38 protein-coding genes and 1 pseudogene (1 of these 39 only partly in view) are annotated in these 43,142 nt (G+C 52.7%); 20 read left to right on the plus strand and 19 right to left on the minus strand.

The genetic code is table 11. The annotated features are described in order from the left end of the window. A protein-coding gene (locus LIW51_RS37105; protein WP_227380632.1) for a VirB4 family type IV secretion system protein crosses the window boundary here: on the plus strand, window positions 1-2,874 show its 3' portion. 249 nt of this gene lie to the left of the window's left edge; the window shows 2,874 of its 3,123 coding nt (coding positions 250-3,123); its start codon lies off the left edge, out of view; the stop codon is at window positions 2,872-2,874. Continuing rightward, window positions 2,874-6,455, plus strand: a complete 3,582-nt coding sequence (locus LIW51_RS37110; RefSeq protein WP_227380633.1) for a type IV secretory system conjugative DNA transfer family protein — start codon at window positions 2,874-2,876, stop codon at window positions 6,453-6,455. The genes LIW51_RS37105 and LIW51_RS37110 overlap by 1 nt, the downstream gene beginning before the upstream one ends. A gap of 117 nt (window positions 6,456-6,572) precedes the next feature. Here the strand turns inward: LIW51_RS37110 and LIW51_RS37115 are convergent, their stop codons facing one another. Next, entirely contained in the window at window positions 6,573-7,478 is a 906-nt protein-coding gene (locus LIW51_RS37115) for a DUF3267 domain-containing protein (protein ID WP_227380634.1), read from the minus strand. Window positions 7,479-7,767: 289 nt separating this feature from the next. Here LIW51_RS37115 and LIW51_RS37120 point away from each other — a divergent pair, with 289 nt between their 5' ends. Then, complete coding sequence (locus LIW51_RS37120; RefSeq protein ID WP_227380635.1) at window positions 7,768-8,952, plus strand: hypothetical protein; 1,185 nt, start codon at window positions 7,768-7,770, stop codon at window positions 8,950-8,952. Window positions 8,953-9,122: 170 nt separating this feature from the next. On the opposite strand, the gene LIW51_RS37125 is transcribed toward LIW51_RS37120, so the two are convergent. The 4 genes from LIW51_RS37125 to LIW51_RS37140 all read right to left on the minus strand — a co-directional run bounded on the left by LIW51_RS37125 (window position 9,123) and on the right by LIW51_RS37140 (window position 11,047). Next, window positions 9,123-9,464, minus strand: coding sequence for a type II toxin-antitoxin system PemK/MazF family toxin (locus LIW51_RS37125; RefSeq protein WP_227380636.1), 342 nt, complete (start codon window positions 9,462-9,464; stop codon window positions 9,123-9,125). Beyond that, the gene (locus tag LIW51_RS37130) at window positions 9,461-9,712 is read right to left on the minus strand and encodes an AbrB/MazE/SpoVT family DNA-binding domain-containing protein (RefSeq protein ID WP_227380637.1); all 252 of its coding nucleotides are present in this window, start codon (window positions 9,710-9,712) and stop codon (window positions 9,461-9,463) included. The genes LIW51_RS37125 and LIW51_RS37130 overlap by 4 nt, the downstream gene beginning before the upstream one ends. 147 nt (window positions 9,713-9,859) lie before the next feature. Further along, the gene (locus tag LIW51_RS37135; RefSeq protein WP_227380638.1) at window positions 9,860-10,444 is read right to left on the minus strand and encodes a tyrosine-type recombinase/integrase; all 585 of its coding nucleotides are present in this window, start codon (window positions 10,442-10,444) and stop codon (window positions 9,860-9,862) included. A gap of 267 nt (window positions 10,445-10,711) precedes the next feature. Beyond that, window positions 10,712-11,047 carry a DUF7344 domain-containing protein gene (locus LIW51_RS37140; RefSeq protein ID WP_227380639.1) on the minus strand — a complete coding sequence of 112 codons (336 nt, stop codon included), beginning with the start codon at window positions 11,045-11,047 and terminating at the stop codon, window positions 10,712-10,714. 470 nt (window positions 11,048-11,517) lie between these two features. Here LIW51_RS37140 and LIW51_RS37145 point away from each other — a divergent pair, with 470 nt between their 5' ends. Further along, window positions 11,518-11,790: a PadR family transcriptional regulator gene (locus tag LIW51_RS37145; RefSeq protein WP_227380640.1), complete on the plus strand. Its 273-nt coding sequence runs from the start codon at window positions 11,518-11,520 to the stop codon at window positions 11,788-11,790. A 119-nt stretch (window positions 11,791-11,909) separates the two neighbouring features. Here LIW51_RS37145 and LIW51_RS37150 read toward each other — a convergent pair whose 3' ends face one another. Then, window positions 11,910-13,178 carry a DUF7504 family protein gene (locus LIW51_RS37150; RefSeq protein WP_227380641.1) on the minus strand — a complete coding sequence of 423 codons (1,269 nt, stop codon included), beginning with the start codon at window positions 13,176-13,178 and terminating at the stop codon, window positions 11,910-11,912. Window positions 13,179-13,750: 572 nt separating this feature from the next. On the opposite strand from LIW51_RS37150, the gene LIW51_RS37155 reads away from it, so the two are divergent. Beyond that, window positions 13,751-14,218 (plus strand): hypothetical protein, encoded by a 468-nt coding sequence (locus tag LIW51_RS37155; protein ID WP_227380642.1) that lies wholly within the window; start codon window positions 13,751-13,753, stop codon window positions 14,216-14,218. Between the two features lie 180 nt (window positions 14,219-14,398). Here LIW51_RS37155 and LIW51_RS37160 read toward each other — a convergent pair whose 3' ends face one another. Then, a complete protein-coding gene (locus tag LIW51_RS37160; protein ID WP_368411919.1) occupies window positions 14,399-14,680 on the minus strand; it encodes a methyltransferase family protein in 282 nt (93 codons plus the stop codon). A gap of 402 nt (window positions 14,681-15,082) precedes the next feature. Between LIW51_RS37160 and LIW51_RS37165 the strand changes: the two genes are divergently transcribed. Further along, window positions 15,083-15,280 (plus strand): hypothetical protein, encoded by a 198-nt coding sequence (locus LIW51_RS37165; RefSeq protein ID WP_227380644.1) that lies wholly within the window; start codon window positions 15,083-15,085, stop codon window positions 15,278-15,280. 179 nt (window positions 15,281-15,459) lie between these two features. Here the strand turns inward: LIW51_RS37165 and LIW51_RS37170 are convergent, their stop codons facing one another. From LIW51_RS37170 to LIW51_RS37190, 5 genes and pseudogenes are all read right to left on the minus strand, one after another. Continuing rightward, window positions 15,460-15,627, minus strand: a complete 168-nt coding sequence (locus LIW51_RS37170) for a DUF1931 domain-containing protein (protein ID WP_227380645.1) — start codon at window positions 15,625-15,627, stop codon at window positions 15,460-15,462. A gap of 196 nt (window positions 15,628-15,823) precedes the next feature. Then, on the minus strand, window positions 15,824-17,188 hold the full coding sequence (locus LIW51_RS37175; protein ID WP_227380646.1) for an aryl-sulfate sulfotransferase: 1,365 nt from the start codon (window positions 17,186-17,188) through the stop codon (window positions 15,824-15,826). A gap of 383 nt (window positions 17,189-17,571) precedes the next feature. Further along, entirely contained in the window at window positions 17,572-18,102 is a 531-nt protein-coding gene (locus tag LIW51_RS39790) for a metal-dependent hydrolase (RefSeq protein ID WP_227380647.1), read from the minus strand. 173 nt (window positions 18,103-18,275) lie between these two features. Then, window positions 18,276-18,494 (minus strand): annotated as a pseudogene (locus LIW51_RS37185) (TCP-1/cpn60 chaperonin family protein); the annotation flags it as partial. Window positions 18,495-18,575: 81 nt separating this feature from the next. Beyond that, entirely contained in the window at window positions 18,576-18,953 is a 378-nt protein-coding gene (locus LIW51_RS37190) for a hypothetical protein (protein WP_227380648.1), read from the minus strand. Window positions 18,954-19,582: 629 nt separating this feature from the next. On the opposite strand from LIW51_RS37190, the gene LIW51_RS37195 reads away from it, so the two are divergent. After that, the gene (locus LIW51_RS37195) at window positions 19,583-19,888 is read left to right on the plus strand and encodes an antibiotic biosynthesis monooxygenase family protein (protein WP_227380649.1); all 306 of its coding nucleotides are present in this window, start codon (window positions 19,583-19,585) and stop codon (window positions 19,886-19,888) included. 222 nt (window positions 19,889-20,110) lie between these two features. Continuing rightward, on the plus strand, window positions 20,111-20,248 hold the full coding sequence (locus LIW51_RS40335) for a hypothetical protein (protein WP_438267509.1): 138 nt from the start codon (window positions 20,111-20,113) through the stop codon (window positions 20,246-20,248). A gap of 433 nt (window positions 20,249-20,681) precedes the next feature. Here LIW51_RS40335 and LIW51_RS37205 read toward each other — a convergent pair whose 3' ends face one another. Continuing rightward, window positions 20,682-21,632, minus strand: a complete 951-nt coding sequence (locus tag LIW51_RS37205; protein ID WP_255767741.1) for a CapA family protein — start codon at window positions 21,630-21,632, stop codon at window positions 20,682-20,684. Between the two features lie 761 nt (window positions 21,633-22,393). Between LIW51_RS37205 and LIW51_RS37210 the strand changes: the two genes are divergently transcribed. After that, window positions 22,394-22,648 (plus strand): hypothetical protein, encoded by a 255-nt coding sequence (locus LIW51_RS37210; RefSeq protein ID WP_227380650.1) that lies wholly within the window; start codon window positions 22,394-22,396, stop codon window positions 22,646-22,648. On the opposite strand, the gene LIW51_RS37215 is transcribed toward LIW51_RS37210, so the two are convergent. Then, entirely contained in the window at window positions 22,631-22,780 is a 150-nt protein-coding gene (locus tag LIW51_RS37215; RefSeq protein ID WP_227380651.1) for a hypothetical protein, read from the minus strand. The genes LIW51_RS37210 and LIW51_RS37215 overlap by 18 nt on opposite strands. A gap of 1,733 nt (window positions 22,781-24,513) precedes the next feature. On the opposite strand from LIW51_RS37215, the gene LIW51_RS37220 reads away from it, so the two are divergent. Beyond that, entirely contained in the window at window positions 24,514-25,197 is a 684-nt protein-coding gene (locus LIW51_RS37220) for a helix-turn-helix domain-containing protein (protein WP_227380652.1), read from the plus strand. 883 nt (window positions 25,198-26,080) lie between these two features. Here LIW51_RS37220 and LIW51_RS37225 read toward each other — a convergent pair. Then, window positions 26,081-26,524 carry a hypothetical protein gene (locus LIW51_RS37225; RefSeq protein WP_227380653.1) on the minus strand — a complete coding sequence of 148 codons (444 nt, stop codon included), beginning with the start codon at window positions 26,522-26,524 and terminating at the stop codon, window positions 26,081-26,083. Between the two features lie 300 nt (window positions 26,525-26,824). Here LIW51_RS37225 and LIW51_RS37230 point away from each other — a divergent pair, with 300 nt between their 5' ends. Then, complete coding sequence (locus LIW51_RS37230; RefSeq protein ID WP_227380654.1) at window positions 26,825-27,055, plus strand: hypothetical protein; 231 nt, start codon at window positions 26,825-26,827, stop codon at window positions 27,053-27,055. Between the two features lie 135 nt (window positions 27,056-27,190). Here LIW51_RS37230 and LIW51_RS37235 read toward each other — a convergent pair whose 3' ends face one another. Then, window positions 27,191-28,318 carry a mechanosensitive ion channel family protein gene (locus tag LIW51_RS37235; RefSeq protein WP_227380655.1) on the minus strand — a complete coding sequence of 376 codons (1,128 nt, stop codon included), beginning with the start codon at window positions 28,316-28,318 and terminating at the stop codon, window positions 27,191-27,193. Window positions 28,319-28,752: 434 nt separating this feature from the next. Here LIW51_RS37235 and LIW51_RS37240 point away from each other — a divergent pair, with 434 nt between their 5' ends. Next, on the plus strand, window positions 28,753-30,249 hold the full coding sequence (locus LIW51_RS37240) for a PQQ-like beta-propeller repeat protein (RefSeq protein WP_227380656.1): 1,497 nt from the start codon (window positions 28,753-28,755) through the stop codon (window positions 30,247-30,249). 373 nt (window positions 30,250-30,622) lie between these two features. Then, window positions 30,623-31,000 carry a DUF2391 family protein gene (locus LIW51_RS37245; RefSeq protein ID WP_255767759.1) on the plus strand — a complete coding sequence of 126 codons (378 nt, stop codon included), beginning with the start codon at window positions 30,623-30,625 and terminating at the stop codon, window positions 30,998-31,000. A gap of 60 nt (window positions 31,001-31,060) precedes the next feature. Here the strand turns inward: LIW51_RS37245 and LIW51_RS37250 are convergent, their stop codons facing one another. Next, a complete protein-coding gene (locus LIW51_RS37250; RefSeq protein WP_368411920.1) occupies window positions 31,061-31,951 on the minus strand; it encodes a CBS domain-containing protein in 891 nt (296 codons plus the stop codon). Window positions 31,952-32,023: 72 nt separating this feature from the next. Continuing rightward, on the minus strand, window positions 32,024-32,215 hold the full coding sequence (locus tag LIW51_RS39795) for a hypothetical protein (RefSeq protein ID WP_368411921.1): 192 nt from the start codon (window positions 32,213-32,215) through the stop codon (window positions 32,024-32,026). A 190-nt stretch (window positions 32,216-32,405) separates the two neighbouring features. Here LIW51_RS39795 and LIW51_RS37255 point away from each other — a divergent pair, with 190 nt between their 5' ends. The 4 genes from LIW51_RS37255 (at window position 32,406) to LIW51_RS37270 (ending at window position 36,477) form a co-directional block, all read left to right on the plus strand. Further along, window positions 32,406-33,290, plus strand: a complete 885-nt coding sequence (locus LIW51_RS37255; protein ID WP_227380657.1) for a mechanosensitive ion channel family protein — start codon at window positions 32,406-32,408, stop codon at window positions 33,288-33,290. 535 nt (window positions 33,291-33,825) lie between these two features. Continuing rightward, window positions 33,826-34,764 (plus strand): mechanosensitive ion channel family protein, encoded by a 939-nt coding sequence (locus LIW51_RS37260; RefSeq protein WP_227380658.1) that lies wholly within the window; start codon window positions 33,826-33,828, stop codon window positions 34,762-34,764. Window positions 34,765-34,884: 120 nt separating this feature from the next. Beyond that, window positions 34,885-36,156 (plus strand): DUF7504 family protein, encoded by a 1,272-nt coding sequence (locus LIW51_RS37265; RefSeq protein ID WP_227380659.1) that lies wholly within the window; start codon window positions 34,885-34,887, stop codon window positions 36,154-36,156. A gap of 93 nt (window positions 36,157-36,249) precedes the next feature. Next, entirely contained in the window at window positions 36,250-36,477 is a 228-nt protein-coding gene (locus LIW51_RS37270) for a hypothetical protein (protein ID WP_227380660.1), read from the plus strand. 949 nt (window positions 36,478-37,426) lie between these two features. On the opposite strand, the gene LIW51_RS37275 is transcribed toward LIW51_RS37270, so the two are convergent. Then, window positions 37,427-39,100, minus strand: a complete 1,674-nt coding sequence (locus LIW51_RS37275) for an outer membrane protein assembly factor BamB family protein (protein ID WP_227380661.1) — start codon at window positions 39,098-39,100, stop codon at window positions 37,427-37,429. A 346-nt stretch (window positions 39,101-39,446) separates the two neighbouring features. Between LIW51_RS37275 and LIW51_RS37280 the strand changes: the two genes are divergently transcribed. The 3 genes from LIW51_RS37280 (at window position 39,447) to LIW51_RS37290 (ending at window position 43,061) form a co-directional block, all read left to right on the plus strand. Then, window positions 39,447-41,036, plus strand: a complete 1,590-nt coding sequence (locus LIW51_RS37280; RefSeq protein WP_227380662.1) for a hypothetical protein — start codon at window positions 39,447-39,449, stop codon at window positions 41,034-41,036. A 1,191-nt stretch (window positions 41,037-42,227) separates the two neighbouring features. After that, window positions 42,228-42,536 (plus strand): hypothetical protein, encoded by a 309-nt coding sequence (locus LIW51_RS37285; RefSeq protein WP_227380663.1) that lies wholly within the window; start codon window positions 42,228-42,230, stop codon window positions 42,534-42,536. Window positions 42,537-42,581: 45 nt separating this feature from the next. Next, complete coding sequence (locus LIW51_RS37290) at window positions 42,582-43,061, plus strand: hypothetical protein (RefSeq protein ID WP_227380664.1); 480 nt, start codon at window positions 42,582-42,584, stop codon at window positions 43,059-43,061. Window positions 43,062-43,142: the final 81 nt, after the last annotated feature.

Here is a 43,142-nt window from a genome sequence, read left to right on the forward strand (position 1 = left end):
TATGCAACGCCGCTCGAAACCATCTCGAAGAAATTCGATTACCTCCGGTCGCGATTCCGGATGCCGCTGGTCGGCCCGGACGCGGCGGACGTCCCTGGTGTGGCAGACATTCACTCCGAGTATGATGCGTTGGAAACGGACGATGGGACGCTCTTTACGCACATCACCGTGGATCTGCAGAACGTCTCGGAACACGACCGGACAGAGGGGATTCTCGACGCGGCAGGTCTCGCAAACGGGTTCAACAAACATATCGCACAGGCCGAATCGGATGGCTTCGACGTGAAGATTCACCTGCCACAGACGCCCCCACGCGACATCTCACAGACGGATGCCCTCGATGAGGCAGCGTTTGACAAGACTCTCCCCCAAGTGGCCCGTGACTATGCGCGTGCGCAAGCGGAACACTACGTCGAGTGGTTGGCGACGTCGGGGATGATGGAACAGACGTGTACCATCGTCGTCTGGATTGCCCCGCACGAGGTCGACACACCGAGCGCCGATGCAGGCTATATCGCACAACTCGCCGACCTCTTGGGCACCGGTCTCTTCTCGGCGGGTGACGCGACGAAAGACAACCAAGCCGTCGCCCTCGACCGCCGGGTTGAGACGGTGAAGAAAGCCATCGCAAGCGTGTCGAAAGGAACACGCCTGTCGGCTGATGAAAGCGTGGCCTACCTCCGCGAGTTCTGGCTGGACGAACAGACGCCCTTCAGCTACTCCGAGGTCACATCTGACGCGCCAATACCCGAGACGGCATACGTCAGTGACGACCGCGATGAAGACGACGAGGCGGACGCTGACAACGACCAGGCGGGGTGGCAAGAGACACTCCAACCAGTACGCGACTGGATCACGCAACAGACATCCTCGAATGCACGCGAACGGGCGATCTATGGTCCGGCCAACGTCGATGAGACGGTCAATAGTGTGGGTGTCAACGACGACTTTTACACGAGCAGCCTGTGGGTCGTCGGGTGGCCGTCGTCGCCTTCGCCCGGCTTCCTGACCGATGCCCTCACCGTCCCCGGTGTCCGCCTGGATGCCTCGCTGTACGTCCACGCGACCGAGTACCGGGACAAGATGGACGAACTCGCGACCGATCAGGAGTGGTTGAGTGCGATGGGAATCGAGAAAGAAGGTAAGCAGGCCAAAGCCGACGACGCGGACGTTGCCGCCACGCAGAAGATCATTCTTCGCGATCACATGCGCGATAACGGCGTTGAGTGCTCCGAGATATCGATGATCGTCACGGTGCGGGCTGACACGCGGGAGAAAGCACTCAAGGTCCGCAAGCACGTGAAGACGGAATTTCTGGGACCGAACGATATCGTCGCGACGGAAGCGGACGACCGCCAGCTCGCCGCGATGAAAACCACGAGTCCAACCCCCGGTGACGCCTTCAACGACGCCTCACAGAACGACACACGCTTTGAGATGCCATCGGACACGCTGGGGGCAATGTTCCCGATGGCGGGCGGCTATCAGACGCACGAGTCCGGGACCATCTACGGGATGGCACTCGCCCGGTCAGGTGCACCGCTCGGGTTGCTACAGGTTGACCGCCGGACGCTCGCCGTCCCCCACCGGTTCTGGGTTGGCCGCTCTGGTTCGGGCAAGTCGTTCAACATCAAGGATTTGCTCATCGCTGATATGCTCCGGACGCCGAACCTCCGAACGATTATCGTCGATATCGCCCGCGGGTTCGATGGCGTGGTTGAGACGTTCGATGGTGGGAAGGTCAAAGTTGGAGAGACGAAGATTAACCCGTTCGAAGTCCGTGCACCCGGCGAACACGGCGAGGGTTTCACGGCTGACCTCTCCTCGAAGATTAACCTCATCGCCGATATGTTCTATTTGTACCTCCAGAAGAACGCCACCGACCCCGAGGAGCTGCGCGCCACGCTCGTCGAACTCATTCGGAAGACGTACTCCAACGCGGGCATCACCGACGACCCCGAGACGCATTCAAAGAAGAAATCCCCGACGATGGTAGATTTCTTCTCTGTGTTAGCCGATGCCGCGACGAACCCCGAGGAGTACACCGCCGAAGGCACGGATTTCGAGACCGAGAACATGGTCGAACACGCGGGGATACTTCTCACCGCCCTCAAACCATTCAAACCCACGCCCGACGATGAACCCGATGGCGCGTTTGAGTGGATGAGTGGTGAATCGGAGGTCGACCTCTCCAGTCGTGTGCTGTACTTCGATATGCAGAAATTCGAGGGGAAACCCGCGGTCGAGAAGGGCATGGCGATGGCCTACATCCTCTCGATCGCCCCCGAGGTCGCGAAACAGACGAACAACTACGTGGACGTGGTCGTTGACGAAGCACACGACTTGTTTGCTGAGGCGGCACACGCAGGCCGGTTAGAGTCGATGGTGCGAGCGGGTCGGAACGCCGGGTTGATGTTCGACTTCATCTCACAGGCCGACGACGACTTCAACGAAGACGCGGCAAAGCGCATCGCGAAGCAGTGTGCCATCTCGGGGTGGCAGGACATGGGGAAGATGGGACTGTCCGATCCCGAACCATTCGGACTGACGGACATGCAGGCGAGTCAACTTGCCGGGGGATTAGCCGCGGGAGACAAGGATGAGACGTCCTACTCCGAGTGTCTCGTCGACGTTGACGGCGATGTCTACCGCGTCCGGAAACGCGTGAGTGACTACGCGAAGGCCGTCCTCGATTACCGTGAGTCCGACAACGGCGACTTTGACGCCTACCTTGCCCGTGAGTTGGCCGACGATGCCAGTGACGACCAGAAGGACAGTGAGACGGAAGACACCGAGCGCACCGACGAGACTGCCGAGGAAGAGAGCAGCAGCGAACCACAGTCATTTGCACCGAAACCGATGGAGGCCGACTAATGACAACCGAAATAGGCGAACTCACCGAACGACTCCGGCAGAACCGCAAGCGAAAGAAGATCAGCGACATCGAGGGGTTCGAACTCGATACGAAAGAACGCGACATCATCGAACGCAAGTGCGAGCACCTCGACAAACCAGTGTACAAGGTCCGTCCGTATCGCGGTGAGGGTGGGGTTCGCGAGGCGATCACCCTGTTGAACGGGATGCACGAAACAGCCGGGAGTCCCGAGACACACGCCTTTGAAATCGTCTATGACGAAGAGATCCTCGACTTCCGGTTTGTGCCCGGTTCGGGGATTATTGGGAAGAACCTCCGTGACCAACTGTTCGAAGACTACCCTGACTCGACCGTCGAGCAACTCCCCGAGGCGTTCCCGGCGTGGGACGAGGATGAGTACGTCGCTGGGGCGCGGATGCATTTCTTCAAATCTACCGAGTACCCGATTCGACACATCGATATCGACGGCTTTGGTGATGAGAACGGCAGTCGTTCACAGGCGCGTGATCCGTTCAAGAACATTCTGACGAAGGTCACCGGCGGGAGTACCGACGTCATGTTGCAGGTCGTCTTTCGACCTTCACAACAGGGGTTCCGGTACCGCGGGAAGATGGCGAAGGTCGCTGACCGAATGCGAGCGCCGAACACGCGCTTCCTGACCGATTACCCCGCGACGGACGTCGAGAAACAGGCCGCAGATATCATTGAGAATCAACAAAATGAGTCGATGTATGAGATCGAAATCCGTGTTGTCGCGGCCTCGAGCACGAAAGAGGCAGCTGAAGGCCGGGTTCACTCGGTCGTGCATGCCCTTGACGAGTTCTATGAGAGTCACAACCGACAGGGGTTCTACGGGACGCCCGTCGGGAATACCACCCTCCGGTCGGCACGGAGCGATATGCATTCGTTCCTGTCGGCAACGGCGAGTCGGTCGTTCGAAGGCTATACCGATATGAAATGCACAGCATCGGAACTGGCGGGTGTCGTCCATCTCTCCGGCGACGTGAACAACCCACACATCGATTACTCGGAATCACGCGCCGGGATTCCCGTCCCGATCGGCACGCCGCGTTTTGACTTTACCCGTGCGGGGTTGGATGAGACGGCAACGCCGCTGGAAAAGCAGGTCGCGATGTTCAACGCGAGCGCGCGAGGGGAGCCGTACTGGATCGGCACCGGTGCACGGAAAGGGACGGAAGCGGGGATTCACGAGGATGTGTTTAAACGCCACGTGTTCGTTCCCGGTTCAACAGGATACGGGAAGACGACGCTGTTGAAGAATCTCTTCCGGCAGATGATGGACCGCGGTGTCGGTGGGATGTTCTACGACCCGAAGGGTGACGATGCCGAAGACGTCGTGTCACTCGTTCCTGAGGGACGCGAGGACGACGTAATCTACATCGAACTCGGCGGGAACCGGGACAAACAGGTCGGCTTCAACTTCCTCGAAGTGCCGTCGAGTGAACCGCCAGACACGCCCGCGTACAAAGAGGCGGTCGAAGCCCTTGCCGACGATCTGGAGGCGCTCATCTCTCTCGCTGGCGGCGAAGAGGACTACTGGGGACCACGGATGAAACGAGTTGTTCGGAACATGGTTCGGGGCATGGCGAAAGCGGGCTACGACTGTACGTTGCTGGATATGTACTTCGCCCTCGTGAGTCAGGAGCGCCGCGAGCAGTACGCACAGATGCTCGAGGACGAACGGATCGACTGGATTGTCGAGTACGCCCGTGAGCAACTGGCGGACATGGAGGATTCGGACCTCGAACCCCTGGTTGGACGGCTGCAACAGTGGATCGAGAACCCGATCACCCGCGAACTCGTGTCGTATCCGAAATCCACGTTCTCCGTTGAGGACGCCATCCGAGAGGGGAAAATCATCATCGTCGAGGATAACACGACCTCCGAGACGGTGGGGACGATGGTCGCGACCGCGTTGATCCGCCGAATCTGGGTGGCTGTCCGAGAACAGTCACGGATGGGTGAGAAGCCGCCAATGTTCTACAGCATCCTCGACGAGTTCGACAAGATCATCTCGGCCAACTCGAACATCGCTCGCATTCTGTCGTTGGCCCGGTCGAAGAACCTCTCGATTATCGGCGCGTGCCAGGACCTCTCGAACCAGCTCGACGGCAAAGAGCAGATCCAGAACGCGATTCTTGGCCAGTGTGGAACGATTCTCAATTTCAACCCACAGCGACCGGGAGAGGCGCGTCTCATGGCGAAGCGACATAGCGAGGATATCGGCCAACAGGACTTGGCCAACCTCGGGAAGTACCAGCTCTATATGCGGACGGACAACGAGCACGGTGAGCCGACGAAGACCTACAAGGTCGGGACGTTTCCCCCGATCGACGAGGTCGAGGACGTCGCCCGGACCGATGAAGACAGAGAGGCACTCATCGAACGCTCGTTGGAACAATACGGTGGCGATCGTCGGACCAGCGAGGATCAGAAACGTGATTCCAAGTTCTACGACTATGATGGGACTGACGAGGACTACGAACTCACCGAGGAACGTGAGGCACTTATCCTGAAAGCCGCGTACGACCTCGCACTCAAAGATGACGAGTGTGACGATGGTTTCGTCGAGAACCGGCGCATCTGGGAGCTGGCGAAAGAATGGATGGGCTTCGAGACACTCCGCGGGGAACAGTTCTGGGGAATGGTCGACTATATCCCCGACAAACGGTTAGACCGAAGCGAACGCAACGGAGACATGTACCTCAAGTGCACACCGGAAGGCCGGGCGTTCTTCCTCGCGACGGGTGTGTCCTCGACCTCGGGGAAGGGGAAGCATCGTGAACTCCTGAAAGACGCCTACGACCCGCTGACGCTCGCCGGATTGGACGTCAGGCTTCCCATCCAGACCGGAGAGGAGGAAGCAGATGGCATCGCAAAGGTGCCGTTCGAAACCACGGTCTCACTCCGGAACGTCGAACGAGTGCGCGAACAGATCCGCGGCGACTATCCGATTCTGTTCGACCTCACGAGCGGGGGCGACGTCGCCCTCGAGGCCGAGTCATCCACGGGGAAGACGCAACCGGGCCAGACAGTCATCAACCTCGGGAAAGCCGTCGCGAACGGACAGAAGTGCGTCTTCTTGTGTCGAGAGAAGACAGCGGATACCGTCGAGGGGACGCTGACCGACCCGCCATTCACGGCGAAAGATGGGTCGTTCTACAACAAGAAAGGCCAGGCGCTCCGGATTAACGGAACCACGTTCCCCCGACCGGACGAGATGGAAGAGACGGTCTGGCGCGAACGCGATGACCAGTACGTCCTCGAGGACCAGGATGGCCGTGTCTATGCGCGCTTTGATTCGCGTGATGCCATCTTTTCGGACGTAAACGCCTACCCCGAACGGCGACAGGACGGCGATGGCACCGGGTGTATCACGAAGCCCGTGATCCCCGGCGAGTGGTCGAGTGAGGACTACGAGATCCTCATCATTCCCGAAGACGCCGAGACACCGCAGGACGTCGTCGTCCGTCGTGATGGCGAAGATGTGCGGCTGGCGGGATTGAGTCGCGAGGAAAAAGAGGTGCCGTCGCTCGGTGCGCGATTAGACGCGATCTGAGTTGCCAGCTGGTTTTTCGGAGTGGCCACGTGCCCAGATGATCGCGTCAATCGGAAAACTGGAGATTAATTACGGGACTTTCAGTGGCGTGGTCACACGGGCAAGTGCTGCATCCACTCATGACAGTGCAGAAGTGGTCGAATCAGCCCCTACTGGACGATAGCTGATCATCCCCACTTCTGACGACGGATAGAACTTCGTTCCCGGTGGCTCCGACAGCCACTGCAGCACCTGAAAGAGGTCACCGCCCGCCATTCCTGTGTGGAACAGCAGCACCAGGACACCGATAGCCATCAGCATCCAAGTCCCCGAGAGTGCGAGTCCGACTGCAATCGGAGTGATGACCAGAAATGGAGTGGCCGTGAGCAGAATCAGCGCGCGGCGAGAGAGAACTGTATTCTCATAGATGGTTGCTGGCCCGGTGAGATTGAATGTGAACGAGGCATCTGCCCCATATGCAGCAGCGACAAGCCCATGCAGCCCTTCATGGACGACGACCATCCCAACAAGAATCCCGCCAGAGAGGGCGAAGTTAGCCAGCAGCGAGAGGTTGGGGACAGTAGGGTATGATTCTCGGAGGAGAACGATGGCAAAGACACTAAACCACCCGAGAGCGGTTAACGGAAAACAGCTCACGGATGCCCGCCCAGCAAACTCGAATTCTGAGCCCTCGGCAGGTTGATGTGGCTCATAGCCGTCCTCACTGAGCGTTGGTGCAGGATCCGGTGTGTCAGCAGACTCGCCCCATGTTTCTGGGTTCGTAAGGGGGGTTGTCCGCCATTTGGCGATCGCGCGGATGAGCGAATCGAGAATCAGTGTGAGGCCAATGGTGAGGAACACGAAGAACGCAATGCCGACCGCCCATTGGTCGAAGCTGGTAATCGCAGCTGGGGTGGGGTTATCGATGATGAACACGGCAGACCACAGTCCGAGGAGGACAACGCCCACCCGAAGGCGGTGGTAGCGATTCCACGTCTGTGTGAGACCAGTCCAGACGGTTCTGGGTGCTTTCTTCCAGTACATTACAGTCAACTATTACTGAAACGAATATAAAGAAGTAGGGGCTGAGAGAAATGATCACGTGTGAATCAGTCGCCATCGATCACGGGCGACAAAGACACACTGGCCAGTGAGGACAGCCGCAACCATCCAACCAATCGCACCGTATCCCTGTGCGCGCATTTCGTCGAGCTCCACGATCTTTTACATACGGCTCCGCCGGGGTCGCTGTTCGTTGGCAGCCAGTAATCGACAAACTACTTTCACTCTGGTTTCGGGACAATTAACCAGCCAGCCATCCACCCATATCGACATGAACCATCGAATCGATCGCGACGAGCAGGCAGGAACTCACCAGCAGAGCGACGGTCTCTGGGGAGCAGACAAGCTTAGAACCCGAACGGACGACCGCGCACCACTCACACACCGGACAGATCGTATCGCGCTCCGAAACGAAATGGATACACCCATCGTGTACGTGGACGACGATCCACTGTTTTTCCTCGCACCAGACGAGGAATCGATGCAACAGTCGCTACTGAAGGACGGTATCGCCGACATTCGCCACCAGCATTACGCCGTAGAGGCGGACGACCTCGGCGAGAGCGAGACGATCGTCCGGGAGATCATCGACCAGTTCGACGCCGATACCGGCCAGAAATTCTACTATGGGATTGCAGGCGAGCGAGCACAGATTTGTGGGAACGGTCTCGACGACTACTTCGACGCGATTGCTAACTTCCGTACCATCTACACAGACCTCGAAACGCAGCTCGACCCCACTGGCACGTACCAACGAACGGGCTTTCCTCACGAAAACGAGTATATGAGTGTGCAGTGCATCGGTCTCACCTCCGTTGAGGGGTTCTGGCTGCGATTCAACACGCGGATGACTGAGGCACCGGATGAGGAATACTATTCAAGGACGTCGGTGTCGGTGACGTCACTCGAACAGCATGGCACGCTCACAACCATGTGGCTCCAGGATCGGCTTGACCATCCCGCTCTCAGCAGCCCCTCGTCGGTTGATCGGCAGGACGCCGCAGCGGCACAGGCGAAACTGCCGCTCGGACCGAGCCCACTCACGGACGTCAAACATCACCGACTCATCGGGTATCGCAGCCGTGACGAGACGGTCGAGTACATCACGTGTGAGAATCCGTACTATCGAGCGGAACAGACGGCACGCAGCGAGCAGTTCGACCGTCTCGACGATGCAGGTGTGCCGCGGGATGTGATTCGGCGAGTCATCAATATTGACCGCATACCGCTCCGCCCGCGAGGCGGCTCACATGGTGTTGATGAAGACGTTTTCATCAAGGGCGCGTTCGAGATCACACAGTTCGGCACGCCCACGGGACCGGGAGCCGGCGGTGTGGCGCTACTCTCTGGAAAAGTAAACCCAGTGCTGGAAGAGGACTTCGCCGAGTGGAAGATGGCAGTACGTGCCAAGCGTGAGAAGCAGACTCGTGGGTTTCTCGACCGACTCAGATTGTGAGGAGGTCCACCGGCAGTGGCACCGTTCGACATCGAGATCATAGCCCACGATTGGTGGTTAAGGTGGTGAGCACATTTCCAGTTGTGCCGTTCAGTAGCGATTGTGTCTTGCGCTGGTTAGTACTGCATACTAATCTCATCACTTCCGATACTTCGGAAATGCGACAATAGCTACGCTAATCCGAGGCTTACTTTGAGCGCCGTGTCAATCTCGCCCATCTTCTCGTCACTTACCTGTCCAAGCGTCCGCTCGATACGCTTCTCAACGTCCACAGTCCTGATTTGGTCGAGCTGCACCGCAGAATCCTTCTCAACCTCCTCGTCGCTCGCACGGAGCACGACCACAAACGGGTACTCCGAGATCGTCGTCGTCATCGGAGCGATGATGGTCGTTGGCGAGTACTGGTTGCCCGTGTCGTTCTGCACGACGACCGCAGGCCGTGTCTTCCGAATCTCGGACCCCTTGGTGGGGTCAAGCTGAACAAGCACGATGTCGCCACGGCGAACGCTCATAGAGAGTCGTTCGCCTCACTCGAAACGCCTTCCCATTCGTCGTTGATGCGACGGGCCTCCTCGGCGTGGTCGCGGTACGCTTGGGCAAGGTCGTCGTCGTCCACACTGTCTGCTTTCCGAATCACGATTTGGCCGTTATCGCGTTCAACGACGACCTCGTCGCCGCCGTGGATGTTTTCCTGTTCTCGAATCCATTTCGGGATTGTGACTTGTCCGCGGTCACCGACGCGCCGTTTGTTCTGAACCATTACACTAATTCATACTATTTTCATATCTATAAGCGTGTCGGTGCTCCCGCCGCTTATACCGTTCAACAGCAGTGTTCGATAGCAATTGTCAACCTTGTGAGTTAGTATGAGCTACTAGCCTGCGAACGTCCGAACAAAGAAGAACACCTACAACCAGGACACCTTTGCACGTTCTTCCTGCTGCTTTGTCATCGAATAGGCACCGAGATAGTGTTCGCGAAACGTCTTCCAATCCTCCCAGCCACCCCATTCCATCACCATTCCTGGTTCCACATCATCCTCAACAAGCAGAGTCCCCCACGTTCGTCGGAGGTCATGCGATGTCAGATACTTCCACCCCTCGTCGTTGTCTGTGGCACGCAGCGTGTTCGCTGCGGTTTCGACCCAGCGTTGCATTGTTCGCGTTGATCGATCCACGAGCGGAATATCCGCGTCTTCCTGTCGCGTATCGGCGTAGGCGTCGATGGTTGCGGCGAGTCCGAGTGGAATCGGCGTTTCTCGATATTTCGATCCTTTGCCGTCCCAGACGCGAACGAACGTCCCAGCTTGGCTTTCGACGATATCCGGGGGAGTGACTGCGACGATCTCGGCGGCGCGCAGGCCACACCGCCCACCGAGTCCGAATGCGATTTTCTGGGGAGTGGTGTCGGCGGTCGCGAGGAAGCGGGTGAGTTCGTCGCTGGTGAGCCAGACCTTTTTGCCTTGATCGACAGCGTGATTTTTCAGTTGCATAGGGTGTCGCTTATCTCAGCTAATACGACACAAAATAATGAAAGTAATGGGTTTGGACGCTGATTTTTACTCAAGGGTATTTAAAGGAACAAGTTTGCGTGTCGGAGAATGCGGGGAACTCCGACACCAACACCCCATCACATCGGCCGATCGATGCTGGAAATCACCTCGCACTCAATAGGACTCGATCGAACCCTAGTCACTATCGTCGCAACGCAGGAAACAGCCTCCCCACTCAGTAGTGGACGACTCTAGCGTCTCCGAGGGTTATCTCTCAGCTTGCTCGACAGTGCTGGACACACAGTCGAGGAGTGCCTCAACGAGTGGGTCTGGCTGGTACTGCACGATCTGGGCTTCCGAGTCGTGCGTAATGACGTCTGCAGCAGCTAAGCGGGGCAGATGGATCTGTTCGAGCGAGATCCGTCCTATTTCTTGGTCGATGTCGTGCTGGTGACTGAGCTCCGTGACGAGCTTGGCGACAGGGACGGACGTGGCAGGGGACGTTTGTAACTGGCGGAGGAGTGTCCGACGCTCGGGATGCGCGAGAATTCGAAAACAATCAGTGATTGCTTGGTCAGTGTCTGGATTAACGGGTGGACGCATAGCAGGTCGCTGTACTCGGCGGCTGGCATTAAAGATGTCTCTAGGAAATAATTCACAGATAATTTATATAACGTTCATCAAAGTATGACACTGGTACGCAATCACATCACCAAATAATGCACAATGACACCATGTGACAACCCATCAGATAACACATCTTGATCAGGCACGCACTCCTTTCCATCTGAGAAGGCAATTTGAGATTATGATAAAAATTATGGAACTTGTAGCCGAGGAATTCCTCAGTGGACGTATCCACATCCGAGAGAATACGACGCCAATCCGAAACATCTCAATCACTCCCCCTGATAAAATCACAGATCTAGAGCAAGAATAATCTCATATTTGTTTACAAACGCGAAATTCCTGTCGCTACCAAAGACCACTCGCTCACACGGTCTCACTACCTTGGAATGGTAACACACCGCAAAGGATTTAATAAATTAGTGATAATCTCTAATCGGATACCAATGCATGACCTGACTGGCTTTCAACGAGACCTGCTGTACGTCGTGTCCGGGTTGGACGACCCACATGGACTCGCCATCAAAGATGACCTCGAAGATTACTACGAAGCGGAAGTCCATCACGGGCGACTGTATCCAAACCTGGATACGCTCGTCGACAAGGGTCTAATCGAGAAGAGCGCAAAAGACCGCCGAACAAACGCCTACACGCTGACCCAGCGTGGCCAGCGAGAAATCGAAGCTCGGAGAAACTGGGAGCAGCAGTATCTCGAGTAGAGTACTCGTGCAGCCTGACAAAGACACTACTACGCCTGTCTTTCACCAGTCTGCCGCGTCATCGAGTTGAACTTCTTTTCCAGAACCAAGCACAGCGCAACTGACTCAGATACCGTCTCTCAGTGCTCAAGTGCGAACCACTCAGTTGTATAGCCCGTTTGTTGGAGATGCCAGCGCTGTTCAGGGCCACGCAGACTCACGCGAAGCTCAATCACCGCATCAACCTCTGATTTGAGTGTATCAACACACGCTGCGTCAGGATCTGTCTGGAGGAAATAGTACCCGACGGCATCAGCCCCACTCACTGCCTGAAAGAGTGGTATGAGAAAGTCACGCTCGTCGATGGCAGTGTCGGTGATGAGCGGCCGCAGTGAATCAACATAGAGCCGACATCCACCCTTTCCGTGGTCAGTATAGTCCGGATCAGTATTCGCAAGCGTCTGAATCACTGCCGTGCGGAGATCGGCCAGCTCGTCGGAGATCGATGAAATGTGTGCCCCGTACTCGTGAGTGTTCTCACTGCTGGCTATGGATCGCACTGTCGCACGGTTCCGATGCGTGAGGATCTCCACCTGGTCGCCTGGCGTGGGTGCTGGTGCCCTTTGGTGCTGGGTGTCTGTGGGCGACCCCTCAAGGAGTGCAATCAACTCGTGACGATCGAGCTTCGACTCTGGGTCTGAGTCGCCACGCAGGAATGCCCGCGTCATGTCGAAGACACTATTGGGAACATCGCCGATCACGAGAATATTCCCACCGTCCTCTTTGAGCTGCTCAAGTTCGGAGACGAGTGTAATCACTCCTGTACTTGTGACCGTCACAACATAGCCTTCGAACGCAAACGAGACAGCGCCCGCTGCACGGAGCGTCCCGTCGTGTGTCGGCGTGAAGAGTGCTGTGAGTGCCTCTGGATCAATGCGGTCAGAGAGCCGCTCACGCAAGGTCGTTGGGTTGCTGTCGACGATGTCAGCCACCGCCACCACAACTGCCGTGGCGAGGTCACGCGTTTGCGCGCATGTATGATGCGCCGGTGGTGTGTCGTCACCCGACGTGCCGGCAAACATATCGGGTAGTGGTGAGTCGCTGTCGAGCGATGGCGTGACTGGTTGGTCGATGATCGTGATCTCACCTGTCTCTCGGATGCGCACGCCGTGCTCACACCACGAAAACACAAGTTCTGTCGGATACTCTGGTGACACCCCCGATTCGGACTGCAGGGAGGGGGTGAGCAGGGTATCGAGTGCGTCGGGATCGACGGCATCATATAGCGGCGGCAGATCAGCGGGTGTTGTGTCGAGAACACTCCCCATTGCTGTGATCAACTGTGTACTCAGCGAGTGGGCCTCTCGATCGGACTCAAAATAAAACCGAGAGATCCGATGTTGATTCATTATGATTGTGCATCGTTAGCGGAGCACGGTCTAAAATGCTCTGGCAGTTAGCAACCCGTTAACCCTATCTCAGTCGCCCTCGCCGAACTGCGAGAGCGTTGTTCAATGTGGAAGGTATCTCTGCACCCGACATCTCATAGAGTTCGTTAGCCAGTGCGTCGATGGTGGTCTCTCCATACCCAGAAGAAGGGAACGAGCGCCTTGTTCGTGAGGATGCCGCGTTCGAGTTCACTTCCACATCTGGAAACGGCTGGAAGAGCTAGCCGAACAGGAATGTGTCGGCTGGCACCACGAAGTCAACAATCGTTGGTATATCTCACCTTCTGTACGCACTGAGGAAAGCCTCCGACCTCGCCTCGATGATTATGTGCCATTCCAAACCAGACTCCAGTTGGATTCGTCAAGCCGTTCGTCGGTGGGGGGGAACTCTCAAGAATGGCTTCGGGTCGCGATCTATCCCGAGAGCACACAGTTTCACCACGCTGGTTGTACTCGATGATGCCATGGTCGACAGACTTTTTAGAGTTTTCTTCATTGTCAGTATCGATACCACAGAGGGGTGAACACCGACTATGCCAATCATCTGGGAGTGGATTGTGCCGGTCTTAACCGCTCTGTGGATAGTCTTCTTTCTGGCGGGGATCTATCGCATCGGCTTTGACAATGACTACAGGGTAGTCACAGTACTCCTCACGGTCACGATGAGTATTCTCGCCGTCGTCTTTCTCGTGATCCCGCACTGGATGACGGCAAACTATACTGAAACCATGACGAGTGTGGTCTTCGCGGTGTTAGTCGGGAAGATAATTGACCATCGCGACGACCCAGGATGGAACTATCGCCAGACGGTTCTCTACGCTCTCGTCGCCCTCGGAATAGAGCTTCTCGGCATGGTTCTCGAAGTCCTGTTTTCTGTATCTCTCAGACGTGGATTACTGCTGGTGGCAGTCATCTTTTGGATGGCAGCGGGCTATAGCTATTTCAACACCATCAATGGGAATCGATACCCAGCAGGTGAGACGGAGACGAACCGCACATAACGCATCCTCAATCTTCACAGAGTGTGACGGCGGCTCTGTTGGACTCCTAGTCTTCAGATATGATTCAGAGTGGCACAGCCATTCAGTAGATATGCCTATAGAACGGCTCTCACACCCCCAGTGCGGCCATCCGACGAACGGTACGGACAGGGAATTCACGTATTGCTCGCGACAAAGGAGTTACACACCATCTATCCGACGTACTCGAGGAATCCACCGAGGGACACGTTCACAATACTGTTTGTATACTTCGCCGTATTTCTCCGCTAAGTGTGGTTCCTCGTAGTCAATAACCCGTAAATGAGTACCTAGCCACAAGACGATGCCATACCAAAGAACGAGTATCGATTTGTACAGGAGCACTTGGCCACCGATACAGAGGAGCAGTCCGAGATACATTGGGTTTCGCACGTGGGCGTACGCGCCACTTGTTACTCCGCTGATCGTACTCGATGACATCATGCTCGGCGAGGCAACCCAAACAACGATTTCTTGTCGTGTGGGGAAATCAGTCCAGCCAGAGGATTAGTAATCCCTGATTTCCTTAATTCAAATATATCATGGCAAGATTTGACTGGATACAGTGTTCCGGCTGTGGCTGGACTGGGAGAACATCGGAATTAGACGGCCCTGAACTCGGACGTACCTGTCCGGAATGTGGAACGAACGTCACCATCGAGTAGTACCTTTTGATCACTGTGGTACGACACTGCAGTTAACTTGTTTTCCATCAACACGGTCGATTCTTGGGTTTCGCAGCGGAATTGTTTCACAAGGAATGGTTGTTGATATACCGCTGAATACTGTCGTCTTGTTGGCGACAGAATCGGAACAGCTACGACTCCTACTCTCCGTCAACCAAATATGGAAATCGCACTTCGGCTGCAAGACGGTGCCCACTTAGAACTCACAGACATTGGTGTCTCGACAACTGATGAGATGATTTCATTCAGTATTGATGGCCGCATTACGGATGTCGAGGACGACGTCCTCCACCAATTCAGTGGGAAACACGTCACACCCGTCGAGATCGTGTTTGCCGTTGAAGAACTCGAAGAATAACATCCATGAAGTGGCCACGACGAGTAGTGTGATACATGCCAGCACCCTCGTTGTTAGCTACGATGATGACTGTGGTGCTGTAAGAGCAGAAACGCACGTGGCCAGCGCTCCGTGCTGCACTTCACTCTCAAACGTTTGTCGTGGGTGACCGACGTTTCAAAACAGCGGGTTGTGAGTTACTACAAATCGCGGGGTTGGACGGTTTTGCGGTCGTTTTCTTCGGCCCGACGGGTGACGTTTTCGAGCACGGTTGCGACTTCGTCGTCGAGGGCCTCGTAGAAGTCACCTGCAACGTGCTTGTCGTCGAGTTGTTTCTTCACTGCGGCTTTGACAATTAAATCGGTCATACAGGCGTCCAAACGGTATAATACTACAAAAAACCAGTGGTAAAAATAGCCGTTTCACGGTGGTCGACGATAGCACTTTCCGCGGCCACGCTTATCGAGCGTGGAGTAGATGCCAGTTGCACCATCGTTTAGCCAGTGTATGCATCCGTGGCGGCCACCGCTACGTGCAGGTCTGACGTCCATATGCCCTGATTCATCACCGCGTTCGAACAACGATAACCCCTCCCCAACCAATCAAACCGAACGCGGTCAGGACAGCAAATACGTGGACTTCAGAGACCCAATAGGGCAGCACGACAACATGCCGCGCAGCAGAGAGGAGCGTCGATAAGACTGGCAGATGATGTCGTTGCATGGTTTTGTCTGGAGCTGGATGTTTTGAAATTTTATAAGGTATCTTTGCTGATTCGGCATCGGGGAGACGATCTGCCTCATAGGGGAGTGCCTGCACAGGGTAACTTGCGACAAGACTTCCGTTGCGTGTAACTTCCACGATGCGATTGTTTTCACTGTCGGTAATGAGTGTATGACCATTTTGGAGTCTGTCAGCATCTCGCGGCCACTCCAGGTAAATGCCACCCACCTCTGACAGCGCCCACGCGACTTCCCACTCTCCAGTCGACGTATTTTTATGCAATTCGACAATCCGATCATTCTCGGAATCAGCAACGAGTACCGCACCTGGCCCAAGCCAGTGAGGGTTATGCTGCTTGTTGAGCACGGTCGGATCGCGGTTTTTGTTTATTACTTCAACGACGCTGCGGCCACGTTGGATAATAAGCAATTGATTGGTATTGCGAACGGAAATGAGATAGCGTCCTGCTCCAATCCGATCAACATCGTTAATATGCAACCAATCGATTTTGGTCGGATCAGACGGCGAATCATAGTATTGACTTGCATTCCAGGTCCATATCCGCTCACCTGTCGTTTGGTCGATGATGAAAATACTCTCGTATTCCATGTCTGCGATAAGGATATCGCCAGAGGGGAGCGGCTCCGCATCGTGAACTTCGCTATCTTTGCGGGTTCGAACGGGATAGCTCCACTCGGCAACGATATGTGGTTTTGGCCTGGATTTAATAATCCGATAGCCTGTTCGCTTACACGGGGGATCGTGTGCACCGCATTGCTGGTAATTGCCGTCAGCGAACGTCGCAAGTACCGACCCATTCTTGAGCATTGTGACGTCCTGATAGCTAATGGTTTCCTCTCCCCGGGGCGACTGCTTGACACCCCACATAATAGTTCCCCGTTCGTCGAGTGCAGTCACGTTCCCACCCCAACCTGGTCCTTGCACACCGACGAGAGTCATGCCGGTATGAGCTGTTGCTTCTGAGGAAACAACTGTCGTATCTGGAGCCAGTGCCCAGCTTGCACCGAACGAGAGAGGAATGAGTACCAGTCCCAAAGCAACCAGAACTAGTCCCCGTTGACGGGACGTGCGTGGGAGGCTCATATCGACAAATGTCGTTTCAAGTGAATCACCGGCCGCAGTAGGCTGACACGCTGTAATATTCCATTTAACTTCATTGAATGACTGTCTCGGGGCATTTTCCACTATTTCTCTGTGTATTATTTGAAGGTATTCATTACTATTTGACGTCTCCGCCCCGGTAAACATTGAACTCGACGAGTCATATGCGTATCTCTACTCCTAGGAACAGTATACACAAGAGCAGAGACACCGTGAGCACGGACTTACACGTTCGATACCACTCCCACCCTCTCTCGACACTCACTCGAGGAGAAACAGAGCTAAGGTACCAACGAGAGTGGAATGAGCTATACGTAATATTCCATTAGTTTAATGATGTATAGTAAATGAAGGTAGCCAGTTAGCGATCGATGTGCGTTCGTCATCCCAACACACACGAGATACCGAGTTCAACGTCTCTCTAAGCAGATCTTAGAGTCGCTCACTGGATAAATTTTTGACTCTATTTACGTGATCCCGGTTGGTACAAGCCACAGGAAATGCGCAAGCTGCGCTACCATACCACCGATTAGTAGTCCTGCATTCGACACCTGCGAGTCTGCTTGGGTCAACCTCAATCGGATGGGACGCGAGCTGACTGGCCAGAGCGGTCGAATTACGCGCGACGTGTGTCTAACCGCCAGTGCGTCTATACATAAGTGACTCACCAAACCGGCGAGAATGCCGAAACCAAGACAAACAAACAGCTGTTGCGGTGTAATCAGAACTGAGATAAAGCTGCCACCGAGCTGCCAAAGCGTAACTGTCAGTGCGATTGCTCCACCACTGCTGACGATGAGTGCAAAGAGCACCGTATGAGTCACTCCCCGATGACGAATCCACGGAACGTATCGGTCGAGATCTGGGACGGAAGTCGCACAGACGGCACCGAGCGACAAAAGGATGGCTCCGAAAAAATTGTCAGTAGTTGCTCCGACCAGCCACATCAATGGAGCGGCAAACAGCAATGCCGCCCCAAGATGACCCTTACGATACATTGGCTTGTGCTAAACTGCCCGTCTGGAACGAAACTCGATGTTTCAGTACGTAATTGTGGTTGGTGAAAGACATTGGATTTGAGCAAGTGTATGTACAATTCCAGCATATATTATTCGGTCATTAAAATAACAATACCACTTGAATCTGTTCGATGTCAACTATCCAATGTACTCTATTCAGCGCTGATAACCTCGTTGATACGGACGGTCATCGTCGCCACCTCGGTCGCGCTGTGGATCACCTCCCACTTAGTGATCGACGGATCAAGGATACCGTGCTCAACTGGATCATCGATGTGCGCCTCACCGGTAGAGGTAACAAGTCCGACCTGTCCATCTTCATTTGCTGCCCGTAAATCAACCAGCGCATCGATCGGATCAACACCAGTATTCTGTGTAAATTACATCTGAGGTATTTGCCACGCTAGCGGAGCGAATGTACCCCCCGGTTCACGGATGCCGATTCTCTTGATTTAGAGACCAAGAACGAAGTCGGTCTCAGTAAGTCGGGTCGCACCGTGCTCTACGGCTTGGTCGACTGAGAGGTGATCTTTCATCAAAAAGAAATTGTGGTCGTCACGAGTCCAGTGCATGACGGCGTTCCGAAGGATCTCCTTGTATGGTGTATACTGCTCTTTTACGACGCAAAATTCAGCACGGTCATCACCAGCGATAATCACGGGCTCATAATAGTACTCTTCGAGCTGATCGCGTACTGTGCCGAAGTCGGCGTGGAGGACTTCAAACCGATAGGCATCGCGATTGTAGTACTCTTGGAGCGCATTGAATAGTGGCCGTTGGTCGAAATACTGCTTGAAGACGTATTTATCAGTCAGCTCGAAGACGTTCATCCGTTGTGGTTCCACTCCGAACTCCGGCATCCTCGCTAGCATATCGCAGGCAAACACCTTGAATGTTGAGTGCGATCATCCATTTTGGTGCGGAACCGAGGCTGACTATATTGAACGATTCACTCAATAACTCATCGAACGTGCCGGACGGATAGAGATGCTGGAAAAGTTGATTGAATACATTTTGTCGACCAGTGACACGTGGATTACGACCGGTGAGGAGATAGCTAATCATTGGCAGCAACATCACCTCGAGAAATGAAAATTCATATTACCCCTGATCAACCACCGGCCGACGCTTTAGCGACATCCCGAACGTAGTGAGTTTGTTAATTCCATTCAGCAGCTGCAAGACGACTCAACTATGATTCTGTTCTGAAAAAATGACAGCTCTCGCATGTGAAACCTAGTTAAAAGTGATGGTCAGCGCTTTGCCGTCTTCACAGTGGATCCTGTACACAGTCTCTGTTTGCATGATGCGCATCTCTAGGAACGGACATAGCTTTTCGAATCCCTCAGTTCCCCTTTAGAACCCCGATAGCGGATAGAATTGGGATAACGAGTACACAGTTCGTATCTATCACGTCCTGCCCATCAAAACTATTGTGGACGGTACCTAGCCTCATGGTATGTTTGTTGTAGCAAATCGTATTCCGGTGACTGAGGGCCATGAAGAAGAATTTATCGAACTGTTCGAAGAGCGAACAAACCGACTGTCTCGTCGGGCAGGATTCGAGAAAGTGGAACTACTTGAGCCCATTGATGCCGATTACTACATTATTCATGCGTATTGGGAGTCGAGCGATGCGTTTGAACAGTGGCGAGAGAGCGAAGCATTTCAAGAAGCACACTCCGACTTACCTTCTGAGATATTTGCCGGTTCGAATCACATAGAGAGCTACGAACGGGCAGAAACGGTCAAAAACGAGAACTAACGGACGACTAGGCAGGTCTAGTCATCGATTCATCACTTCCTCGGCGGGGATGCGGTTGGTGAGCGCTTGATGCGGTCGTTACATGTTATAATAATAGATGAAGGCGGTGAGCCAACGCGCAGCGCTGGCTCGCCCACTCATCCATATTTGATGAAATCGGTCAATGCGTATCGCAAGCGTTCGAAACTACTTTTCGATCGTATTTCGCTCGACGTAGTCGAGGTGACCGCCGAGATCGCATCGCGCAATGGCGGTAAGGTGACCCATGCCGTCGACGAAGAATGTCGCTTTCGAGAGGTCGTGTTTCTCGGCCAGCTGGCCGAGAAACGCCGCTGCGGAGTCTGTTCCTCGCCGTTCTGAGAGACAAACACCAAGTTATACATCTCAATGAGAGGAGCTTACACGAATACTTTCGACTTGAGAGTGCACTATGGCGCTGGCTGCTTGGGACGAATGCTGCCAGTTTGTCACTAAGTCGACTGAATTCATGCAACCAAGATCCCTAGGCAAAACATGGCTACTGGTCGGCTTCCATGCCGAGAAGGCCTACCAATTCTTGCATCGCTGTGCGATCATATCGATTACTGTTGTTTTCGGTCGCTATAGACATTGAGGATGCCAAACTGGACGAGTAGTGAGGGGTGATTCCCAAGCATTCATCGGGTGGGCGCTGGCTCGAAAAGATCGGAGAAGAGTTTTCTCTTCTCACAACTCACTTCAACAATACTAGCTATTTTTCTTGGCTCAGCGTCGTAAAGGAAGCGTAGCAGTATGTTTCGTAATCGCTGTAACCTCACGGTTGGATCACCAGACCGACACCATCTCGTTCGTACGTCGTTTCAAACGGTTCAGAGCGTTTGTGTATCGTCTTCCGGAGCCAGGCCGCCTCATTCCTGGTAGCACGAGAGACGCCGTTGTCGATGTGGAAGGGAACAAGCCGTATCTTCTCAAAATCTCCGTCATGAAGCGTGACTTCAAAGAGATAACTTTTGTCGTTACCCAGATCGTCTTTGACCCCGAAATCATCGACAAGATTACCAGTATCGTGGAGGATGACGCCATCACCATACAGTTCAATCGCCTGGACGACGTGTGCACTGTGGCCATGAACGAGATCCACACCTTGATCGACGAGCCAGTGGCCAAACGCGACCAGCCGATCGCTAGGGTACTCGATCCAATTTTCCCCCCAATGAACTGATGCGGCCAGCAGGTCAGGATTCTTCGATTGCGCACGTTCGATCGCGTTCCCAATGACCCGTCTAGTTTCTGGGTTCTCACGATCGGTGGGAGCCCACGCTATCCCAGGCCGGTTATCAGTTGCAGCATACTCTTTGTATTCATCCGAAAATGAAACAACGGCGACGTCAACATCACCCACAGAAAACCTTGCCGGTGCATGTGCTACGGCTGCTGTTTTGCCAGCACCTGTGGTTTCGATACCTTCCGCTTCAAGCACGTCGATCGTATCGATCAAGGCTACTGCTCCAAAATCCATCGCATGATTGTTTGCGAGCGACGCGAAGCAGATATTCCCGGCGCTAAGTGCAGGGGCTGCCCAGTCCGGATCGCCCCGAAAGTAGTACCTCCGGTTGGGGAATCGGTCACCGCGCTTTGAGAGACTGCACTCAAGATTACAGAAGACACCGTCGATGGATTCAAGGTGAGGGTGGAAATCGCCCCAGATGGTTGTTGGATCGACGTCTTCTTCGCCGTAAATGTGGTTGAGACTTCGTCCGACCATCGTATCACCGGCGAATCCAATCGTCGTTTTGTAGTGTTCACGATTGTTAGTCGTGTTCCTGTCCTCAGTCGTGATACGAGTACTGGTTGAATTTATCTTGACGGACGTGGTTGCCTCGGTTGCGTTTCCGATACAGCCACCAACTGCCACAGTCCCCATGGCTGTCAGGACTGCTCGCCGATTGCTATTCATTGATTCACTGCCGTGGGAATGGGACGGTGCATCACGAAGAAAAGCTGTCGAAAAAATCCCGCCATCAACCCCCCTCCCCATGGCAATCAAATACCTGTGAATGCCTTACTTATTAGACGCCCTTTGGGGGTAGTCCAATATACGAGACGAACTGTGAGACGCCATTGTGCCGTGAAGCACGAGCGTACACCACGACCTCCGCATAGATCTGGTTGAGGGTACCGGGATGTATCTACTTCCGCTTATGATCTAATGAGAAAGTGATATTACACACCACGCGTCGAGTGAAAACCGCAAGGCAACACAGTGGCTCACACGAGTATATAAAATAATTCGTATGATGCTTTTTGAATCTCGCAAGAGGGTAGTGGGAGAGTACAGACGGTGCACCTGCGCGTTAGTACAATATGCTACCCATCGAAGGAAGGGGCCGAATGACCCCACCCGAGCTAGCCGGCCTTTGGAGGCCAGCACTGCCAACTGACACAGAACATTCCCATAGGCTTTATGCCCACGGCTGACGCGCGTCTGACGGATTCCGAAGTGGGCACGCATGTATCCGGGACGTAATGGAACCTGTTACACTTCGGTTCGAATCAGATACAATCGAATCGTTTGACGACGAGGCGGACGAATCGAGGCAATCACGCGCCGAATACATCCAAGAAGTGGTTCGTGATCGGCACGCAGTGGACGAGATTCGCACCGAATACGAAGCGAAATTGGAGCAAGTACGGAGCGAGCACGAAGCGGAACTGGAACGATTACAGAGCGAACTCGAGCAAGAACAAACTGATGTTGAGCGATTACGCAACGAGAAATAAGTTCTCATCGCCGATCGCCAAGAGAAACAGGAACTCGTCGAGTTTGTCGAGGAAGAACGCAGCTGCCGTGAGCAACCCCTGAGAACACGCCTCCGCTGGTGGATGTTCGGCAAGGAAAGCGACTGACGTCACGTGGCCAGAGTGCCTAAGAATGTGAATGTCTAACACACTTTGTTGGGTGGAGTAGCCACATCGAGACCGTGGCGCCAGAACCCATCATCTTCATCCGACAACGTGGGAAGGAGGTTTTTCACACCACTGACGTGTTCTCACCAGAACCACTCCTACATTCGGTATTCGTGTTCGTCTGTCGGGAGACGTTTCTCAGTTCTCTTGCCGCTTTCCAAATGACCTTGTCACAGTATACCGTGCTATTTAATGTCGGGTACCCGTGGACGTTGTTGGATTAACGACCCTACCCGACGAACGTGGATCACACGATACCCACACACCTATCTCTCCCATTCACATTCCATACAGTGCCATGTTCGTTGTAGAGGCACGTCTGTTGACTAGGTGAGTCTGGAACTACTCTTCCTCACGACATCTGTAACACACCCCATTGTCCAAATAGACGGAGAGCAGCTGCTTCCGACATTCAATGCACTCTGCGAACAGTGAGTCAGCTCCCTCATTTTCCATATTACTGCGTATTATAACCGCCATATAAATATCTATGTCACGGTGATAGCATTCTATATGCGTCCCACAGTGACTGAATGCATGTCTTGTAGATGATGTCGATCGAAACGAGAAGAGTGAGAGAGATTTTGCGTTGATTGTGGTATCTATGATATCTTTCTACCTATTCTCGTTCCTACATTGCAGATATAAATGAGGAATACAGGTTGTATTTACAAGCAGGCGGCGGGCAGCAGCTCTATTGGTGTGGCACACCTACCCATGATTTAGGATAGAGCCTGTCCCATCGAGTGCCAGTAGTCTAGAAGTGCTTTCTTCATGGTTTTCTCCTGATGAAGATACAAGAAGGGCTGCAGAGCGATCTACCGCCTGCCCTCCCGGTGAAATCGACACGCTCGATCTGGTGCGCTCGCTCGTGAGTACTACCCTCATGGCCAGTATGGCGACGGGAATGAGTGACAGCGGAAGGATGCCTGGTACTAGCGTACCTTCAATACTACCGGTGACTTTGTCTCTTAGTGCAGTAATCGTAGCCTGTATTTTCGCCTCCAATATCCGAATTGGGCTGATTATGAATCGACCGCCAACAGGAAACGCTTCCAATGGAGTATAATTTCCTCAGTCGTAGATAGGACTCGATTATGAGTAACACTATATAATACTGGCCGAGAGACAACTAATACCTGTATCTGCGTACACATGTAATAACTAAGGATAGGTTATGCAATGAGAGAACTGCCCCGAGCCACTGGGCGCAACACGGGTTTCCGGGGTTCGGTGGACGCGTGGCGGTGCCGAGAGCGCTGGCGGCGGGCTGGCCTCCCACCATGTGTCACAACCTCTCCACGAAAGTTCTCATTCCACGCGTCCACCGGAATCCTACGATGCTCAATGTGTTCGTTTTCGCAGTCACCTCGCAGTGATTAACGTGAACCCAACCACTAAGTGAATGACTAGCATACTTCTTCGTGTCGGGTGGATCATAGTGAGTTCATCGTTAAAGCACGCTGTCTTCCACCCGACAAACGTGGAGCTCACAGTGACTAACACCTACTAACGTCCCTCTCCACGCTCCAAACAGTATCATGAATCGGTTGAAATTCTAGCCTTCTATGCCATCGCTATCCGTGTTCTCTCATACGATATGTAACCAACCATGAGTTAAGATACGAGATTGAAACCTGGTCAACGGATATATCATTACTGCAGCCTACGTGTGGTGTATGCCCGCCACAGTCGTCGAAGTCGAACTCCAATCTGACGAATTCGCGCTCCATCACACTTTATCTCGGACCGAGGGAATCGAATTCGAAATTGAACGCGTCGTTGCTCATGAAGAAGATCGTGTCATGCCGTTTGTTTGGGTGAGTGGAGAAGAGATTGATCGCGATGAATTCGAAGCCATCCTTACCGAAGACCCAAGCCTCGATCAGCTCACATTACTTGCTGATGTGGACGACGAGTGGTTGTATCGAATGGAGTGGATCTCTGAGATCGAAACGCTCGTACAGATTCTCGTTACGGAAGAGGCAACGATTCTCGCCGCAAGTGGCAATCAAGACAGTTGGAACCTTCGTATCCTCTTTCCGGATCGAGACACGCTCTCTCGAACCTACGACTACTGCCACGAGAACGGACTCACGTTCGAAATTTTGAACATCTACCAGCTTGACGAGGGCCGCCAGGGTCGGTATGGAATTACAGAGGAACAGCAAGAGGCGCTCACACGAGCATACAATGCTGGGTATTACAGTATTCCTCGTAAGACAATGGCCGAAGAGCTTGCCGATGAACTTGGCGTCTCTCACCAAGCCCTTTCTGAACGCTTACGGCGTGGTCACGAGAATCTGGTCAAAAATGCATTGATCATCGGTCGTGGTGCTGATGAATGGAACAACAATAAGTGAGCGAGCTGTTTCCCTCTCTGGCGAGATGGTACACAGCAAAAAGTGACCGCGATAGAGGTAGCTACCAGCGAGGACTCTTGATCTGATGGCCTGTTTCCTGAAAATGCTGAATGGCGCGCCGATTTACCTCGTCAGGTGGAGTATCTTCGGTGCTGACCATCCACCGACAGTCGACGCAGCAGAGGATCTTCTCCTCCATCATAGATCCCATACCTACGAGAAATAAATTTATTACTTGGGTTTCGCTTACAAGCAGTTTATATGTACAGCTACGCTAGTACGCGGCCTATTGTCAACCTGGTAGATGACGTTCAGAATGGAGTATTCGGAGTCTGGTCGTTCCCCACCCGCAGTAGGTTTGGAAATGGTAACCCAGCCGTCACTAGCAACATCCACGTGATACTGATTATACCAGAAGGCAACACTGCCTTCGCTATTGCGTGTGTGACCGTTAACCTTGGGCCCGAAGAAGCCGTCTTCGATCGCGGCAATATCCACACTTATATAATGGTGGGACTTTGAAATTCACTGGATCGACATCCTCAGCAGCCGCAATCGTGAAGATGATTTCGGTGGTAAGATCGCGGTGACTCTCCCGGTCGTAGTGAGCCTGCGTCACAAACGTCATATCGGTGTTGCCGTCCTGTGCAAGTTCGGTGCCATTATCGGTGTTGTCCTTACTTGACGTCACCCGTCATCCTCCGTGTAAGGTTCGAGCAGGATAGATCACCAGTGAGTTTGTCCTATAGGACATAGCGGATGATATTATTGGTGGAGCGATCGGTATCTGTAAATGAACGTCCACTAACACGGATTGCAATGGAAATTGAGATGCCGTCATCTGCACGGAGGAGTTCAACCGGTTGCCCACGAAATGTAAGCGTCAAGCCGTCAAGCTTGTCGTGCCCCCGGCGGTAATTCTGGATAATGTGAGCAAGTTTTGTTGGGTTTGGCCTTGGGTGAGATCATCAACATCATAGTTGCCATTGCCATTTTCATCCCAAATCACGGTTCCTAAGAGTGATACCCCACCATACGTGCATTCAGTAATACGAATTGATCGCGCTGTTGCTTGGCTATTCCCAGGTAATCCTAACAGACCATCGCTTTCTGTATGGGATATAACAAGGCCAACACGGTCAGCCGGGAGTGATGACCGCGTAGTGCGGAGTTGCAGCGTATTTCGAATCGGTGGTGCGATCAGCAGTGAATGAGATAAATCTCGCCATATTGCCGAGACTGTATCTTGATTGGTTTCGTCCGTTGTACTTCCTTGTGTGGCTGGGCCGACTTCACTGAGTGACGCATCAAGCGTTCCGGCGGCCACTGTGTTTTGCCCTGATCCAGTTGTATCGACGAAGACCGCCTGGACGAGAGGAGTAAGACTGAGACTCAGGAGAAGACAGCAGAGAATCGCATAGTATACGCTTCGTCTCATATTCACCATAATAAAATACAATATTATAAAATCACGAAATATAACGTAAGGGTGTCAGGAATACGGCGTCGTACTCTATTCCGTTGTTTCATTTCCCGATCTCCGCTCAGAGCGACCGGGTGGCGACTACAGAAAGAACCGGAAGGACTTCGTTTCCGTGCGAGTATATTCAGGGGCAGTGAAAGGCGCATGGAAACGATCACTGACACCGATATTTATCAGTATACCCATGAGGTCATTGTTGAACTCCGGGGTGTTGACGCACGTGGCGATCCAACAGTACTCTCATACCACTTTCGCAAAAATGATGATGAATTGCTTCACTTGCAAAGTGAGATCGACAATCAATATCGAGAGATAGTCGAAGCGATGCTTACAGATGCAGGATACAATGGAGAGACGGTCGACTCACAGAAATAGCAGGGTATTTTTTCGAAGCGAGGTGATTCAGTTTCTATAGAGGAAGTGTCAGCCGACGATTCTCTCCAAGAACACCACCAGACAACACCTGCCGGAAATAAAACGCAAAATACGCGATTTACTCAAAATACCTTCTTATCTCGGGTACTCTTGGTCATGAATCGGAGACATCGACTCACCGTCGACCACCCGGAAGCCTCCATGTTCGTCCCGAGCCGATACCTCCTGCTGCGGGAATGGGATCTTAATACCCTCCCGGTCATAGGCATGTTTGACGGCCCGGACAACAGCTGTAATCGCTCGCCATTTCCGTCGACTACTCGGCTTCTCAATCCAGAATCGAAGTTCAAGAACCACTGCAGACTCCCCAAATTGCTTCAGCACGACATCCGGAGTAGGAACAGTTAATATTTCATCGACGTCTTTCATCGCTTCCTTAGCAACAGCAATGGCATGATCAGGATCGGTTGTATAGTCAACGCCCACCTCAACATCGAGGCGGAGTCGACCCTTCCGGCCAATGTTGATGATCGTATTACTGCTCACAACATCGTTAGGGAGCATGACGTATTTACCTGCAAACGTCTCGATTCGAGTGGTGAAAATAGTGATATCCGTCACAATTCCTTCGTGCTCGTCGATTTGCACCCAATCTCCAATTTCGAATGGGCGGGAGAACATGAGTTGAAAACCTGCAAGAAGTGATCCAAGGGTTTCATTCGCTGCGAAACCAATGGCAGCGCCGAGGAGTCCTGCCCCGATAAATAAGCCCTGGAGATTGACTTTCCAAACACCGAGCACTGCTAGTACTCCAATTCCATAGACGGCAATATCCGAGAGCCGTGTGATTACCTCGCCCTGGTGGCGAGTAATTTCCTCAGTTCGTTGCAAGAGCCGATCGATGATTCGATTGGCCATTCCAGCGCTCACGTATGCTGCTGCGCAGATCCCGAGTGTGAGCGCTAATCGGATGACAAGGAGCCTGATTGCCTGGACTGATTTGACGCTCGTTACTGCTTGCTGGGTTTGCTCCCAAATGACAACCAAAAGGCTGCCACTGACTACCACAAGAACGAGACTGGCAACCAGCACTCCAAGATTGACGAGCCGATACGGATACGTTCGCTTTGCAATCCGTGAGAGTCGCCAGAGCACCCACTCACCTAGGATTAGGGCGACAATAAGAATAAGCGAGAGGAGAAATCGACCTTCTGGTCCTGGAAATTGATTCAGAAGCCAGTTAGGGAGGGAAACGAGAATCATACTTTCTCCCGGTGGCCCGGTCCGCAAGAGGCGTTCCTCGTCTGGTAGGCATCTCTTGGTAGGCGTAGCCGTTCGACTGTGCGTGCCATGCATCAGTTCTGAAAGCACGGTCATCACAAGAGCATATCGATAGTATGTTTCAGCATCGTTTCGTTCCTATCCCAGTTCCATACTCACTCAACAAACTTCGAGATACTGAAGAATACCTCTTTCACGAGATACACCTCTCGATCAAATATGGAGAAAGTACTATACAGTGATTGAACCGTGGGGTGCTTCACATCCCACGCAGCTATTCATACAGCCGGATAGAACAACGATTGGCACTGAATTTCAGTGCCTTCTACATTATCAATCAGTAAATAGCATCTATTTCTAGTATCTCTTCAATGCAAAAGCCTTATTATTTAACTTGATACTCTGATACGTGCGCCATGCTTACGAACACTCGGCGGACGTTCTCTCAAACAATTGCTCTCACAGCGCTCACCTTCTGCGCGGGCAGTGGTCTTGTACTCTCCAAAGAAACGGATGACCCTAACAACGGGGAGTCGCCCGCGGAGTGGCCAACCTATCGTAGCACTGTTGGCCGAACTGGGGCAACGACTGACAGCGGGCCGGCATCACCGGTTACCACCACGTGGACGATGGATCTCAAGGGAGGGATGATGACTACTGAACCGGTTGTGGCTGACGGTACACTATATCTTGCCGTGACAACAGATAATAGCCCTAGCCAGAGCCGCGGGTACGTCGCCGCGTACGACTCAGAGACGGGAGATCAACAGTGGATACGAGATGACGTTCCTGGAGTGAACACGCCGACAGTAGCTGTTGGGACGCTCTACGTTGCAACGAACGTGAGTCCAGAGTCCGATTCGGAGGACGGTGGTCTCATCGCACTCGATAGACAGACTGGCGAGACAACGTGGCAACGAGATGATCACGTCGCGTGGGCTGATCCGATCCTCGTCGACGACCGCGTCTATACGGTCAAAGAACACAGCCCCGAGGATCCTGGTACTAGTGTTCAGGCGCTCGATGCGAGCACTGGCGACACTGTCTGGCAGACCGCCGATGTTCAGGGTGATGTGTGCTACGCTGATGGCACCGTCTTTACCACTGATGGAACTGCACTGAACGCTGCCGATGGCACAGTCCTATGGAGTGTAGCTGCTGACGGGATGATGGGACAGCACGTCATCCAAGCCGTCGATAATGGATTAGTATATGGTGTTATCCAAGAAGGAGATTCCAATCAGAATGTTGTTCAGGCGCGATCACCGGATGATGGATCTGTGCAGTGGTCTTTCCCGACCGGCACGTCCGGGTTCTGGGCTGGTCGACTCACTGTCGGGGCTGGGCATGTGTTCTTCCGGACGACGATGAATGGGACTCACGCAATTCGAGCACTCGACGCGAAGACCGGCGAGGGGGCATGGAGCTACGACGCAGACACAGAACTCACGAGCGATCTCACGGTGGCTGATGGTATCCTCTATGCTGGCGGCCGGACAGACTCCGATCCAGAACTCGGCGATGCGGTCATCGTCGCACTCGATGCGGCAGCTGGTGAGCGTGAGTGGGACTACATTTTTGGGCGGTGGGAGCTGGATGAGTACGGCCCTGCTGCGAATGCGCCTATCATCGCGAACGGACGGGTGTACACCGCAACCTATCCAAAGGGGTCGACGCTGGATTATCAGTACACCGAGTATGGCGATCTCTACGTTCTTGGGTGCAGTGATAGTGATGATCACGTTCAAGTCGAAGATAGTAAATCAGCAGACGAGACAGACGCAGCCAACCATGGGTCGGCTCAGGATGATACGGAAAGCCAGTCGAAGGAAGAAAATGGCAGTATTACTGACTCCCCTATTAACCAAGATCATATCACAAATAGTGAGAACAACACTACCACTGATTGCTGATGGCTGAATTTTGAATCCAGTCCAGTTGAACCAGTGATTTCTTCTTTTTAGAATAGATTTGTATAATCATGAGACAGAAACGAAGTAGCAGCGAGTACAAAATGCAGTCGTGCGTGACTCTGTATTCTGTTCTTTCTTATCGGTGTGATCATCGATCAAAATATATCTGTAGAGCTTCTACGCGCAAACAATGAGCCACGATCAGGAACACCCGGTTCAACCGAACGCTTCGCAGCTTCCTAATGAAGAGGTCGAGGAATTGCTTGATCAGCTCGAAGAGGCCGAAGAAGCGGTCGATTCGCATAACCAACGCCGTGCGATTCGCCGAACGCGCCGACTGCTCACCCGATTCCCTAACGTCAGCCGATTCGGAATCGATGACGTTGCCCAGCAAATCGTTGGTGGGTTCATTCTCTCGGCTCCGTTTGTGGTGACGGAGGAGGTCTGGACGCTCGCTGCGTCGATGAACGGTCTGCAGACAGCAATCACGATCTTCATGGTGCTTGCGATCGGTTATGGGACGCTCTACCGAGCCGAGGATCGTGAAGCAGACACTGAACGGGCCATTGCTGGAGTGCCACTTCGATTTCTCTCGCTCCTCATTATCTCATATACGTCGGTCATAATCCTCGCCTTCGTTTTCGATGCGCCTGCTACATTTGGTGCGACTCCCTTTACCACATTTAAAGCGATCTGCATCGGTGCGATCTTCAGTGTCGTCGGGGCAGCCACTGCCGATAGCCTCTTCTGAGGATAATTGCTCGTGTTGGCTCCCCATCGTCTCGTCTTTCCAGATGACGGAGATCAATCGTTACATCGCAACCCGTGGCGCGATGCCACCGGATTCTGCCTGTCGCACTTGGAGTACCGTCGCGATATCTGCCTGCGTAATCAGACCGATGACCGTCCCGTGATCCTCAACAAGCGCAAACTCGGCGTTGTTCTCGCCAAGAAGCATCAGTACTATAAATGCATTTTCAGTTGCTGAAATACGCGGGATATCTTGTACCATGATTTCGCCAACCATCGTCGATTCGTGATCACGACGATGCGTTCGACGGAGTGCGTCAAGAGTGACGATTCCGACAATATCTCCGGTGCCGTCGACGACGGGATAGCTCGTCCATCGCTCACGCAGCATTTGATCGACGAATTCAGTGACGGGAACATCGACCGAGACGGTTGAACTGTTCTGTGAGACGAGATCGGCGACCGTTACGCCCTCAAGAAGGTCAGAGAGGGCAGTGACTCGGGATTCGGTTGTTGCCGCGCCATAGATAAACAGCGCGAGCAGGAACAACATCGGGCTGACCGATAAAACGCCCACAATGGCAAAGAGAAGGGCGAACAAGGTTCCAACCCGTACTGCCGTTCGGGTTGCAGTGGCATACGGTTGTGAGCGAGCGAGAAGAGCGCGGAGGATACGGCCACCATCCATCGGGAATGCGGGAAGCAGATTGAAGAGCGCAAGTGAGGTATTTGTGACCACCAACCACCCGATAACAAAACCCATGGTTAGGAGAGTTGGTGGGAGCGCTTGAACAACCGCAAAGCAGCCCATCGCGACGAGGATGCTGGTTACTGGACCAGCGATAGCGATCCAGAATCCTTTCTGCCACTCGCGCGGAAACGTCTTGAGATCTGCAAGCCCACCTAAAATCCACAGCGTGATCGATTCTACCTGCAGTTCGTAGCGTTGCACAACCCATGCATGCCCGAGTTCATGTAATGCAACACTGACGAACAGTCCAACAGCGGCGGTGACCCCGATAATTCAGGGTGCTAGTCCGGTTTGTAACGCTGCCACATCGAGTGTCGCGGCCGAGAAGCTGTCGATGATTCCTGCGTACACTTCGATTTGTTCGCCACTCCCGATGAGCCATGTCAATACGGGGAGGAAAACGATGAGGGAGATATTGATGCGGATCGGAATGCCCCAGACGGTCGTGATCGTGTAGTTACGCATATTGCAGGGATGTGAACGTGCCGATAATAAGGACTTCGCCGTCGAGATTGAAAATTCGCTGCTGTCAATGTCTGTGGCTGCTCAGTTGTAAGCTCAGCCACTTGTACAATGGTTTGTCGAACTGCTGTTTCGAACCCGCATTTTGATGAGATACCTCGAAAAACTGCAGACGAAGTAGAAGATTCCAACCATGATATCAACACCGTTACAAACTTCAGCACAACTCCTCCCAAAAATCGAACCGCTAATTCGAAATAGTCTCAAATTCGTGTTTACCTTTCTCGTTGTGTACGCGCTCGGACGGGCGCTTGTTCTCCCCCTTCTAAAGCGGTTACTCACCCAACGGGGATTTGATGAGACGGTTGCCAATCTCACCCAGAAAATCATTGGTGTTATCTGGCTTTTCGCAGCGACTGCGGTGGCATTCACAATCGCTGGATTTGGGAATTTCCTGACCGCATTTGCAACGCTCAGCGGTGCCATTGCACTGGCGGTCGGCCTGGCATCACAAAATTTGCTGTCAAATTTTGTCGCCGGGATTTTCATCCTCAAAGATCGTCCCTTCGAGATCGGTGATTGGGTCGAATGGAGTGATAAAGCGGGAACCGTCGAAGATATCGATCTTCGTGTGACTCGCGTCCGAACGTTCAATAACAAGCGTATCACGGTTCCGAATTCAGAGTTGGCGGATTCAGCCGTCACCAATGTTGTTGCGCATGATAATCTTCGTGAGGCGGTGACGTTCGGGATTGGGTATGATGATGACATCGCCGAGGCGACGACCAGCATTCTGGAGGTAGCAGACCAGCATGAACAAATTCTCGATGAGCCAACTCCCGAAGTTCGTGTTACAGAGCTCGCTGACTCCTATGTCGGCCTGGAAGCTCGAATCTGGGTTGAAGATCCAACCCATGCTGATTTCTCAGCAGTGCGATCAGAATTTGTCACAGCCGTCAAAGAACGCTTCGACGCAATGGGCATCACGATTCCATACCCACAACGGCAATTATCTGGAGGATTCACGATCATGGACGACGCACAATTGGTCAAGTCGGCAAATCCAAGTGATGACTGAGAATGAGACACCTTTTAGACAGAATCACACCCGGTTATTCAACGCTATGAGTTCCCCACAGGAACTTAGCTAGGTGTTCCCGGATACCTATCTATGCACATTCCTTTTTGAAATACCTTAAATATCTGAAATTAATCAAACACGGCTCAATTTCTCTTCGGTCACGACGAACGGGCCTGTGAGGAAAAACACTAGCGATTTGCTGGTCCACGTTAGTTACCTGAAAGCACCGTCGAACAATTCTAATTGTATCCATCAACATCCAATAGACTTTACTAAGTCATGAATGTCCGAGTGTAAAACCATCTCTGTCATTCCTTCTCCAGGATTTGCACGTTTTGAAGATGGCTCTCAATCATGATCGGGGAAGCATAGCAGAATACGGCTGCCAGTAGCTTTAGTTCTAATTCTCTGATTCTCCATTTGCTTCTAAAGGCGGTGGCTGTTTTAATACGCCGTCGGTATACTATATAGGCTGAATGGGCCTATCCGCCGAAGAACTCTTGTAAGCGGTTTCCAAACCATAGTAGGACGCATGCTCCAACCATTAGATACGTACCCCACGTATGTACCGTTACAGGTCTTTGGCGAGTGGCTCCCAGAGATCTCACAACTGGTGAGCAACTACCTCATCCCTGCAGTGTTGTTCCTCGTTACCCTCATTGTCGTCTACCTTGCTGGCAAAGCGTTTCTTCTTCCAGTGCTTACGCGAGTGCTTGACCGACAGGGTCACGACCCATCCGTGAAGAGTCTCGCCGAGAACCTCGCTGGCGTCCTCATTTGGGTGCTTGCGTTTGCGGTTGCATTCACAGTTGCTGGATTTGGAAGTGTTATTGCCGCGTTTGGTGTCTTCGCTGGTGCGATCGCACTCGCCGTTGGATTTGCTGCTCAAGACGTCCTCTCGAACTTCGTCGCTGGGATCTTCATTCTTAAGGACAATCCGTTCGACGTTGGCGATTGGATTGAGGTCAATGATATCGTTGGCCGTGTCGAAGATATCGATCTTCGCGTCACGCGCATTCGCACGTTCGATAACGAGCGCATTACCGTTCCAAATTCCGACCTTGCAAATAGCGCGCTCACGAATCCCGTCGCCTATGACAAGCTCCGCCAGAAATTCGTCTTCGGCATCGGCTATGAAGACGACATCGACTCTGCAAAAGAGGTCATCCTCGATGAAGCCAGCAAGAATACGGAAATTCTCGATGATCCCGGTACCTCGATACGTGTAACTGAACTTGCAGATTCGTATGTCGGGCTCCAAACCCGATTTTGGATTGCTAATCCCAATCGTGCGAACTTCATGCGCGTGCAGTCGGATTTTGTTGAGGCCGTGAAAAATCGCTTTGACGCAGAGGGGATTGAAATGCCGTATCCCTACCGCCAGCTCACTGGGGGACTTACAGTTGCAAACGACGAGCCCTTCGAAACAGCACTCAGCGATCAAAGTACCGATGCATCAGCTGACAACTGAGGGTATAATAAACATCTATTTGACTCTTCGATCAGAGAGCTGAGCACTGCAGTCCATGTGTGATGGTATCAAACACTCCGGTAGGTTTTAACCTAATTAAGGCGAATAGCACTCACTCTCATGACCAGCGAGCAACATCCGCTGCAAGACGTTTTTCAAACTAGGCAGTGCCATCAGCTCTCTACAGATGAGAATAGCGACGACAAACTGAGTATTCGGTTGAGTGAAGCCATGGCAACTGTTCTCGATACGGATCCCCTTGAACTTACTCCTCTCTACAATGCCATTGATCCAGAGGCACTCGACGAGATCTTCCACTCATCTCACACTAATTCTCATCCACCGGTTGAAATCATCTTTTCATGGCATGGACATGCTATCTGTGTTCGACAGACGGGAGAGATCAGAATCACCGACGAACCAGTCGTCCCTCAGCTTGATGGAGAACAACCTTCATCTGCTGATTTCTCCGCTGACCCATCACCAATACCGGGAGCGATTTCCTATGAGTATACTGCACCCGAGGATATTGGGACAGACGTTGTCTTAGCTATTGCCGATGCTGTTGGGGTTGATCCATCTGACTTGCGAGAACAACTGGCAGACCGTGTCAATCCAGATGCACTTACTGACTTATTCCGTCCGAAAGTCGATGGAACGCCGCGGACTGGCGGCTATATCTCATTTGCGTTCCAAGGTTATTTTGTCACAGTCTCAAGCGATGGGACAATCACACTGCAGTCTGAACTCGCACAGCTCAAACACAATGGTGGGAATGTCCTCATGGTTGGAGATGTTCCTGATGACGTCTTCACCACTGCACACTCAATCCTGAGAGGAGAGCCGAACCCTACTCAACACGATCTGGTTGCGTTGCTCGACCGGTCGCCAACGGCACTCCAACAGTATGCAACACCAGCACAACCGACTGCAGGTACCAGTGAAATCCTCGATTATCACGTCCCAGTAAGATCGGCGGGGGTAAGTTCCTATCCTGCAGAGCAGTTCCAAAATACCCAGATTACTCAAATTACGGGCGAACTTGCCGACCTACAGATAGCACTGATTCAGGGACTCACGAGATATGAGTATGACTTAGAGAATCCAGAGATGACTGATTTCCGACTCTATTTCGATTCGCTTCGGCCGATTCTCGATGGCGCTGACACCGACGCAGCCACATTTTTACAGCCAATTCAGCGCGCTGTGAGCGCTGTGGGTGCAGTTGGCTATTATCTTCTCTCAGGTGATCGAACTGCGCCATGGATTCAGGAACTCGAAGCAGACTTCAATGCTGTGATCGAACTCCAAGTTGGCACGTCTGGCCCTGAGCAACGGTGGAGTCTTCGTCAGACTGGCTATACGACGCGGTGGTTCTCACTCGACGAATAAAATACTCAATCTATTAGCATAATGCAGGTGAGTTCGACACGAGTTCGAAAGGCGGTGCTGATTTTTACATGGAGAGCTAAATTTCAGCTGACGATGAAATTGACGATCGAGTTGCAGGATGGCCATGAATTAGAATTGATAGATGTTGGCGTTGAAACGCATGAGCAGACCAACACGATCGCGCTGAGCGTCAATGCGCGTATCAAAGACCTTGATGACGAAACACTCGACGCATTCGAAGGAAAACAACTCCACCCACTTGCGCTTATCTTTGGAACTGAAGAAGAACTTCCGAATAACGAAGAAGATGACGAGACCTAGAAGACCGTAAAACGGTCGCCACTGAGAGGGAACGACCGATATACTGCCAATTCTGCTTCAGAATACTACATACTAACCGAAGCAGTCGCTCAGGACACACTGTATATGAACCATCCACAGTCATAAGTCTGGATACCAAAGCCGTCGCTTGATTTTCCCGCTTCAGTGCTCATCGACGCCTGAACGGTGCAGTCCAGATTGTTAATCGACCCAATCAGGCGCATCCGGTTCACGTGGATCATCACTCCACACTGCGATCGTGTCATGCCTAGTGTATTCTTCATGGATGCCGGCGGCGGAATAGGCTTCAAATGCGGTCTCATACGTCCCAGACCACGACCCTTCTTGACAAGCAGCGTACCAGCGATGGATCGCGCACATTGTATCTACTACTCCTATCGTGGCTGTATTACTCGTGATTACAGATCACATATAATAATAGAACTTCCGCGATAACTATGACCACTTGCGTCAAATTCCATATATTAATATTTGGAATTTAACGCCTAACCATAGATCCAAGTATCAGTGGTACCTCCAACAGTAATCGAGACAGCAGAACACGGTTAGCGGTCGATGTCCGTTTCAACGACACGTGCCAGTTCCTGCATCGCCGCTTGGTCATACTGGATCAAGATCATACCGATTACTGTTGTTTCGCTCGCTAGAGTCATTGAGAATATCGAATTGGACGCGAAGTGAAAGGATATTTCCAAGCACATGCCGATCGAGCGCTGGCTCGTCAAGGGTCTCATAGAGTTGGCTCATACAGGAATAATTGCGCTGGCACGCCTCAAGTGCCTGTTGTACTTCCCGATATATCTTAACCTATGAACAATAGCATAATATAAACCTGTTGACTCTTTTTGAGCGTATTACCCCACTTGACCTGCTTAGCGACAATAGCTAGCGTGGCCGGTAAAGGTTCATACAGCACATCTATTTGGAATCAGGTTGCCGAGAGTGTAACGCTCGCGGTGTCAATGTTCTCATTCGAATCCATAATCTTCAGTCCTATCGTCACTGAGCCACACTCAGGCACCGTCACTGCCACTGAGGTCTTGGACTTGTCGTACTGACCGTCGCCGTTAGTGTCCCATTCATACTGTAGATCACTTCCTGTCGAGCAAAACCCATTGAGCCAAACGTTTTCACCAGCAGTGAAGTCGGACAACTCTCGGTTTGAAGTGACGTCGATGCAGGCTTTCAGTGGTTGAGAATCATCTCTCTCGTCTGGCATCTCATTGATTGGCAGGAAATCGTCGTCATCCACCTGGTTGGAACACGAATTCAGCACGAATACATTGGAATAGTAGACGTACCCGTAGTCAAGTGCCGACCCTGCTGGGTATGTTGCAGTATAAAGTTGGTTATCGACGACAACAGGCGGCCCGGCAGCTGGTGGATTTTCGGGGGAGGTTTCAAGATCGCTACTGTCGAGCAAGTAGATCCATTTGTGATTGCCGGTCGCTAGATCGAGAGCAGCAATAAAGGCCGAACCTCGTTCAGATGGAGATGTGGGCAGATAACGGCCACCGAGATAAATTGTTTCATTGGCAACTGTCGGAGTGCTAAGGTAGTCTCCGTGCAGTTCTTGCGTCCACGCCGATGACCCAGTCTCTGTCGAAAGCGCCGTCACGCCTGTCTTCCCGTTGTTCTCATCAATAAGAAGGACATAGCCCTGAGCCAATGCGAGACGTCCATCCCATTGGTTGTTCTTGGCAGTGTACGTCCAGTCAAGACGACCCGTTCCTAGTGATCGGGCTTCAACACGCACCCGATCGTCATCGCCTTTGATGTAATCACTACGGAGATAATACACCCGGTTGTCATCCGCCACCGAGTTGCCAAGGAGGGACCGATCACTGGGTGCCTGCCATTCGGTTGAGCCATCTTCGGCGTTGAGCGCTGTTCCATCAGCATAAATCACAGTACCATCTGAGTAGCTCACTTGTCCTTCAAACCCGTTTGCGATCCCACCAACCCCCTTTTCTCGCCAGATGGTCTCGCCGGATGCAGGATCCAGCGCATAGGCACCAGTCGCATTTGACGTATAAAGTGCATCATCTGTGACAATCGGGGGTGTCCATTTGTTACGCTTTGTTCGATCCCAGGCAATGTCCCCACTTTCAGTGTCGAGTGCATAGAGGCCAGTCGCGGTCGATTCAACGGTTGGTGAAGCTTTTGTCGGAACGTAAAGCAGCTCATCGCCGACGGTCGGCGTTCTCGGTGCCGGGATATCAGGTTGAATCCACCGTTCATCGCCGGTTCCTACCTCGTACGCGCCAAGGTAGCCATTGTTTTCGGACGGGCTATTGTCGGTTGTCACAGCGAGATACACGGTTTCCTCAGTCACGATTGGCTCGATATTATACAAGCTGCCGTCTGGATCGAGTGTCCACTCCGTTGTTGGAAACGGCAGCGGCCCAGTGGCATCGATTGTGCCGGTTCGCTCTGAATTCGCTCGACGAGTAATCCAGCCTGTCGGTTGTTTGCTCCCATCTGTTTGTTGGGCAATCGTAGTTGTACTTTGGAAGCCTGCTGCACCCATGGCAATCCCGACGGTTTTGAGGAAGGTTCGCCGATTGTTTTGGTGGTTTAGTGTGCGGGTATTATTACTCATATTTCGACTTGGCTGAAGTTGGGTGTTTTATTAGTTAATAGGCGATTACGGAATATCTTTCCTCTGTAATAGGACAATAACGATGTTAGACTATCTAATACTACTTACTATGAGAAGAAATAAAGCGGTGGAGAAACGACAGAAGAACTGCAGCACTCCCACACATGATCACAGTAGCACCGGGAGAGATCCCGACAAGAGGGTGAGAAGGCAGCTTCTTGACACACGCAAGCACGCAGGCGATGAGATAGCATACGGTATTTTGAATTCCACTACGGCCAACTGGATCCAGAGGCGAATGAGGTCGATCAGCGATAACGAATGCGTTTTCACGGAGGAAATGTAGATGCCGACCTATAATATCGTCAACCAAGGTGCGGACAAGACCGGGAATACAGCCATCGACTCCGTCCTTGACCGACTCGTCGGGAGCAACACGACTGTCAGATTTCCACCAGGCACGTACAAACTCAACGATATACTGATCCCAGTCGGGACAGACAATTTGAAGCTGATCGCACCAAACGGTGCCCGGCTTGTTCCCGACCGCTCCGGTGATGACGTCCGATGGTTCGACGTCAGATCGCAAGGATTTGTCTTGGATGGCTTCGAACTCGATATGCGAAATGTGGTAGTGCCACCCAACATCCGGATGGATCCTGTTTCGGGCAACTGGGAGCTCAAACGGCTGGTTACGCGTGGCAAGGTTCCAGCGAGTACAGACACCAATGTCGGAAGTAACAATTCGAGCGATGGACGAACCTACTTCCGACTCTCGTCGGCAGCTGGAACACGTGGTCTTCTACAGGATTGTTACTTCCATGAAGGGTCATGTGAACCAACGGAAGCAAGTAACCGCCGAGCGATCTTGGTCGAATCGTCGAAAGGGGCGCTCACGCTCAATCGCTGTTGGTTCGAACTATGGGGCGAGAACACGATCTATGCCAAGAAACCGGAAGGAAAATTAAATATTTACAACAGCTTCTTCCGAAATACGCAGAACGGTCTACGCCTCGGTGGGAATACCGAGGTACGCAACTGCGTCTCAATTAAAAACGCTCAACATCCGACGTCAGCATGGTCGGGTGGCTCCCTCCAGAAAGGTGTGAATGTCGAAGCCACCGACTCAGCGGATCCATCGGCGGGTATTAACAGCTACAATGGAACGCTCACGATCGCCGATAGTGATTTCTACCATCGCTATTTGGATCCGACCTCGCGCGCGCCGATCAGTGGACGGGTCCCGTGTGAGCGCATCAATATTGAGAATACCCGAATTAGTTATGAATCAACTAAATTAGATGAACATGCGATCTATATGCTTGATGGCCGAATGGATGACGGGACGCCTGCCAATCTCGGCTATCTGCAACTCAAAAATGTCCAGGTTCGCAACGACCATGAGTCGGTGTATGGCATCTATATCGGTCAAACGCCGGATACATGGGGAACAGTCTCGGGCACGATCGGTGGAACTGGTCTCCAGACCAACTCCTCGTTTGTCAGCGATCGAATGACCACCAACGGGAATCCCACCGCACCGATTACGGTGCCGCCGCTGCCGAGTCCTCCACCATTTGGGGAAGTCCCGATGCAACCAGCACAAGTCGTCCGCATCGATAATACTGGCAATAGTTCGTCGTCGACCTACGATATTAGGGCTGGCACCTATATTGGCCCGGCCGGTGATAACGGGGCAACGGTGACCATGACGTGGGCAGCATCTGTTTCGGCGAGACGGCCCCCAAATTCGACACAAGCCTCAGGAACTGTACCCGCAGGAAAAGTGTATGCGTTCTACGTAACCGGCGGCATTACCTCAGCAACAGGGAGTGGATCGGCAACCTGGACTGTGGACGGCCAACCCTACAGCCCGAATCAGACCGCGTCACTGAATAGCAATAATGTAATTAGCGAAAGTAGTATAAGTGACTGACCGGCAACACGCAGACCTACTCTTGGCGGGTATAGGAATGCGTCAGCTCAGCCAGAACTCGCACCGTTATATAAGGCCACGCGTCATCGGCCGAGAGTGCAGGTGGACAGAATAAACGTGGGGCGCTCACGTCGTCCAAGGTGTGGATGTCGACGGGGAATTTCTCGCCCTTATTAACGAGGTGCTCCTTCTAGACGATCTTAGCTATCACGATGGTTCTCGCATCAACAGTGTGGGTGAATTCCTCACGAGCGCAGGAGGAACCCATCGAGAGTTTTCCGTTGCTTTTGTTTCACTTTCAGGCACCACATAACAATACTTGACACAGTCATTGGAACAACTGCGAGCGTCACACTGAACTTGGTGACACGGTGGACGCTCGATCACACAGAAACACGTCGCGTTACGACTGGTGTCATATTCATGGTTGGCGTGGGGGTGCTCACTCCACCGTTCCCCCACGTTTCTGTCCCCAGGGGATTCCGGGGCGAAAACGGGTTGCTCGCAGGTATGAGCATCATCGACGTGCAGCAGGTTTGCACTGTTGGTGGCGGCTACCTCACGGTGGCCTCAAATGAAGCGAATAGATCTCTCGTTAGTATTTTATACTAATCAACTCTTGTTTTTCCCTCGGTGGATACAGTGACCCCGTATCTGTTTATTATCCTGTGATTCAGATGTACTATTATGGATCGGGAAGAACCTACAAAAACATTAACACAACCGGTCATCTTTCTCGTTAGTTCCACCGTTCTCATCGTTACACTGGTCGCTTCTTTTTACTTCCCCTTCCAAATGGATCTTCCTCTACTATTAACTATCACAATAGCACTACTGATTGCCACTCTCGTAGTCGGGCCGTTTTACTACGTCATCAAATATCAAATACTCTCATGACTCGCAGGAGAGTGATGTAGGTAGGGGTGGGCGAGGAAGGAAGAATTGGCGCATCACTTACAGCGGCACCCTCCGGGAGTGTATCCATTGCCGCTTACGATTTTAGCCAGTAGTAACAGCAATTTTGATAACGCTCATATACATGGTTCAGAATAAAACATATCCATTTCAAATCATCTTCATGTAACTGATCAATTCTGTGAACTCTCACATACAGTGAAGAATTTCATAAATGCATGACAATGACTATCGACCTCCTGGATCGTTCGCGCTCCAGCGTATCTGTTCACAGTTGTGGGTCTGTACGTCGGCATCCGACTCTTTCGAGAGCAAAGCTGGGTCTGGGTCGCGCCGGGCGCGGTGCTGTTCGGCCTGACGCTCCTCACGCATCCCTCGTACCCTGTATTCTTCGCTACCAGTTACCTCGTCTTCTATGGGTATTTCGACCGGTCGCTCGCCGGATTTGGGCGAGGTATACTCATCGCAGGCGGTGGGTTCCTCCTCGCAGCCCCATGGTTGGGGCACGTCGTCACTGTCCACGGTATCGACATCTTCACTCGAACGGCAGGGTCGCGGCTCGGGATCGGGCAAGGATTCCGCTGATTCACGTCGAAGTTCCTCTACACCCACCGAACACGGTTTCTGGCAGTGTGGTACGTTCTCACGCTCGTCGGTGTCGTCCAGCTCGTCACGCGGCGGCGGTACCTACTTCCGCTCTGGTTTGCCGCGACTGCAGTCATGTTTCCGAAACCTCGTTTCCTTATGCTAGTCGGCGCATTCGTGATTGCGGCGGTGGTGTTCGACTGGCTAGCGCGACTAGAGGATAGGCGAATTTTCGCCGACCAAAATCCGAGAGAAAGCGCGCTCCCGCTCTTGTTACTTGCTTTGTTTGCCAGCTACGGGGTTGTGACCGGCGGCCTCTATGCAGCGAACTATGAACCGATTCCGGAGCGTCCACTTCAGCGTCTCCAGCAGGAACCGCTCCCATCGTACGTCAATGATGAGGATCTCGCTGCAATGTGGTGGGCGCGAGAGCGAACTTCCGCCGACGCAACGTTTCTCGTCGCAGGTGATCCGGCTGAGTGGTTCCCAGTGTTCACAGAGCGTACCGTCATTGCCTCGCCGTGAGGATCCGAATGGCTACCGCCCAACGAGCGTGAACGGCAAGTCGAACTGTACCGCGACAGCGCGGTCTATGCATCGGCCGAC

It is taken from the genome of Haladaptatus halobius, from assembly GCF_020618475.1.
GTDB classification, from domain to species: Archaea; Halobacteriota; Halobacteria; order Halobacteriales; family Haladaptataceae; genus Haladaptatus; species Haladaptatus halobius.

Coding starts and splice junctions, on each gene's coding strand:
- LIW51_RS37160 (WP_368411919.1), bottom strand. CDS start 14,680: ATGATGTCATCGAGTACGATCAGCGGAGTAACAAGTGGCGCGTACGCC.
- LIW51_RS37240 (WP_227380656.1), top strand. CDS start 28,753: ATGCTTACGAACACTCGGCGGACGTTCTCTCAAACAATTGCTCTCACA.
- LIW51_RS37235 (WP_227380655.1), bottom strand. CDS start 28,318: ATGATTCTCGTTTCCCTCCCTAACTGGCTTCTGAATCAATTTCCAGGA.
- LIW51_RS37255 (WP_227380657.1), top strand. CDS start 32,406: ATGATATCAACACCGTTACAAACTTCAGCACAACTCCTCCCAAAAATC.
- LIW51_RS37220 (WP_227380652.1), top strand. CDS start 24,514: ATGCCCGCCACAGTCGTCGAAGTCGAACTCCAATCTGACGAATTCGCG.
- LIW51_RS37275 (WP_227380661.1), bottom strand. CDS start 39,100: ATGAGTAATAATACCCGCACACTAAACCACCAAAACAATCGGCGAACC.
- LIW51_RS37165 (WP_227380644.1), top strand. CDS start 15,083: ATGGAAATCGCACTTCGGCTGCAAGACGGTGCCCACTTAGAACTCACA.
- LIW51_RS37265 (WP_227380659.1), top strand. CDS start 34,885: ATGACCAGCGAGCAACATCCGCTGCAAGACGTTTTTCAAACTAGGCAG.
- LIW51_RS37260 (WP_227380658.1), top strand. CDS start 33,826: ATGCTCCAACCATTAGATACGTACCCCACGTATGTACCGTTACAGGTC.
- LIW51_RS37140 (WP_227380639.1), bottom strand. CDS start 11,047: ATGCGTCCACCCGTTAATCCAGACACTGACCAAGCAATCACTGATTGT.
- LIW51_RS37135 (WP_227380638.1), bottom strand. CDS start 10,444: ATGCAACTGAAAAATCACGCTGTCGATCAAGGCAAAAAGGTCTGGCTC.
- LIW51_RS37130 (WP_227380637.1), bottom strand. CDS start 9,712: ATGGTTCAGAACAAACGGCGCGTCGGTGACCGCGGACAAGTCACAATC.
- LIW51_RS37125 (WP_227380636.1), bottom strand. CDS start 9,464: ATGAGCGTTCGCCGTGGCGACATCGTGCTTGTTCAGCTTGACCCCACC.
- LIW51_RS37155 (WP_227380642.1), top strand. CDS start 13,751: ATGCCAATCATCTGGGAGTGGATTGTGCCGGTCTTAACCGCTCTGTGG.
- LIW51_RS39790 (WP_227380647.1), bottom strand. CDS start 18,102: ATGTATCGTAAGGGTCATCTTGGGGCGGCATTGCTGTTTGCCGCTCCA.
- LIW51_RS37170 (WP_227380645.1), bottom strand. CDS start 15,627: ATGACCGATTTAATTGTCAAAGCCGCAGTGAAGAAACAACTCGACGAC.
- LIW51_RS37145 (WP_227380640.1), top strand. CDS start 11,518: ATGCATGACCTGACTGGCTTTCAACGAGACCTGCTGTACGTCGTGTCC.
- LIW51_RS37190 (WP_227380648.1), bottom strand. CDS start 18,953: ATGAACGTCTTCGAGCTGACTGATAAATACGTCTTCAAGCAGTATTTC.
- LIW51_RS37195 (WP_227380649.1), top strand. CDS start 19,583: ATGTTTGTTGTAGCAAATCGTATTCCGGTGACTGAGGGCCATGAAGAA.
- LIW51_RS37210 (WP_227380650.1), top strand. CDS start 22,394: ATGGAACCTGTTACACTTCGGTTCGAATCAGATACAATCGAATCGTTT.
- LIW51_RS37205 (WP_255767741.1), bottom strand. CDS start 21,632: ATGGTCGGACGAAGTCTCAACCACATTTACGGCGAAGAAGACGTCGAT.
- LIW51_RS37150 (WP_227380641.1), bottom strand. CDS start 13,178: ATGAATCAACATCGGATCTCTCGGTTTTATTTTGAGTCCGATCGAGAG.
- LIW51_RS37280 (WP_227380662.1), top strand. CDS start 39,447: ATGCCGACCTATAATATCGTCAACCAAGGTGCGGACAAGACCGGGAAT.
- LIW51_RS37230 (WP_227380654.1), top strand. CDS start 26,825: ATGGAAACGATCACTGACACCGATATTTATCAGTATACCCATGAGGTC.
- LIW51_RS37120 (WP_227380635.1), top strand. CDS start 7,768: ATGAACCATCGAATCGATCGCGACGAGCAGGCAGGAACTCACCAGCAG.
- LIW51_RS39795 (WP_368411921.1), bottom strand. CDS start 32,215: ATGCGTAACTACACGATCACGACCGTCTGGGGCATTCCGATCCGCATC.
- LIW51_RS37110 (WP_227380633.1), top strand. CDS start 2,874: ATGACAACCGAAATAGGCGAACTCACCGAACGACTCCGGCAGAACCGC.
- LIW51_RS37115 (WP_227380634.1), bottom strand. CDS start 7,478: ATGTACTGGAAGAAAGCACCCAGAACCGTCTGGACTGGTCTCACACAG.
- LIW51_RS37270 (WP_227380660.1), top strand. CDS start 36,250: ATGAAATTGACGATCGAGTTGCAGGATGGCCATGAATTAGAATTGATA.